The following is a 50,401-nucleotide window of genomic DNA, read 5'->3' on the forward strand; positions in this document are numbered from 1 at the left end:
ACAGCGGGGCATTACGGTGGAGCATGGACGGGTCTTTCAGTCGTGACGGACGAGTTAGTGGTACTTCTCATCCTGCCGCCGAAAGACCCGTCCCCTCACCTCAGGCCCTCACCCGCGTCACCAACGTCACGACCCGCAAGAACTAGCCCTTCAGCGGGAACGCGTCCGCCATCGCGGCGGCCAGTTCCAGCAGTGCCAGCCGGGTCGCCGGCTGCAGGCGCTCGAGTTCGATCTCGGCGCCTTCTTCGAGGTGCGGGTCGAACGGGATCCGGCACACCGACCGCGCCCGCGCCCCGAAGTGCGCGGCGAGCTTGTCGAGGTCCACCGAGCCCGCCTTCGGGCGCACCGAGTTGATCGCCACGATGGACCGTTTCACCAGGTCCCCGTAGCCGTGCGCCTCCAGCCAGTCGATCGTCGCCGAGGCGCTCGTGGCGCCGTCCACCGAGCCCGTCGACACCACGACCAGTGCGTCCGCCGAGTCCAGCACGCCCTTCATCGCGGAGTGCATCAAGCCCGTGCCGCAGTCGGTCAGCACGATGTTGTAGTAGTGCTCCAGCAGGCTCACGACCCGCAGGTAGTCGGTCTCGGAGAACGCCTCCGACACCGCCGGGTCCTGCTCGCTCGCGAGGATCTCCAGCCGCGATTCACCCTGCGACGTGTACGCCCGCACGTCGCTGTACCGGGTGATCTTGTCGGCGTCCCGCAGCAGGTGCCGCACGGTCGCGGTGGTCTCGATCGGGATCTTCTGCGACAGCGTGCCGCGGTCCGGGTTGGCGTCCACGGCGATCACGCGGTCCCCGCGCAGGGACGCGAACGTCGCGCCCAGCGTGGTGGTGATCGTGGTCTTGCCGACGCCGCCCTTGAGGCTCATCATCGCGATCCGGAAGCAGCCCCGCAGCGGCTGGTTGACGCGCGCCACCAGCTCCCGCTGCCGCCGCTCCGCCGGGCTCTCCCCCGGGTTGATCAGCTTCCCGCTGCCGACGTACACCGCCTTGCGCCAGCCGGACCGGGGCGGGCGCTTGGGCGGCCGCACGACGTGACTGGACATCTCCGGCCGGGGCCGGGACGGCTGGGGCAGCGGCGGATACGGCGAGTTCGGCTGCAGGGGCGGCAGGTTCGGGTCGTAGCCCGGCGGGAACGGCGGCAGCTGCGGCTGCCGTCCCGGATGGGCCGTGGAGTCCGTGCGCTCCTCGGAGAACTCGCGAGGATCCGTCATCAGCCGACCCCGGCGTAGGAATGCAAGCCCGTCGTGACCAGGTTGACGAAGAACAGGTTGAACACGGTGACCGCGAAGCCCAGCGTGTTGATCACCGCCGCGCGGGTGCCGCGCCAGCCGGCCGTGGCCCGCGAGTGCAGGTACGCGGCGTAGACCACCCAGGCGACGAACGCGGTGGTCTCCTTGGGGTCCCAGCCCCAGAACCGACCCCACGCCGACTCGGCCCAGACCGCCCCGCACAGCACGCCGAAGGTGAACAGCGGGAACGCGAACACCGTGGTGCGGTACGCGACGCGGTCCAGCACGTCCGCGGCGGGCAGCTTCGGGCCGAACCGCGCGAAGCGGCGCGGGTTGCGGTCGTAGGCGTTGCGGACCAGGTAGAGGACGCTCGCCACGCCCGGCACCAGGAAGATGCCCGACGACGTCGCCGCGGCGGACACGTGGATGACGAGCCAGTACGACTGCAGCGCGGGCACCACCGGGGCCGCGACGGTGTACAGCATCGTGCCGCCGATGAACATCAGGATCACGATCGGCAGCAGCATGAAGCCGGACAGGTGGCGCACCGGGAACTTGCGGATCGCCCACAGCCACGTCACCACGGCGATGAACGTCACCGCCATGATGTATTCGTACATGTTGCCCCACGGCACGCGGTGCGTCGCGAGGCCGCGCAGGAGCAGGGCGGCGAAGTGCAGCAGCACGCCCAGCACGGTCAGCGAGGCACCCATCCGGCCGATCCGCTCGGCGCGGCCGCGGGGCGCGGGCGGCTCGGGCACGTCGGCGGTCGTCCCGGAGACCGGGGCGCCGGCGCCGACGAGCTGCCGGGTCTTGGTGCGCTCGGCCGCGCGGCGGCCCTTGGCGCCGAAGGACTGTTCGATGAGGAAGAAGACCAGCGCCAGGACGTAGATCGCGGTCGCGGTGGTGTAGGACCAGTCGCTGTACTGGGACAACGTCTCGTTGACAGGCACTTCTACTTCCTCTTTCCGCCAGTGAGCAGCTCATCCGCTAGCCGGGTGAACTCCTCGCCGTAGCCCGCCTGGTCGGTGCGGGCGAGTCCGCCCACCTGGACAACGGTACCGTTTCCGTCCCCATCCGCAGGCCGGACCCGCAGCCACACCCGCCGCCGCTTGACCAGCAGCGAACCACCCAGGCCGAGCAGCATCGCGACCGCGAAGACCAGCACGTACACCTGCGTCGGGTCGTGGGAGACCTGCAGCGCGACCCACTGCTGGACCCCGTCGAAGCTGATCTTCGTACCGTCGTCGAGGGTGATCGACTGCCCGACGGCGAGGTTCTGGCGGGCGACCCGCTGGAGCCTGCCGTCGTCGATCATGGACTGGTCGACGCTGAAGATCGACTGGGTCTGCCCGGAGTCGAGGCCGAGGTCGCCCCGCAGGACGTCGACCGCCACCATCGGGTTGTTCAGCACGGGCGCGGTCGAGGTGAGCACCCCGCCGTGGACGAAGGACGTCGGCGCGAAGACGCCGGTGATCGCGAGCTGCCGCTTCCGGCGCTCCGCCGCGTCGGTGACGCCGGGCGGGTCGAACTTGACCGCACCCTGGGACAGGAACGTCTTGGTGTCCTCGGGCACCCACTGGATCGCCTGCTTGCGCACCTCGCCGTCCGGGTAGGTGACGGTGAACTGCGGCGAGTACCCGTGGTTGAGCAGGTAGACGCGGTCACCCGCGGTGCGCAGCGGCGAGTTGACCTCCAGCAGGTACGGCCGCCAGGTGCCGGTCGTGAGGTCGCCGCCCGACTGGTACTCGATGTTCGACGAGTAGTGGATCGGCTCGCCCGACTCGGTGTACTGCGCGGTGAAGTCGTTCACCTTGATGCAGAACGGTTCCAGGTCGGTGCCGTCGACCCGCAGGCCGGGGTTGAACGAGTCGTAGGCGTAGATGCCGGAGTTGCAGAACTGCGAGTCCGTGCCGCCGGTCGCCTGGACGATCACCTGGCCTTCGTAGGTGTACATCTTGCCCAGCGCCAGCGCGACGATCAGCCCGAGCATCGCGAAGTGGAAGACCAGGTTGCCGGTCTCCCGCAGGTACCCGCGCTCGGCGCTGATGCTGCGGGCGCCGTCGGCCTCCTCGCGCTCGTCGGTGCGCCAGCCGCGGAACCGCGTCCGCGCCCCGGCCAGCACGTCGTCGATCGAGCGCTCGACGGTGGCCTCGCGGAAGTGCGGCATGCGCGCGAGGTTCCGCGGCGTCAGCACCGGCTTCGCGCGCATCTGCTTCACGTACTCGAAGCTGCGGGGCGTCAGGCAGCCGACGAGCGACACCATGAGCAGCAGGTAGATCGCCGAGAACCAGACGCTGGAGTAGACGTCGAAGAACTGGAGCCGGTCCAGCAGGGTGCCCCACCAGCCGTGGGCGGTGATGTACTGGCTGGTCTTGGTCGGGTTGAGCGAGCGCTGCGGCAACAACGCGCCCGGCATGGCGGCCAGCGCGAGCAGGAACAGCAGGATCAGCGCGGTGCGCATCGCGGTCAGGCCGCGCCAGGTGTTGCGCAGGAAGCCCAGCACCCGCTTCGCGGGCGTCGGGCGGTACTGCGGCGTCGGCCGGGCCTCGGTGGCGGTCACAGCGGAAGCACCGTGTCCGTGACGAAGGCGTCGCGCAGCCAGCTCACCAGCTCACCCCACAGCCCGGTGACCAGCAGGACCCCGACGACCAGCAGCAGCCCGCCGCCGAACAGCTGCACGCGGCGGCCATTGCGGCGCAGCCAGTCCGTGGCGCGGACGGCCCACCGGGCGCCGAACGCGATCAGCAGGAACGGCAGGCCGAGGCCGAGGCAGTAGACGAGGACCAGCAGGAACCCGCGTGCGCCCGTGCTGCCGCTCGCGGTCGCGATGGCGAGCACGCCGGACAGCGTCGGGCCGATGCACGGCGTCCAGCCCAGGCCGAACACCGCACCCAGCAGCGGCGCCCCGAGCAGGCCGCCGCGCGGGACCCGGTGCGAGCGGATGTCCTTCTGCAGCGCGGGGATCAGGCCCAGGAACACCAGGCCCATGGCGATCGTCACGACGCCGCCGATCCGCTGCAGCAGCTCCTGGTTGCCGAGCACCGCGTCGGCCAGCCAGACCAGCGTGCCGAGCCCGGCGACGAACACAACGGTGAACCCGAGGACGAACAACGCGGCCGCGCCGACGACGGCGTACCGGCCCTTCTTGCGCTCCTCGTCCGCGGTGACGGCGGGTGCGTCCGCGCCGACGAGCGCGGCGAGGTATGCGAGGTACCCGGGCACGAGCGGGACGACGCACGGCGAGGCGAACGAGATCGCGCCGGCGACGAGGGCGACTCCGGCGGCGAGGAGCAGCGGCCCGGAGGTCGCCAGCTCGGTCACGGAGTTCACCCTGCTGAGAGTAAGCAGTGAGTTCGGTGTGAACTCTTCGGGGCCGGGCTACTCCGCGGCCAGCTGCTGCACGAGGGGCTGGAGGTCGCTCGCGAGCAGAGTGCGCAGGTAGACGGCGGCGACGCGCTGTTGCTTGTCGATCACGATGGTCGACGGCACGGCGTTCAGCGGGTAGCCGGACAGCTTCAGCAGCCCGCGCCCGGCCGGATCGTAGAGCGACGGGTACGTCAGGCCGCGGTCACGCATGAAGTCCTGCGGCGCGGAGCGGTCGTAGTCGCGCACGTCGTAGCCCAGCACCTGCACGCCCTTGGCCTGGTTGGCCTGGTAGAGCTTCTCCATCTCGGGCGACTCCGTGCGGCACGGCGCGCACCACTGGCCCCAGATGTTGACCACCACGACCTTGCCGGTGAAGTCGGCGAGCGAGAGCTGCTTGCCCTCGTTCATCAGGTCGTCGCCGGAGAGGTTCGGCACGTGCTTGCGGTCGCCGACGTCGTAGACGATGTCCGTCTTGCCACCGGGAGCGACGAACTCGAACGTGTCGCCCTGGGACACCGCGTCCTTGCCCGTGGAGCAACCGGCCAGCAGCGCGAGCGTGAGCAATCCCACGAACAGCCGTTTCATGCGCCGGTGACCTTCGGGTCGGTGGCGCCGGCCGGTTCGCTGTACACGATGTCCACCAGCTCTTCACCGTCGAAGACGAGGCTGGTCAGCGACGCGAGAGAGCACTGGCGGCGACGCGGGTCGTGCCACAGCGGCTTCGCTTCGAGGTACCGGCGGAGCGTCCAGATCGGCAGCTGGTGTGAGACGCACAACGCCTCGTGCCCCTCCGCCGCCGCGCGGGCCCGGTACACCGCGCCGAGCATCCGGCGCGCGATGTGCAGGTACGGCTCGCCCCAGGACGGGACGAACGGGTTGCGCAGGATCGGCCAGTGCCGCGGGTTGCGCAGGGCCCCGTCACCGACGGCGACCCGCTTGCCCTCGAACTGGTTCCCGGCCTCGATGAGCCGCTCGTCGGTGTGCACGTCCAGCCGGTGCGCGGCGGCGATGGGCGCGCCGGTCTCCTGCGCACGCTGCAGCGGCGACGCGACGACGTGCGTGATGTCGTGGCCTGCCAAGGCTTCCGCGACCGTGAGCGCCTGCCGCTGCCCGCGCTCGGACAACCGGAACCCGGGCAGGCGGCCGTACAGGATGTTGTCCGGGTTGTGCACTTCGCCGTGCCGGAGCAGGTGGACGACGGTCGTCACCGGCCCGCCTCCGCCGCCGCGGCGGCTGCGGCGGGCAGCGCGGCTTCGATGACCTCGAACGCGGCGTCGTCCATCGCCGCGTTCACGAACCACGCCTCGTACGGGCTCGGCGGTCCGTACACGCCGCGTTCGAGCAGGGCGTGGAAGAACGGCGGGAAACGCCAGGTCTCGGCGCTGGTCGCATCGTGGTAGTTGCGCACCGGTTCCTCGGTGAAGAACACACTGAGCAGGTTTCCCGCGTACGCGACGTGATGCGCGACCCCCGCCGCGTTGAGCGCTTCGGTGAACAGGGCGCCCAGGCGCTGCGAGTTCGCGTCGAGGGCGCGGTACACGTCGTCGTCCGCCGCACGCAGCGTCGCCAGGCCCGCCGCGACCGCGACGGGGTTCCCGGAGAGCGTGCCGGCCTGGTAGACGGGGCCGCCGGGGGCGAGCTTGCTCATCACGTCCGAGCGGCCACCGAACGCCGCCGCGGGCAGCCCGCCGGACATGACCTTGCCGAAGGTGTACAGGTCACCGGGCACGGCCTCCAGGCCGAACCAGCCGGAGCGCGAGACGCGGAAGCCGGTCATGACCTCGTCCATGATCAGCAGCGCGCCGTGGGCGTGGGCGAGTTCGAGCAGGCCCGCGTTGAAGTCGTCGACCGGGGCGACCGCGCCCATGTTGCCCGCCGCGGCCTCGGTGATGATCGCCGCGATCTCGCCGGGGTTGTCCTCGAAGGACTTCCGCACGGCGCCGAGGTCGTTGTAGGGCAGGACGATCGTGTCGGCGGCCTGCGCGCCGGTGACGCCGGGGGACGTCGGCAGGCCCAGCGTCGCGACGCCCGACCCGGCCTGCGCGAGCAGCGCGTCCACGTGCCCGTGGTAGCAGCCGGCGAACTTGATGATCTTGCTGCGCCCGGTGAAGCCCCTGGCGAGCCGGATGGCGCTCATCGTCGCCTCGGTGCCCGAGTTGACGAGCCGCACCTGGTGCACCGGGTCGACGCGGGAGATGATCTCCTCCGCGAGCTCGACCTCACCGGTGGTCGGGGTGCCGAAGGACAGGCCACCGGTCGCGGCCTTCCGCGCGGCCTCCACGACCGCGGGGTGCGCGTGGCCGAGGATCATCGGCCCCCACGAGGACACGAGGTCGACGTAGCGGTTCCCGTCGACGTCCCACAGGTACGCGCCCTCGCCCTTGACCATGAACCGCGGCGTGCCGCCGACCGAGTTGAACGCGCGCACCGGCGAGTTCACGCCACCCGGTGTCGCGGCCGATGCGCGTGCGAACCATGCCTTGGACTGATCGACTCCGTGCGTCACGACTGCCAGTCTCACACCTCGTCGAGCGTGCCCGCGAACCGCCCTTCGGGCTTCGGTTCGCGGTGCTTGGCGCGGGTGGCGAGCAGCACCTCGCGGACGGCGTCGACGAGCAGCAGCGCGGCGACGAGGCCGAGGCCGATCGCACCCGCCACCCAGCTGCCGAGCAGGCGGGTCGAGGTGAGGACCACACCGTCGGACAGGTGCACCGTGAGCGTCTTCACGCCGTGGTGCCACACGGGGAAGGCCGCCCAGACGGCGACGGCAGCCAGCACCACCTCGACCACCGCGACCAGGGCCCGCCGCGGCTGGTGCAGCTTCGGCTGAGTGTTCACGGGAGCCAGACTCTCACGCCCGGCCGAGCGCGGCACGCAGTGCTCGCGCGTCCCGCGCCCAGGCGAGGACGACGGTGCCGTCGGTGAGGCGGATGGGCAGCTCGTCGTACTTGCGCGGGGTGCTCCAGCCGCCGCCCAGCACGCGCGCCCCGGCCGGGGCGCCGACGTCGTCGACCTCGGCGATGTCGGCCAGTGGCAGGGATTCGCGCCCCTGCCAGAGCTCGGTGTCGGTGACCTTGACGGTGAGGAAGCGGCGGCGCGCGTGCACCCAGGGCGCGGTGATCACGGCGAGCCCCAGCCCGACGAGCACCCACGCGATCGCGTGCGTCGTGCCGGTGGCGAGTTCGGCGAGGTACCCCAGCAGGGCGAACAGGGGACCGTAGAGCAGGGCCGTCCACCTCGCCCCGTGTTCGACGTACCGCGGCTCGCTCACGGGGCCCTGCGGTTGACCTTCGGGAAGTACGGGTTGGACTGCGGCAGGTACATCAGGAGGAGCGCGATGAGGCCGAGGAGCGTCGCGAGCAGCGTGATGACGTTCGCGAACGGCTGGACCAGCTGGAAGACGACGGTGACCGCCATCAGGACGGTGAGCACCGTGCGCGCGGAGCGGGTCCCCTGCCGGGCCTTGTACGCGAAGAGCGTGTAGAGGACCGCGAAGGAGATCGCGCCGACCAGCAGCACGGCGAGGAGCACCGTGGTGCCGGAGCGGATCTGCTCGGCGCTCACGGCGGGGTTCCGGTTCGCCTTGACGATGTCGTCCATGAACCTGCCGCGGGCGAAGAAGATCACCGCGTACCCGATGACGAACACGACCGCGGACGAGACCCACAGCCAGAACGACGCCTTGACCGGCTTCGGCGGGTCCACGGGCACGGGCTCGTCGCCGGGCAGCAGGGGCGCGGGTGGCAGCCCCTTGGCCCGGCGCTCGTCGTCCGATTCGGTCACGCGGACAGACTAGTCCAGCCAGGCGGCGGCTTCGGTGGCCCAGTACGTGAGGATCATGTCGGCACCGGCGCGGCGGATCGACGTGAGCACCTCGAGGATCGTGCGCTCGCGGTCGAGCCAGCCGTTCGCCGCGGCCGCCTCGACCATCGCGTACTCGCCGGAGATGTTGTAGGCCGCGACCGGCACGGGCGAGCCCTCGGCGGCCGCGCGCAGGATGTCGAGGTACGACAGCGCCGGCTTGATCATGACGGCGTCCGCGCCCTCGGCGACGTCCAGCTCGATCTCGCGCAGCGCTTCGCGGGCGTTGCCCGGGTCCTGCTGGTAGGTCTTGCGGTCACCCTTGAGCTGCGAGTCGACGGCCTCGCGGAAGGGGCCGTAGAAGGCGCTGGCGTACTTGGCCGAGTAGGCGAGGATGCCGGTGTTGGTGAGGCCGGCGTCGTCCAGGGCCTGGCGGATCACGCCGACCTGGCCGTCCATCATCCCGCTGGGCCCGAGCATGTGCGCACCGGCCTGGGCCTGCGCGACGCCCATCTCCGCGTACAACTTGAGGGTGGCGTCGTTGTCGACGTTGCCGTCGGCGTCGAGCACGCCGCAGTGACCGTGGTCGGTGAACTCGTCGAGGCACGTGTCGGCCATCAGGACGGTGTCGTCGCCGAGCTCGCTGCGCAGGTCCCGCAGCGCGACGTTGAGGATGCCGTTCTCGTCGATGGCCCCGGAGCCGACGGCATCCCGGGTGGCGGGGATGCCGAAGAGCATCAGGCCGCCGACCCCGGCCCGCACCGCGTCGACGGCGGCCTTGCGCAGCGTGTCACGCGTGTGCTGCACGACGCCCGGCATGCTCGCGATGGGCCGCGGCTGGTCAATCCCCTCGGCGACGAAGAGCGGCAGGATCAACTGGCGCGGCCGGAGCGTGGTCTCACTGACGAGCCGCCGCATGGCGGGAGTGGTACGCAACCGGCGGGGACGATGCTCGGGAAACACGGTTACGACGGTACTCCGGGGTGGTTGATGACCGCTCAGCCGACCGCAATGGCTGCCGCTGCTGCGTGAGTCGCCTCGCCATTCGTCCAACAGTCCCGACGGCGATACTTCCTCGGCTTCGAGTTTCACTGTATGGTTTTTCTATTTCAAGTATCGCCGCAGCGAGCTGGAGACTTCATGATCGTGCGAGAAGTAGTCAACCCTCCTGCCGCACCGACGAGGGGCACCTCCGTGAGCCCGGTCCGGTTCGAACACCGCGACTTGGCCCTGGGGATAGGCACACCCACTCCCCGCCTGTCTTGGCAGGTGACGACCGATGACCCGGCTTGGTCACAGACCGCGTACGAGATCGAAGCCGAAGGCAAGAGCGTTCGAGTTGAGTCGGACGAGCAGATCCTCGTCCCTTGGCCGTTCGAACCACTGCGGTCGCGTGAGCGGGTAGCCGTGCGGGTTCGCGTAGCGTCGGGCGAAAAGTGGTCGACGTGGAGCGAGCCCGCAACCGTCGAGGTGGCGCTGCTGAAGCCGGAGGACTGGACGGCACGCTTCATCTCGCCGGTCGGCATCGGCCGCTGGGAGGACCCTGCCCCAATCCTCGCGCAGACATTCTCATTGCGCTCGGACGTCACTAACGCGCGTTTGTATATAACCGCCCATGGCCTCTACCACGCGACGATCAACGGCATGCCGGCAGGCGACGAACTCCTCGCGCCCGGCTGGACCGCCTATCAACATCGCCTGCAGTATCAAACCTATGATGTGACCCATCTCCTGCATGAGGGCCAGAACGAACTCGACGTTCTGCTCGGTAACGGTTGGTACCGCGGGCGAATCAGCTGGCGTGCCGTCTACGGCGACCGTCTGGCCCTACTCGCTCAACTCGAGGTGACCTATTCGGACGGCTCGAAGGAGAGCTTCTCGACCGGTCACGATTGGTCGGCGCGCAACAGCAACGTCCTCGCGAACGATCTGTACGACGGTCAGCGAATGGATCTGCGCAAGCGCTCGGAAGATGCCCACCCCGTCGAGGTCCTGGAAGAAGATCTCGGACGTCTGGTCGCTCCCGAGGGACCTCCAGTCCGGGCGACCGAATACCTTCCCGCGAGGCGCGTCTGGCGGTCACCCTCCGGCAAGACACTGGTCGACTTCGGACAGAACATCGCCGGCTGGGTACGGATCAGCGTGGACGGCGTGGAAGGGCAGCAGGTTACGGTCCGGCACGCCGAAATACTGGAACACGGCGAACTGGCTACACGGTTCCTCGTCACAGCGGAAGCCACGGACACCTACATACTTCCAGACGGTATCTCACACTTGGAACCGAACTTTACCTACCATGGTTTCCGTTACGCGGAAATCACCGGAATCGACGATCTCTCCATCGAAGACGTTCAAGCTGTGGTCGTCGGATCAGATCTTCGCCGCACGGGGTGGTTCGAGTGCTCGGATCCCGACTTGACCAAGTTCCACGAGAACGTGGTCTGGTCGGCCCGGAGCAACCTGCTTCATGTTCCCACCGACTGCGCCCATCGCAGTGAGCGACTCGGGTGGACCGGAGACATACAAATCTTCTCACCCGCCGCCGCCTCGATTCTCGATGTTGCGGGGTTTCTCTCGTCCTGGTTGACCGATCTAGCCGCCGAGCAGTATCCAGACGGTCTCGTTCCCTACATCGTCCCCGATGTTGGCGGAGTCACCGTGTCGGCGGCTGCCGGTTGGAGTGACGCGGCAACAATCATCCCCTGGGTGCTCTACCAGCGTTACGGCGACCTGGATGTTCTCCGACGACAGTATGAAAGCATGCGGTCTTGGGTGGACAGGGCAGCATCGCTGACCACAGACGGAGTGTGGGCCGGAGGATTTCAGTTCGGCGATTGGCTTGATCCGACTGCTCCTCCAGACGCCCCGTACGACGTCAGGGCCAACCCAGATGTCATCGCAACCGCCTACCTCATTCGGTCCGCCGACATCATGGCGGAAGCCGCACGATTGCTCGGACATGACGAAGACGTGACGAAATATTTGAAGCTGGCCGACGAAACCCGCACCGCGTTCGCACGTCATTACGTGACCCCGGCTGGACGAGTGTTATCGGATGTGCCAACGGTTTACGCACTCGCCCTCGAGTGGAAGCTGCTACCCACGGCGCACCAGCGAGAAAGGGCAGGCGCAAGGCTGGCCGACTTGGTCCGTTCCAGCGGATTCCGCATCTCCACCGGCTTCATCGGCACTCCGTTGATAACGGACGCTCTCTGCACAGCAGGCCGTCCCGATCTCGCCTACCGCTTGATGCTCGAAAAGGGTTGCCCCTCGTGGTTGTACCCTGTAACGATGGGAGCCACCGCGTCCTGGGAGCGGTGGGATGCGATTCGTCCCGACGGAAGTCTCAACCCCAACAAGTACACGTCATTCAATCTGTACGCACTGGGCGCGGTGACGGACTGGGTACATCGGACAGTCGCAGGTATCACGCCGACCGCACCGGGCTACCGGGAGTTCACCGTCAAACCAATCCCCCACCGGGACTTGACTAGCGCGAAGGCAGTGCGCCACACGCCCTTCGGCGAGATATCCGTATCTTGGAGCTGTAACAACGGGCGTTTTTACTTGCACGCAGTAGTGCCGGTTGGAAGCCGCGCTACGGTCGAGCTACCAGATGGTTCCCGGGCTTCAGTCGGTCACGGCAGCTACCGGTGGACTGTCCGGGTTCCGCCAGAGCCCCAACGCCCAGTTCGCACGATACGCGACGTGATCGACGATCCGGATCTGTGGGCCGACACGATCGCACGCTTCGCCGCAGAGGGTCTGGGAGACGATCCCGCGACTTTCGCCCGGCAGCTCACGCGCTATCTGGAATTCCCAGCAGAGGAGTTGATCTGGCGGATCAGGGAGGAAGCACATGCGGTGCCTGAGCCCAAAACTCCGCAAGCGAGGGTTTCGGCCAGAGTTCGTTCAAATCGCAACGTAGAGCCCATGATGGATTGATTCGACACCCAAACGAAAGGGGGCTCCCGGCACCAGGCCGGGAGCCCCCTTCCGTCACGACCTCACGAACGGCGCGTCCGCTTCGCCTTCCTCGGCGGCGGCAACGCACCCTCCGCCCGCAGCTTCGCCGCGTGGGCGGCCAGTGCGTCGACCAGGCTGGGGATGTCCGCCTTCTCCGGCTGGACGTCCACGCGCAGGCCGAACTCCACCGCCGTCTCCGCCGTCTTCGGGCCGATGCACGCCACGAGCGTCCGGGTGTGCGGCTTCCCCGCGATACCGACCAGGTTCCGGACCGTCGACGACGACGTGAAGCACACCGCGTCGAAACCGCCCGTCTTGATCATCTCGCGGGTCTCCGCGGGCGGCGGGGCGGCGCGCACCGTGCGGTAGGCCGTCACGTCGTCGACCTCCCAGCCGCGCTCCACCAGGCCCGCCGACAGTGTCTCCGTCGCGATGTCGGCCCGCGGCAGCAGCACCCGGTTCACCGGGTCCAGCACATCGTCGTACGGCGGGAACTCCGCCAGCAGACCCTCGCTGGACTGCTCGCCCTTCGGGATCAGCTCCGGGTTGATCCCGAACGCCCGCACGCGGTCGGCCGTGGCCTCACCGACGCAGGCGATCTTCACACCCGAGAACGCCCTGGCGTCCAGCCCGAACTCCTCGAACTTCTCCCACACCGCGCGCACCGCGTTCGCCGACGTGAACACGATCCACTGGTACCGGCCGTCCACGAGCCCCTTCACCGAGCGCTCCATCTGCGCCGGGCTCCGCGGCGGCTCCACCGAGATCGTGGGCACCTCGTGCGACGTGGCACCGTGCTGGCGGAGCCGCTCGGCCATCTCGCCGGCCTGCTCCTTCGTCCGCGGCACCAGCACCTTCCAGCCGTACAGCGCCCGCGACTCCCACCACGACAGCTTCGACCGCTGCCCCGCGACCTCACCGACGGTCACGACGAGCGGGCCGACCAGCTCACCGGCGTCCTGCGCCAGCGTGGCGAGCGTGCTGTCCAGCGTGCGCTGCGTGTTGATGGTGCCGTTCGACGTCACCGCGACGGGGGTCTGCGAGGGCAGCCCGTGCTCGACCAGCGCGCCCGCGGCCTCGGCCAGGTGGGCCGATGTCGCGTGCAGCACGATCGGGCCCGGCGTGCGCGCCAGCCCCGCCCAGTCGACCTCGCCGCGGACGTCGACCTCGGCGTGGCTGCCGCCCAGCGCGATCCCCGCGTACGCGGGCACCGCGACCCCGGGCGACACACCCGGCACGACCTCGAACACGGCGCTCGTCTTGGCCACCGCCTGCACCTCGGCCACACCGGCGGCCAGCGTCAGCGGGTCACCGGCGACGAGGCGCAGCACGAGCCGCCCCGCCTTCGCCTCTCCGGCGAGGTCCTTCGCCACCTCGGCGGGCTCCCCGACAGCGGGACGCACCTCGGCGTCCGCGCTGGCCGCGGCGAGCACACCGGCGGGCACGTCGGGGTCGGTCACCACGACCTCGGCCTTGGCCAGCAGTTCCTGGGCACGAACGGTCAGCAATCCGGCGTCGCCGGGGCCCGAGCCCACGAACGCGACGCGCCCAGCGGTGTTCCGCGCGGGGGTCATCAGCTTTCTTTCTCCAGTACGAATTTCTCTGTCAACGTGAGTTGCGGCCAGGGCCGGACAGCGCACCGGCGCCCAGGTCGAGCAGCTCCGCGGCCAGGTCCCGGCCGAGTCGCTCCGCTTCGCTCTTGTCCGCGACGGCCGACGCGCGGATCAGTTCCACGGACTCCCCGTCGAGTCCGGCGGCGGCGACCCCCCGCAGCGAGACGCGCTCGACCACCGAGCCGTCCGCGTCGAGGTCCTCCACCACCTCTGCCAGTGCACCCACGGGCGCGCTGCAACCGGCTTCGAGCGCCGCCAGCATGGCGCGCTCCGCCGTCGCGGCGACCCGCGTCGCCTCGTCGTCCACAGTGGACCGAAGCAGGTGTTCGATGTCCACGTCGTCGACGCGGCACTCCACCGCCAGCGCCCCCTGAGCGGGCGCGGGCAGCATCTGGATCGGGTCCAGGGTCTCGGTGATCTCGCCCGCCCGGCCGAGGCGCGCGAGGCCTGCCCTGGCCAGCACGACCGCGTCCAGCTCACCGTCGGTGACCTTCCGCAGCCGGGTGTCTATGTTGCCCCGGATCGGCACGATCTCCAAACCGAGCCCGAGCGCCTGCAGCTGCGCCGACCGCCGCGGCGAGCCCGTGCCGACCTTCGCGCCGCGCGGCAGCTCGCCCAGCGTCAGCCCGTCGCGGGCGATCAACGCGTCACGCGGGTCCTCGCGCAGCGGCACCGCCGCCAGCACGATGCCGGGCTCGGGCGCGGTCGGCAGGTCCTTGTACGAGTGGATCGCGACGTCGACCTGCTTGTTCAGCAGGGCCTCACGCAGCGCCGACGTGAACACGCCGACCCCGATCTCGGCGATCGGCGCGTGCGACCGGTCACCGGGGGTGGAGACCTTGACGATCTCGACGTTCTCGCCCGCGCGGCGCAACGCGTCGGCGATGGTCCCGGTCTGGGCGAGGGCGAGCGCGCTGCCCCGGGTACCGATCCTGATGGTTCGTGTCACTGGCTTTCACCGTCTGTGTTGGGTTGGGGAGAGGGGCTCGCGACGACGGCGGGCGAAGCGGGGTCGAGCTCGAAGAGTTCCCGCAACGCGCTCGCGTAATCGGTCCCCTGCGCGTCGGCCGCGAGCTGCTTGACCCGCACGGTCGGTGCGTGCAGCAGCTTGTCCACGACGCGGCGCACGGTGCGCGCGAACTCGTCGCGCACGCCGGGTTCGAGGCCGGGCAGGCGGTGGTCGAGCCGCAGCAGCTCCGCGTCGACCACCTCGGCGGCCCGCTTGCGCAGCGCCGTCACGGTCGGGGTGACCGCGGCGCTGCGCTGGCCCGCCAGGTACTCGCGCACCTCGTCGAGCACGATGCCGGTGGCACGGGCGATCTGCTTCGCGGACGAGCGGCCTCCGGTGTCGTCCATCCGGCGCCGCACGGTCTCCAGGTCCACCACGCGCACGTCCGGCACCGCGGCGACCGCCGGGTCCACGTCGCGGGGCAGGCCGAGGTCGCAGATCACCAGCTCACGGCCGTGGCGCGGCAGGATGTGCTCGGCGGCCAGCACGACGTCCTGCGCACCGGTGCAGCTCACCGCGAGGTCCGCCTCGGCGAGGCGCACGGCCAGCTCGTCCATGCCGGCGGCGACCGCGGGCACGCCCAGCTCGCTCACGTTCGCCGCGAGCCGCTGCGCGTTCTCCAGCGTGCGGTTGACCACCGTGATCCGGCCGATGCCCGCCTTGCGCAGCTGGCTCGCCGACAACGCCCCCATCGAGCCGGCGCCGACGATCACCGCGTGCTTGCCCGTGAGGTCCGGCGCCTCGCCCAGCGCCTCCGACACGACGGAGGCGCCGAGGGCGTCCAGCCCGGTCTCGCTGTGCACGCGCTTGCCGACGCGCAGGGTGGTCTGGATCAGCTCGTGCAGCGTGCGGCCGACTGTGCCGGCCTCGCGCGCGGTGGCGTAGGCGTTGCGGACCTGGCCGAGGATCTGCGTCTCGCCGACGACCATCGAGTCCAGGCCCGAGGCCACCGAGAAGATGTGCTCGACGGCGGCACCCGCGTAGTGCACGTACAGGTGGTCGTACAGGTCGGCCGGGGTGCACCCGGCCTGCTGCGCCAGCACCTCGGACACGTCGGCGAGGCCGCCGTGGAAGGTCTCGACGACCGCGTAGACCTCGATGCGGTTGCAGGTGGAGACGAGCATCGCCTCGTCGACGTGCTGGGACTGCTGCAGCTGGTGCAGCACCTTCTCCAGCTCGTCGGCGCCGATCGCGGCCCGCTCCAGCGTCCGCAGGTCGGCGGTCCGGTACGACAGCCCCACGGCCAAGACAGACACTTACGGCACCACCATTCCGTTGCCCACCGCGTGGGACCCCTTCTTCTCGTCAGCGCGCCGGGCCACGTGGAAGGACAGGATCTGCAGCTCCACCGCGAGATCCACCTTCCGCACCTCGATGTGTTCCGGTACCTGCAGCACCACGGGCGCGAAGTTCAGGATGCACTGCACGCCGCCGGCGACCAAGCGGTCGCACACCGACTGCGCGGCGGTCGGCGGGGTCGCGATGACCCCGATGGAGATGCCGCGCTCGGCACACACCTCCGGAATGTCGTCCAGGTGCGACACCGGGATCCCGCCGACGGGCACCCCGATCAGGTCGGGGTCGACGTCGAACAGCGCTTCGACGGGAAAACCCCTGCCGGGGAACCCGCCGTAGTTGGCCAACGCGTGACCGAGGTTGCCGATTCCCACCACGGCGACCTTGTGCTGCCTGGTCAGACCGAGTGTGCGCTCGATCTGGCCCACCAGGACCCGCACGTCGTAACCCACGCCACGAGTGCCGTAGGACCCCAGGTACGACAGGTCCTTGCGCAGCTTCGCGGAGTTCACGCCCGCGGCGGTCGCCAGCTCCTCGCTCGCCACCGTGGTCGAGCCCTGCTCGGCCATCGCGGACAGCACCCGCAGGTAGACGGCGAGGCGCGCGACCGCGGCTTCGGGGATGGACCGGACGCGGACCGGGTCACCATCGGTGACCGCGGGCATCTCGGCGGTGGGGGCGTTGTCGGCGTCGAAGGGGACCTCGGCGCCGTTCCGCCGGCCACGCCGTGCCACCACGCTGGCCTCCTCGTCAGACACCGTCAACACCGCTTCGCTACCGCTTGGAGAAAGTTCCTCTTGACCCGGGAAGCGAAGTCCGGTTCGATGCCGGGGCTACGCGGGGCCTCGCACTACGGTAGTCCACTTGTGAACGCAGGCACAAAGTCGCTGGTCGCGGGCATGACCGGCGACACACCGGCGGCTCAGCGGGCCGAGAAGGTGATCGTGTGCCAGCCGGTCGCGCCGTCGGGGACGACGTCGGCCACCTGGTCGGTCTGCGTGTAGCCGTCGCGGTCGGTGGCGCGGACGGCCACGCTGTGGCTGCCCGCCGGCGCGTCCACCTCCGCCCACCACATGCGCCACGTGTCGGTGGAGACCTCCGCGGAGAGCACGGCCTGCTGCCACGGGCCGCCGTCCAGGCGCACCTCCACCCTGTCGATGCCGGTGTGCTGCGCCCACGCGATGCCCGCGACGCTGACCTTGCCCGCCGCGACGTGGCCGTTCGGGGCGTCGATGCGCGACTCGGTCTTGATCGGCCCTTGCTCGGCCCAGCCGCGCTGCAGCCAGTACGCCTGCTTCGCGTCCCACGTGGTCAGTTCGAGGTCGGTGACCCACTTCGTCGCCGACACGTAGCCGTACAGCCCCGGCACCACGAGCCGCGCCGGGAAGCCGTGCTCGACGGGCAGCGGCTCGCCGTTCATCCCGATCGCGAGCATCGCGCCACGGCCGGGTTCGAGGAGCGTAGAGACGGGCGTGCCCGCGGTGAAGCCGTCCGCGCTGGTCGAGAACAGCTGCTCCGCGCCCTCCCGCACACCGGCTTCCCGCAGCAGCTCCGCCAGGTCGACGCCCAGGAACCGCGAGGTCGAGATGTACGGGCCGCCGACGGGGTTGGACACGCAGCACAACGTGATGATCCGCTCGACGAGCGGGCGGTTCCGGATGTCGGCGTAGGTGAACGTCAGCTCCCGGTCGACCATCCCGTGGATGCGCAGCGTCCAGTCCTCCGCAGGCACCTGCGGCAGCACGAGCGCGGTGTCGATCCGGTAGAAGTCCGCGTTGGGCGTGATGAACGTCGGCGTGCCGAGCTTCGCGAAGTCGGCGTCGGCGGGCACGGGTGGCGCGGGCCGGGCCGGGGTGAGCGGCCCGACGGCGGCACGCGACGCGTCGGCGTTCTTGCGCGAACCGAGCCACTGCCCCACCCCACCGGCGACACCGGCCGCCACCGCGGTCGCCAGGAACCGCCTGCGGCTGTCCGAAACACCCCGCGACAACGCCGCGCCGTGCAGCCAGCGGAACACCAGCACCCCGGCGACGAGGCTCGCCAGCGGGGCGGCGAGCGCGAGCTGTCCCAGGTCGGGACGGCCGTAGACCGCGACTCCCCCGAGCACGCCGAACACCGCGATGACGACCTGCCCCGGCAGCGCCCGCTCACGGGAGATCAGCCCCGCGACGACCGCCAGCGCGACCATCACCACGGCCATCCCGGCCAGCAGCACCGTCTTGTCGTGCGTGCCGAACGAGCTGACCGCGAAGTCCTTGAGCCAGGACGGGGTGAGGTCGATCGCCGCGTTCCCCACGGCCAGGTACGGCGAGGCGCCGCGGCCGACGAACGCGGCCACGAGGTGCCCGGCACCGAGCGCGGCGGCGAGCGACAGCACGCCGGTCCACGCCGCGACCGCGGAGGTGAGCCGGGGCGGGGCTTCGCGCAGGACGGTGGTCACGCCGCCATTGTTCGCGCGAGCCCGTCGGATCAGCGTCCGGTCGCGGTTACGAGAGCCTTACGGAAGCGGTCTTCCTCGACCTTCCAGTACCCGTGCTCGGCGCCGTCGATGAGGATCACCGGCACCCGGTCGCCGTACTCGGCACGCCACTCGGGGTCGGAGTCCACGTCCGCCGTGGCCCATTCGACGCCCAGCTCGCCGCAGATCCGCTCGACGTCCCGCTCGGCCTGCTCGCAGGCGTGGCAGCCCTGGCGGCTCATGACCGTCACCTGTGTCATGACCGCAAACGTACCCGCCGCAGCTTGCCCGTCGGCGAATGCGGCAGGGACTCGGCGAACTCGACCGTGCGCGGCACCTTGTACCCGGCGAGCAGCTCCGCGCAGTGGTCGACGACCTGCTGCTCGGACAACGCGGCGCCCGCGGCGGGCACCACGAACGCCTTCACGGACTCGCCGCTGCGCTCGTCGAGCACGCCGACGACGGCGACCTCCGCGACGCCCGGCAGCGTGGCGATGACCTCCTCGACCTCGTGCGGGAACACGTTGAAGCCGTTGACGATGATCAGGTCGTTCGCGCGGTCCACGAGGTGCAGGTCGCCGTCGGTGTCGAGGTAGCCGACGTCGCCGGTGCGGTACCAGCCGTCCTCGTCCGGGCCGTGCGCGCCGTCGGGCCAGTAGCCGGAGAACAGGTTCGCGCCGCGCACGGACACGAGCCCGGCGCCCGCGTCCTCCTCCACGAAGGCGTCGTCGAGGTCGTCGGGGTCCAGCGGCACGGGCTCGGCGAGGCCGTCCGACTCCACCAGCCGCAGCTCGACGCCGGGCAGCGGTCGCCCGACGGAGCCCGGCTTGGGGTAGCCCGTGACGAGCGTCGACGTCAGCACGGGCGCGGTCTCGGTGAGCCCGTACCCCTCGAAGATCCCCAGGCCCGTCTTCTCCCGCACGGTCGCGAGCACCTTGGGGTGCAACGGCGCCGCACCCGAGGTCAGCAGCCGCACGGAGGCGAAGCTCGCACGCAGCTCGTCGGCGTCCATCCGGGCGAACTCGGCGTACATCGCGGGCACGCCGCCGATCACGGTCACCTGGTGCTCGGCGCAGATCCGCAGCGCGGCGGCCGGGTCGAACCGTTCGGCGAGCACGGTGGTCGCGCCCACCGAAGCCGAGTGCAGCAGGCCAGGGCCGAGGCCGTAGACGTGGAACAGCGGGATGGCGAGCAGCACGCGGTCCTCGTGCTCCGGCGTGCCGGGGACCGCCCCGACCTGCTCGACGTTCGCCAGGAGCGCGCGGTGCGACAGCATCACGCCGCGCGAGGGCCCGGTGGTGCCGGAGGTGTACGACAGCACGGCGATGTCCTCGCCGCCATCGGCCGCCTCGACGGGCTCCCCCGGCCCGGCCTGGGGCGGCACATCACCGGGCTCGCGCCCGACGACGAGCCGCGCGCCGCTGTGCTCGACGATGCCGCGGAACTCGGGTTCGGGGGCCAGCGGGGAGACCGGGACCGCGATCGCGCCGGCGCGGGCCGCGGCGAACAGCGCCACTGCGAAGTCCGCCGACGTCGGCAGCCGCAGGAGCACCCTGTCCCCCTCGGCGACGCCGTGCTCGCGGAGGGCACGGACCTGTCCGTGCACCGCCGCATCCAGCTCCGACCAGGTGAAACGCGTGTCCGCCGTGGTGTCGGCGAGCGCGGGTGCGTCCGGCCACCGGCGCGCGGCGGCGGTGAGCAGATCGGCGATGTTGGCCATGTCGCCCGTGCCTCCTCCCGCCTCCCGTCAGGGGGAGGCTCGCGGATCGTCGCACTTCCGCAACAGACACCACTACCTACTTCCGGGTAACAACACGTATGCTGCTCTCGCGCCCGAGTGGTGGTGATCACTCGGGACGGGACAGAGGAGTCGCCGTGACGAACTGGCTTGCTGCACGCCCGCTGGGGCTGCACGTCGGCACGCTCGCGCGCCCTGTGGACCTGCCGGACGACGAACCCGACTCGTGGGACCTCGTCCACGCCGCCCAGAAGGGCGACAGCACGGCCTTCGGCACGCTCTACGACCGCTACGTCGACGTGGTGTACCGGTACGTCTACTTCCGGCTGGGCGACCGCGAACTGGCCGAGGACATCACCAGCGAGACGTTCCTGCGCGCGCTGCGCCGGATCACGTCCGTGAGCTACCAGGGCCGCGACGTCGGCGCCTGGTTCATCACGATCGCCCGCAACATCGTGTTCGACCACGTCAAGTCGAGCCGGTACAAGCTCGAGGTCGTCACCGACGAGGTGAGCGAGTCCGGCTCGGCGCCGTTCGTCGGCCAGACCACCGACGGGTCCGGCCCCGAACAGCAGGCACTCGCCGGCGCGACCCGGGAGGCACTGCTCAAGTGCATCGCCGAACTGGGCGAGGACCAGCGCGAATGCATCGTGCTGCGGTTCATCCAGGGCCTGTCGCTGACGGAGACCGCGCAGATCATGAAGCGCAACGAAGGCGCGATCAAGGCGCTGCAGCACCGGGCGGTGCGGAAGCTGGCGCAATCGTTGCCCCCGGCGTGGCGTTGAACCCGTAACACCCCGGGGGTATCGGTCGTTCACCAGTCGTGGACGTGCCCGGGTGGTCAGGACGCGACCTGGAGGTCATCTCCGGGCTGCGCCGGCTCGGCGACGCCGCGAAACCGGACGCCGCCACCCGGGAGCGCATCAAGGACGGCATCCTCGAACGGCTGGCCGAGCAGGAACGGCAGCGGCCCTCACGACGACGGCGGATCCTCGCCGAGGTGCTCGCGGCCGCGGTCGCGCTCGTCGTCGCACTCGGCGGGATCGGCCTGCTGTTGTCGCGGAACGCGTTGCCCGGCGACCCGTTGTACGGCGTCAAGCGCGCGGGTGAGTCGGCCGAGCTGGGGCTCGCGTTCGGCGACTCGGCGAAGGCGCAGAAGCACCTGGAGTTCGCGGCGAACCGGCTCGACGAGCTGAAGGCGCTCGCGGGGGCGGACGCGGGGGCGGACGCGGGCGCCTACCGGGCCGCGTTCACGGACTTCCAGTACGAGGCCAAGCTCGGTACCGCCGTCCTCACGCAGCTGGCCACGCAGGGCAGCGGGCAGCAGCTCGACCAGCTGCGCACGTGGTCCCGCGACCAGCGCGGGAAGCTCGACGCGGTGGAGTCCGCCGTCCCGTCCGCCGCGCTGCCCCAGTTCACCTCTTCGGCGGAACTCCTCGACCGGATCGAGGCACGGGCCCAGACGCTGCTCGCCCGGCTGGACTGCTTCCGCATCACCACCGGCCAGCTGGACGACCTCGGCGCGGTGCCGGAGTCGGGCTCGTGCGCGCCGCCGACGGACGCGCTCATCGGGCAGCAGCCCCCGGTCCCGGCGCCGACCGCGCCGAGCAGCGAAGCGCCGCCCGCGCGGCAAACCACCACGTCCACGCCCTCGCCGGTGTCCTCGCCGCAGCTGCCGACGCCCCCGTTGCCGCACTCGCCGACGGTTTCGGCGCCCTCGGCGGTCGAGCCGCCGGTGCTCGCGCCGACCAGTCCGAGGCTGCCGTCGACGACCACGACGCAGCCGCCGTTGATCTCCCTCCCGCCCCTGCTCCCCGGCCTTCCCGGGGTGGGGATCGGCTGACCGGAATCGCTACGCTGGCAGTCCGGACACCCGCGATTCAGGAGGCGGTCTGCGTGTGGCGCGGCAGGGGCAAGGGCCCGGAACTCGAACGACTCGCCACGCTCGCGGGCGAGGCGTCGGCCGATGCCGCCGTCGCGATGGAGACCGCGCAGCTCGACGGCGTCGAGCTGCCACCGCCGCCCGCCACGCCCGACCTCACCGCGGCCGCGTTCTTCGACGTCGACAACACGATGATGATGGGCGCGTCGATCTTCCACTTCGCGCGCGGGCTCGCCGCCCGCAAGTACTTCACGGCCTCCGACCTCGCCGGGTTCGCCTGGCGGCAGGTGAAGTTCCGCGTGGGCGGGCGCGAGACGCAGGACAGCGTGAAGGCCAGCCGTGAGCAGGCGTTGTCGTTCGTGGCGGGCAAGACCGTGCAGGAGATGACCGAGGTCGGCGAGGAGATCTACGACGAGCTGATGGCCGACAAGATCTGGGCGGGCACGCGCGCGCTGGCCCAGATGCACCTCGACGCCGGGCAGCGGGTGTGGCTCGTGACGGCGACGCCGGTGGAGCTGGCGGCGATCATCTCGCGACGGCTCGGCCTGACGGGCGCGCTCGGCACGGTCGCGGAGCACGTCGACGGCGTGTACACCGGCCGGCTCGTCGGGGACCTGCTGCACGGCCGCGCGAAGGCGCACGCGGTGCGGGCGCTGGCGGCGCGCGAGGGGCTGAACCTGCGGCGCTGCACGGCGTACTCGGACTCGTCCAACGACATCCCGATGCTGTCGGTCGTCGGCACCGCGGTGGCGGTGAACCCGGACGCCGGGCTGCGGGAGATCGCGCGCGCCAGGGGCTGGGAGATCCGCGACTTCCGCACCGGCCGCAAGGCGGCGAAGATCGGGGTGCCGTCGGTGCTGGGCGCCGGTGCGGTCGCGGGCGCGGTCGCCGTGGGGATGGCCTACCGGCGCAGGTGAGCCAGGCCTTGACCTGAAGCTTACTCGAGCTTTTACCGTCGGTGCCATGACGGACACGACGGCGGCACCCGTGCGGCGCGGGCCACGGGCACTGCTGGCGGCACTGCTCGGCGCCAGCACGATGACGATCATGGCGAGCGCGACGATCACGCCCGCGCTGCCGGGGATGGCCGAGCACTTCGCGGCGACCCCGCACGCCGGTGTCCTGGTGCGCCTCGTCCTCACCCTGCCGGGGCTCGCGATCCTGCTCTCCGCCCCCGTCATCGGCCGCGTGAGCGTGCGGGCCGGGCGTGTGCGCGTGCTCGCGGCGTGCCTGGTGCTCTACGTCGTGGGTGGCGGTTCGGGCCTGGTACTGAACTCGCTGCCCGCGTTGCTCGCCGGGCGTGCGGTGCTCGGGGTCGGGATCGCCGGGATCATGGCCACTTCCACAGCGCTGCTGGCGGACCACCACCCGCCCGCCGAACACGGCCGCGTGCTCGGCTTGCAGGGCGCGGCCATGGGCTTCGGCGGCGTCGTCTCGCTGCTGCTGGGCGGACTGCTCGCCTCGCTCAGCTGGCGTGGTCCCTTCGCGGTCTACCTGCTGGGCGTCCCGCTGCTGGTGCTGGTGCTGCGGTACGTCTCCGACGTCCCGGTCGCGACCACGGGCCGGACGGCCACCACCGGGGCGTGGCAGCCGCGCCTGCTCGGCCTGTACGCCCTCGTGTTCCTCGGGATCCTGGTGTTCTACGTCGTGCCGACGCAGGCGCCGTTCTGGCTGGGGCAGATCGGCGGGGCGGGCCCGGCGCTGACGGGAGCGATGCTGGCCGCGCTCAACCTGGTGATGACCGTGGTCGGGCTCAGTTTCCGGCGGCTCAGGGAGGGCCGGAGCTTCCGGGTGCTGGCCATCAGCCTGTTCGCGGCCTACGCGGCCGGTCTCGTCGTGCTCGGGCTCGCGGGTTCGCTGTGGGTCGCCGGGCTGGGCATCCTCGTCGTCGGCCTCGGGGTGGGCCTGCAGAACCCGACGTTCAACGGCTGGGTCGTCGCCTCGGTCGCCCCCGCCGCCAGGACCGCGGCACTGGGGCTGCTGACGTCGGCGATGTTCCTGGCCCAGTTCCTCTCGCCCCTGCTCGCCCAGCCGGTGATCGACGCCGTGGGGCTCGGCCCGATGTTCCTGTGCTCGGCCGCGCTCGGCGCGTTCGTCGCCCTGCTGCTACTGGTGGCCGGGAGCCGACTCGCCCAGCCGGACCGCGCGGCGTAGGTCGCCGGCGTAGGCCTCGGGCTGCTCCCACGCGGCGAAGTGACCGCCTGCGGCGTGTTCCACGTACTCACGCACGTTGAGAAACGCCTCGGCGTAACTCCGCGGCTCCGGTTTCGTGTCGTGCGGGAACACGGAGAGCACGGTCGGCGTCTCGACCCGGCTGGGTACGGCGGCCGGTTCGGCGTAGGTGGCGAACGAGGTGCCGATCGTGCCGGTGACCCAGTAGGCGCTGATCCAGGTGAGCAGCTCGTCCCGGGTGAACGCCGATTCGCCGGACCACGCCTGGAGTTTCTCGGCGATCCACGCCGCGAGGCCCGCGGGCGAGTCGCCGAGGGCGACGGCGAGCGTGTTCGGCCGCATCGACTGCTCCGCGATGTACCCGCCCTCGGCCCGGAACCACTGTCCGGTCCGGCCGAGGTAGGCCGCCGCGTCGGGCGCGAGCTTCGCCGGGTCGGCCGTCAGCGCGTGTTGCGGGGCGACGTTCGTGAGGTGCAACGCGGCCACGCGGTCCGGGTGTTCGGCGGCGAGGATTTCCGCGACGGTGCCACCGACGTCGCCGCCGGACAGCGTGTACCGCGAGTACCCGAGTTCGTCGAGCCCGGCGGCGACGATTCCGGCGATCCGGTTCACCGACATCCCCGACGTGGTGAGCGGGGCCGCGAACGGGAAGCCGGGCAGCGCCGGGACGACCACGTGCAGGTCCGCGAGCAACGGCAGCACGCGCTCGAACCGCAACACCGAATCCGGCCACCCGTGCAACAGCACGACGACCGGGGCGGCCGGATTCGCGGAGCGCTGGTGGATCATCCCCAGTTCGGTGTCGCCGGACCCCGTGGTCACCCAGGGGTACGCGGCTATGCGGCGCTCGTGCGTGCCCCAGTCGTAGCCGTTCGCCCAGTGTTCGAGCAGGTCGTCGAGGCGGCTGCCGCCGAGGCCGCGCTTCGGGTCCTCGGCCCAGGGTGTCGCGACGCGGCGCGTGCGGCGGAGCCGGTCCCGCAGTTCGAAAGTCATGTGTACGACCATACACACGATGTGTATCCTCGTACACATGCATTCCCGCGACTCGGCCGCGACCAAGCAGCGGATCCTGAAGCACGCGCGACAGCAGTTCGCCCGGCACGGCTTCGCGGCGATCACCGTCAAGGGCGTCGCGGACGCGGCAGGCGTGTCGCCCAACCTCATCACGCGGTACTTCGGCGGGAAGGACGGTCTGTTCCTGGCGGCGGCCCAGGTGGAAATCCCGGTCGAGATCTCCTTCGACGGCCCCCGCTCCTCGCTCGGCGCCCGCCTGGCGGCGAGCATCGTCCAGCGCTGGTTCGGCTCGCCGGGCGAGGACCCGCTGCTCGTGCTGCAGCGTGCGTCCGGGGAACGCCCGGAGGCGGCGGAGGCGCTGGCCACCTTCCTGGACACGAACTCGCTGGAGCCGCTGCACCGCTACCTGCGCGAGAGCGGCCTGGACGACGCCGAGGCCCGCAACCGCGCAGCGGCGATCGACGCGTTCGTCCTCGGCGTCTCCACGCGCCGCCGGGTGTTGCGCGCCGAACTCGGCGACCCCGCCGAGCTCCGGTCCTGGCTCGCCACCACCATCCAGCGTCTCGCCGACGGCAGGTGAGCGTCAGCCCTTGAAAACGCTTTCCCGCTGGTCCAGCCGGGCGTAGAGGGTCTGCTGGATCGACTCGCGCACCTGGTCGGTCAGGCTGAACACCAGCATCGGGTCGTCGTGGTCCTCGGCGGGGATGTGGTCGGTGTGGATCGGCTCGCCGAACTCGATCGTCCACTTCGTCGGCAGCGGGAGCGCACCGAGCGGCCCCAGCAGCGGGAAGAACGGCGTGACCGGGAAGTACGGCAGCCCCAGCAACCGCGCCAGCGGCTTGAGGTCGCCGATCTTCGGGTAGATCTCCTCGGCGCCGACGATCGCGCACGGCACGATCGGCACCCCGGTGCGCAAGGCCGCGGACACGAAGCCGCCCCGCCCGAAGCGCTGCAGCTTGTACCGAGCCGAGAACGGTTTCCCGATGCCCTTGAAGCCCTCCGGCCACACCCCGACCAGCTCGCCGGACCGCAGCAGCCGCTCGGCGTCCGGGTGGCACGCGAGCGTTTGCCCCGACTTGCGCGCCAGCTCGCCCAGCAGCGGGGTGCGGAACACCAGGTCGGCACCCAGCATGCGCAGGTGCCGGTGCGCGGGGTGCTCGTCGTGCACCGCGACGGCCGTCATCACCGCGTCGAGCGGCACCGTGCCGGAGTGGTTGCACACGATCAGCGCGCCGCCCTCCTTCGGCACGTTGTCGATGCCGTGCGCGCTCACGCGGAACCACTTCTCGTACAGCAGCCGCAACGGCGGGAGCAGCAGGGTTTCGGTGAGTTCGCGGTCGAACCCGAACTCGTCCACCTCGTACTCGCCCGTGAGGCGGTTCCGCAGGAACTTCAGCACCCGCGTGACCGCGTCGGGCCGTTCGTCGACCGGCGCCGGCGCCGGCTCGGGCGGGACGGGGGCGTCGGCCTGCCGGGGCCGCCGCAGGGGGATGACCTGTGCTTCCGTGCTCGTCGTCACTGCCCGCTCCAGGTTCTGTCCGGGATCATCTCGCCTGACCGGTCGCCGCTGCGGCCACGACCCGGTCGGCCAGCGCCGCCAGGTGCTCGCCGGGGACGACGGGGCGCAGCCCGCGGCCGCGCACGTAGTCTTCGAACGCCGCGGCCGTCGTCCACCGCGGGCGGTACCCGAAGGTCCGCTTCAGCCGCGTGGTGTCCACGACGCGGCCGTAGTTCAGCAGCCGCACCTGGTCGGTCGAGAAGTCGACCACGCGGGCGCCCCGCAGCACCTTGGCCACCGAGGGGAGCAGCGGCCGCGGCACCGGCAGTTCGACCCTGCCCGCCCTGCGCAGGGCCTGCCCGAGGGTGAGTACCCCGTCCGCCGCGACGTTGAACACCCCCCGGCCGGTCCTCGAGCGTCGCCAGCTCCAGCACGGTGAGCGCGTCCGAGGCGTGCAGCAGCTGCAGCCGGGCGTCGTAGCCGAGCACGCTCGGCACCACGGGCAACGCGAAGTACCGGGCCAGCACCGTGTCCACGTCCGGGCCGATGATGTTCGCGAACCGCAGCGTCGTGATCGTCAGGTCGGGCCTGCGGCGGGCGAGCCCCCGCACGTAGCCCTCCATCTCGATGGCGTCCTTCGCGTAGCCCGTCGAGGACGCCGGGATCAGCTCGGAGTCCTCGGTGAAGACGGCGGGCGAGCTCGCGTCGGCGCCGTAGACCGCGGTGGTGGACTTGACGACGAGCTTGCGCACGGACGCCGAACGCTGGCACGCGGCGAGCAACCGCATCGTGCCGATGACGTTGACCTCCTTGAGCGCGCCGCGGCGGGCGGGCCCGGCGGGGTGGCACGTCGTCGCGGCGTGCACGACGGTGCCGACCCGCGCGTCGGAGATGATCTTGGCGATCAGCGGGTTGCGGATGTCGGCACGGACGAACTCGGCACGCCCCAGCCGCCGCAGCACGTGCGGGCGCGGCGGCGTCGTGTCCACCCCGAGGACCCGGGCGAACGCGGGGCTGGCGCCGAGCCTGGCGAGCAGGCGGCTCCCGAGTTCACCTCCGACCCCGGTGACGAGCACGACTTCGGACGGCATGGCACCCCCTGGTCACAGGGCTGGAGTTCCGGCGGCGGTGGCGATGCTACCGCGCGCCCCGAACGGCGTCAGGGGCCAGAAAGCCCCGGTCCACGCCCGGTCACCGCCGCCACCCAAACGGACGCGACCCGCCCGGGTGTCCGGACGGGTCGCGTCGAAGAAGCGTCAGCGGGGTGTCACTTACCCTGCTTGCGACGCTGCATCCGCGTGCGGCGCAGCAGCTTGCGGTGCTTCTTCTTGGACATGCGCTTGCGGCGCTTCTTGATCACCGAGCCCACAGGTGCTCCTTCACGTTTCCCGTCGATCCGACGCTGCCCGGCGCAGCGTCCATCGGTTGGAGCGCACAGGCGCGAGCGGTCTCCCAGATTACCCGTGGGCTCTGGACACAAGCGCAGCCCCCCACCTAGCCGACGTCGTAATAGGCGCCTTCCAGGTATTGGTGCACTGCTTTCTCGGGCACGCGGAACGACTTGCCGACCCTCACGGCCGGCAGCTCGCCCGAGTGCACGAGGCGGTAGACGGTCATCTTGGAGACCCGCATCAGCGAGGCCACCTCGGCGACCGTCAGGAACTGGACCTGCCCGACAGCGGGCACGTCCTTCTTGTTCGACGGCATACGTCACCGTGCCCTTCGACACGCGTCGTGCCGCTCGGCTTCCCCACCGGCGGTTCGACACGCACGTGCTTTACCCATGAGGGTAGCGGGACTGATGGGACCAGTGCGACGTCTGCCGGGGTAATTGGTCCAACCGGGCGCGTTCACCTGCGGATCGTGGCTACTTCCGAGCCTCCGAGATCCACTTCCGGCACCGTTCGGCGCAGCGCGGTGTGACGCGCTTGTTGACGCAGCGTCACTTACCGAGTTCGACCGACCGGTCCCGCGCCGCCTCGATGGCGTCCAGCATCGCCGCGCGGACGCCGTGCTTCTCCAGTTCGCGGATGGCGTTGATGGTCGTGCCCGCCGGGGACGTGACGGCCTCCCGCAGGATCACCGGGTGCTCGGTGCTCTGCGCCAGCATCTTCGCCGCCCCGACGGCCGACTGGACGATCAGCTTCTCGGCGACCGCGCGCGGCAGGCCCAGCAGGATGCCGGCGTCGATCATGGCCTCGACCAGGTAGAAGAAGTACGCCGGCCCGGAACCGGACAGCGCGGTCACGGCGTCCTGCTGCGACTCGGGCACCTCGATGACCTGACCGACCGACGACAGCAGCTCCTTCACCAGCGCCACGTGCCCGGCCGTCGCGTGCGTGCCGGGCGAGATCGCGCTCATCGCCTCGCCGACCACCATCGGCGTGTTCGGCATGACCCGCACCACCGGCACGCCGTCGGGCAGCCTGCGCTCGTACAGCGACGTCGGCAGCCCCGCGCACAGCGAAACGACCAGCGTCCCGGGGCCGACGGCGGGCGCCAGCGCGGTCAGCACGGGATCGATGTCCTGGGGCTTCACCGCGACGACGAGGACGTCGGCCCGCTTCGCCGCCTCCTCGACCTCGACACCCGCGATGCCGTACCGGTCGGTGATCCTGGCCGCCTGCTCCGGATGCCGCTCGGTGAACAGCAGCTCGTCCGCGCTGCGGCCGCCCTTCAGCAGCCCCGCCAGCAGCGCTTCACCGATCTTGCCCGCACCCAGCACCGCGATCGTCGTCATACCCCGAGACTAAGGCGAAGGTGACAACGCCAACTGCCGGGCCTGGCACACGAGCCGTCCCGCCGAGTCGATGACCGTGGCGTCCGAGTCGAACCACGCCTCGTGCACCGAGCGGGACTCCACCTGCACGCGCAGCCAGCCCGACGCGGGCCGGGCGCGCACGAGCGCGGTCAGCTGCACGGTCGGCGCCCAGCCGGTGCGGCCGAGGTTGAACACCACCGGCGGGTTCACGTCCCCCGCCAGCAGCACGAAGTACGGGTCCGGCACGCCGTGCCGCGGCCGCACCCACAGCCGCAGCCGCGGCGGTTCACCCGTGCGGCCGGTGAGGTAGCCGGCCGTCGCGGGGTCGAGCCGCACGTCGCAGCCCTTCGCGAGGTTGAAGGCGCCCTCCGCGGTGTCGCCGCCGAGCGGGATCGCCCGCGGCGGCGGTTCGGCGGGCATCGGGGCCAGGTCCGTCCACTCCGGACGACGGATCGGCAACCGGCCCGCGGTCACCGTCGCCTCGACGCAGCTGCGCCCCCGCTGCTCCAGCCGCACCGCGACGACCGTGGCGCGGCGGCCCACCTTCCGCAGGTCCGTGCGCAGCAGCACGGGCCCGATCGCGGGCGGGCGCAGGAACTCCGCGCTCACGACGAGCGGCTCCGCCGTCGGCTCGCCCCGCTCGGCGAGCACCGCGACGGCGGCCTTCGCGAGGAGGGACAGCAGAAATCCCCCGTGCGGGTGGTGACCGATCGACCACTCAGGGCGAAGGTCCGCGGTCAGCGTGCCGTCTCCCAGGGACCTCACCGCGCATGCCACCTCGAAGGACGCGGGGTCCTGGGCCTCCACCGTGCTCACGAACGGCTGGCCAGGGAGCGGAGGAAGAAGGCCAGGTTCGCCGGCCGTTCGGCCAGCCTGCGCATCAGGTACGCGTACGAGTTCTCCCCGAACGGCACGTACACGCGCACCGTCTCGCCTTCGGCGGCGAGCCGCCGCTGCTCGTCGGGCCGGACGCCGTAGAGCATCTGGTACTCGTACGTGCCCTGCTTGCGGCCGTGGAAGCGCACGCGCTCCCGCAGCAGGGGCAGTAACCGGGGGTCGTGCGTGGCGAACATGGGGTAACCATCCCCGGCCAGCAGGACGTTCGCCGCCCGGACGTAACTCAGATCGACGTCGTGGTCCCTCTTGTGGGCGACATCCGGGCTCGCCGCGTACGCCCCCTTGCACAGCCGCACCCGCGAATCCGCCTGCGCGAGGGCGGCGGCGTCGGCCTCCGTGCGCTTCAGGTACGACTGCAGCACCGCACCCACCCAGGGCCACGTGTGCCGCAGCTCCGCCAGCACCCGCAAGGTGGCGTCGACGGTGTCGTGCTCCTCCATGTCCAGCGTGACGGTGGTGGCGCACTGCTCGGCCGCGGCGCAGACGCGCCACGCGTTGTCCAGCGCCAGCTTCTCGTCGAACCGCAGCCCGACCGCGGACAGCTTGAGGCTCACCTCCGCCCGCACCGTGAGCCCCTCGCCGTGCAGGCGGTCGAGCAGGCCGAGGTACGTCTGCACCACCTGCTCCGCCTGCCGCGCGTCCCCGGTGCGCTCTCCGAGATAGTCCAGCGTCACGTACAGGCCGTCCTCCGCGAGCGCGGTCGTCGCCGCGACGGCGTCGCCGACTGTCTCACCGGCGATGAACCTGTCGACGACACCTCTCGTGGCTGGGGCTGCGGTCACGACACGGTGGACCGTGTCGCTGCCTGCGGCGGCGAGGATCAGCGAGCGGAACGGGTTCACGCTGGAAACTTTACGTGTTCACATATCGGAAGCCCATGCTCCGGAACGCGGCAACCGAGTGAAGTTGATCTTGTACCGTCGTCACGCACCCAGGTGGAACCGCGCGAACAACAACGCCTCCGCCAGGTCTTTCATCCGGTGCGCGGAGCTCGGCGCGCGGCGCGTGTTCACTTCGAGCACGACCTGCCCGCCGAAGTCGCTCGCGGCGAGCTTTTCGAGCAGCTCCGCGCACGGCTGACCGCCGCGGCCGGGCACGAGGTGCTCGTCCTTCGGCACCCCCGTGCCGTCGGCGAGGTGCACGTGGGTCAGCCCCTCGCCCATCCGCTCGGCCAGCGCGAGTGCGTCCATTTGAGCGGCGGCCGAGTGCGACAGGTCGAGGGTGTAGTGCCGGTAGCCCACGTCGGTCGGGTCGATCGAGGGCCGGAACGCCGACATCCGCGTGTCCTTGCGGCCGCCGGGCGGGCGCACCTTGAACATGTTCTCGACGGCGATCTCGATGCCGCTTTCGTCCTCCAGCTCGGCGATCAGGTCCTCGAACGCGTCACCGTAGCGGCGCTGCCAGCGGAACGGCGGGTGCACCACGACCGTCCTGGCCTCCAGGTCGAGCGCGGCCTCGACACTGCGCCGCAGCCGGACCACCGGATCCGGTGACCACACGCGCTGCGTGATCAGCAGCGACGGCGAGTGCACGGACAGCACCGGCACGCCCGTGCGCCGCGACCAGCGGCGCAGCTCGGGCACGTGCTGGCTCACCGGATCCACCCACACCATGACCTCGACCCCGTCGTAGCCGAGGTCCGCGGCCAGCTCGAACGCGGTGCCGGCACGGAGCGGCCACACCGACGCGGTGGACAGCCCGACCGGGATCACCGTGACAGCAGCAGGAGTGCCGCGGGCGAGACCGTGACCACGAGGCCGACCAGCACCGCGAGGACCATCGTCTGGATGTCGTCCGCGCGGCGGATCTTCCGCACGATCCACACCAGGCCGACGATCACCACGAGCGCGACGACGAGCGCGGCGGCGGGCAGCTGGCCCCACAGCCAGTTGAAGCCCAGCCACACCGCGGCACCGCCGATCACGCCCAGCGCGAGCTGGACCGCCATCGACAGCCACTGCTTCGCCGGGGAGGCGGGGCGTTCCGGCTCCGCCTCCTCCGCGTAGTCCTCGTCCTCGGCGTGCCCGGCCTCGTCGGGCTCGTAGTCGTAGCCGCCGCGGCGCTCCGGTTCGGCCTCGCCGAACTCCCCGAACTCGTCGACCTCTTCGTCGTCCTCCGCGAAGGGGTCGTGGAAGCCGGTGGCTTCGAGGTGCTCGTCGGGCACCTGCTCCTCGCGCACGGCGGGCATCACGCCCACCTCGGTGTCCTCCGAGCTCACCTGCTCACGCTGGCGGCGCCAGCGCGACAACCCCGCGGGCGGGGCGTCCGGCGGGACGACCGCCTCGGGCGGCTCGCTGCCGTTGACGGCCTGGAACTGCTCGGTGTGCGGTTCCGGCTCGGCCGGCGGCCGGGCGGGGGCCCGGCGCGGACGGCGCGGGGGCACCGGGAACGCGCCGCTGGGCGGCGGCCCGGGATCGGGGGTGTCCTCGGGCGCCGGGGCGTCGAGACCGTCGAGCCGCGCGGCGAACGCGCTGCCGGGCGCGCCCGCGGGCGGGCGGCGCAGCGGCTGCACCTGCCTGGTCTCCTCGGCGGCGCGGGCAGCCCTCGGCTCATCCTGCTCCGGCAGGGGCAGCGCGCCGGACTCCTGCGGCGGCCGCTGAGGCAGGCGCGGCCGGCGGCCCGGCATCGAGTCGGGACCACCGGAGGGCCTCGGGAACGCACCCGACTCGGGCGGGACGTTCCGCGGGGGCGGGGTCGGGTCCGGACGACCGAAGGTGCCCGACTCCTGCGGGGGCCGGGGGAACGCGCCGGACTCCGGCTGCCCGGCGCCCGGCTGCGGGAAGGCACCCGAAGCGGGCGGGACCGCGCCGTTGACGGGGCCGTTCGGGCGGGGGAACGCGCCCGAAGGCGGGGCGCCGTTGGGCCGCGGCAGCGTCGCGGAGTCCTGCGGGCGCAGCGGCGGGGCGTCCGGGGGCCTCAACGACCCGTTGTCCTGCGGACGGAGCGGACCGGCGTCCGGGGGCCGCAACGAGCCGTCCTGCGGACGGAGCGAACCCGCGTCCGGCGGCCGCAGCGAACCCTCCTGGGGACGGGGCAGCGCGGCGGAGTCCTGGGGGCGCCGAGGCGCGCCGGTCTCCTGGGGACGCAGCGGCGGGGCGTCCGGCGGGCGGAGCGAGCCGTTGTCCTGCGGCCTCAGCGGGGCGGCTTCCGGAGCCCGGGCCGGGCCCGCGTCCTGCGGTGCCCTGGGCGGGACGGGCTCCTGGGGACGGAACAGGCCGGAGTCCTGCGGAGCGGGCTGCTCGTCGTCGGGCAGGGCGCGCCTGCCGCCGTTGCGGCGGCCGTTCGGCGGCAGCGGGTTGTCCCCGCGGACGCGTTCGATGATCGCCTGCGGGCCGGTGTCCGTGGCACCACGCGCGCGCCGGGGCGCGTCGGTGCCGTTCGGCGCGGCACCGCCGGGCTGCTGCTCTTCCTCCTCGTCGGCGGCCCGCCGGTGCCGACGACGGCCTTCGACGTTCCCGCCGTGCAGGGCGAGCAGCTCGGCGACCGTCTTCTGCGAACGGTCCTGACCGCTTTCCCGACTCATCAGCGTTTCACCCCCACCGCACGTTGGTCGTCGCGTAGCCTGCGAGCCCGGGTCCGGGCACGGCACACGTGCAGCACCGCCTCACGCATCCCTTCCACCTTTCCACCGTGCCCTCACCGCGTCACTCCCGTCCACCGGGCGTGCTGTCACCGGTCCGTTCGCGCGACGAACTGCGCCACGCCTCCGGTGCAGTGTCGTCCGCACCGTTCGAGCGGTCCAGTCGCCGCAGGATCAGCCCCTCTCGCAGAGCCCACGGGCAGATCTCCAGTTCGTGCACCGACAGCGCCCGCATCGCGGCCTGCGCCACCAGCGCGCCGGCCACGAGCTGGTGCGACCTGCTCGCGCTGACCCCCTCCAGCTCGGCCAGGTCGGCCGCCGTCATCCGGGAGACGAAGGCGATCAGCTGCCGCAGTGCGGTGTCGGACAGGGTACGGCGTACCCGCGGGCCCGCGGCGGAGGGCGCCGCCCCCGCCAGCCTGGCCAGCGAACGGAACGTCTTCGACGTGGCCACCACCCGGTCGGGCGCGCCGAGCGCGGCCACCTTCCCCGCCAGCGGCGCGAGCTGCTCGTCGAGCCACGCGGACGTGGCCACGAGCTCCGACCGGCTGGGCGGGTCGTGCTCGAACCGGGTGCGGGTGATGCGCCCGGCGCCCAGCGGCAGCGACTCCGCGAGCTCGGGTTCCTCGTCGATGCCCATCGCGACCTCGAGCGAGCCGCCACCGATGTCCAGCACCAGCAGCCGCCCGGCGGACCAGCCGAACCACCGGCGCACCGCGAGGAACGTCATCCGCGCCTCGTCCGGCCCGGAAAGCGCTCTCAGCTCGATGCCGGTCTCGTCCCGGACCTTGCGCAGCACCTTGGCCGAGTTCGTCGCCTCGCGCACCGCCGACGTCGCGAACGCCATGACCTCCTCGCAGCCCAGCTCGGTGGCCGACTTCTTCGCGGTGGCGACCGCGTCGACCAGGCCCTGCGCACCGGCCTTGCTCAGCTCGCCGTGCTTGGTGATCTGCTCGGCGAGGCGCAGCACGATCTTCTCGGAGTGCATGGGCGTCGGGTGGGCACCACGATGGGCGTCCACCACCAGCAGATGCACGGTGTTGGACCCGACGTCGAGTACCCCTAGGCGCACAAAGCCCTACCGTACCCGGAAGGCGGCTTAAGTCTCGAACTTGTAACCAAGACCGCGCACCGTCACGAGGTGCCGCGGGGAGCCGGGGTCGGGCTCGATCTTCGACCGCAGCCGCTTGACGTGCACGTCCAGCGTCTTCGTGTCGCCCACGTAGTCCGCGCCCCACACCCGGTCGATCAGCTGGCCGCGGGTGAGCACCCTGCCGACGTTGCGCAGCAGGTACTCCAGCAGGTCGAACTCCTTCAGCGGCAGCGAGACCTCGCTGCCGTCGACGGTCACGACGTGCCGCTCGACGTCCATCCGCACCGGGCCGGCCGCGAGCACCGGCGGCGCCAGCTCGCCCTCGCCGCCGTTCTCGCCGCCGCGCCGCAGCACGGCACGCACGCGGGCGATCAGCTCGCGCGCGGAGTAGGGCTTGGTCACGTAGTCGTCGGCGCCCAGTTCCAGGCCGACGACCTTGTCGATCTCGCTGTCCCGCGCGGTCACCATGATCACCGGCACGGCGGAACGCTGCCGCAGCTGCTTGCACACGTCCGTGCCGCTCATGCCGGGCAGCATGAGGTCCAGCAGCACGATGTCGGCGCCGTTGCGGTCGAACTCCTCCAGCGCCTGCTGGCCGGTGGTGGCCACCGCGGCGGTGAAGCCCTCCTTGCGCAGCAGGAAGGCCAACGGGTCGGCGAACGACTCCTCGTCCTCGACGATGAGCACCCTCGTCACTGCTTTCCTCCCTGTTCCTGACTGGTCCCCACGAGCCGGGGTACCCGGTCGGGGGTCTTGTCGGCCGCGGCGCCGTTCGGTGCCGCGCCCTGGTACGCCGGCAGCCGCAGGGTGAAGGTCGACCCCGTGCCCGGCATGCTCCACAGCTTGACCTCGCCACCGTGGTTGGCGGCGACGTGCTTGACGATCGCGAGCCCCAGCCCCGTGCCGCCGGTGGCGCGCGAACGCGCCTTGTCGGCGCGGTAGAAGCGCTCGAAGACGCGCTGCTGGTCCTCCTCGGCGATGCCGATGCCGCGGTCGGTGACCGCGATCTCGACCATGCCGTCCACCAGCCGCCTGCTCACCGAGACGGGGCTGCCCGGCGGCGAGTACGCGACGGCGTTCTCCAGCAGGTTGGACAGCGCGGTGACGAGCAGGGTGCGGTCGCCCTCGATGAGCAGGTCGCTGTCCGGGTCGGCGGTCACCTCGATGTCGGCGGACTCGGCGGAGAGCTTCGTGCGGCCCAGCGCCTCGCGGACGACGGCGTCCACCTCGACCACGTTCAGGTCGGGCAGCCGCTCGGCGCCTTGCAGCCGGGACAGCGCGATCAGCTCGGTGACCAGGCGCCCCAGCCGGGTCGACTCGTGCAGGATCTTGCCGCCGAAGCGGCGCACCTCCTCGACGTCCTCGGCGGCGTCGAGGACGGCCTCGGCGAGCAGGGCGATCGCCCCGACCGGGGTCTTGAGCTCGTGGCTGACGTTGGCCACGAAGTCGCGGCGGACCGCCTCCAGGCGCGCGGCCTCGGAGTGGTCCACCGCCTCGATCACGGTGAAGCCGTCGCCGAGCGGGCGGACGTGCCCGACGACGGCCTCGGGCTGGCGGCCCCGCGCCTCCAGCGGCGACAGGTCGACCTCGACCGGCTCGTCGGTCTCGACCACCTGCTCGGCGGCCTTGCGGGCGCGGGCGTCGGCGCGGTTGTCGCGGATGAGCCCGAGCGTCTCCGCACGGTCGTTGTGCAGCACCATGTCGCCGAAGCGGTTCAGCACCACGACACCGTTGTGGGAGGAACGCACGAGCCGCAACAGCAGCTCGGCGACGGTGGGACCAGCCGGCCGGCGGTCGGCCCGGCGCCGGCGGGACCGGCTGACCAGGGAACCAGCGAGCCCGCCGACCAGCAGGCAGCCGACGGCCAGGGCGAGTGCGGCACTCACGCTCACGGCTGAATCGTAAGCACGAAGCTGACCATTTGACCTAGCCTTGACGGCCTTGTCGTGACGCCTGTGACACCTCCACGGAAACTGTTGGCCGCTGGTTCAGGCCCTGTTCACGGGACCGCCGCCCGGCCGTGATTCACCGGATCGGGTCGATCCGGCGCAGTTCCTCTTCGGACAGTCGCAGCGCTCCGGCCGCCAGGTTCTGCTCGAGGTGCGCCGGGTCGCTCGTGCCGGGGATCGCGAGCACGTGCGGGCCCTGGTGCAGCGTCCAGGCGAGCCGGACCTGTGCGGGCGTCGCGTCGTGGGCCTTGGCGACGGCCTCGACCTCCGGGTCCTCCTGTCCGGAGTGGATCGCGAAGAACGGCACGAACGCGACGCCCTGTTCGCCGCACAGCCGCACGAGTTCGTCGTCTTCGCGCCTGGTGGACAGGCCGTACATGTTCTGCACGCACACGACGGGGGCGATCTGCTGGGCCTCCGCCAGGTGCGCGGCGGTGACGTTCGAGATCCCGAGGTGCCGGACCAGGCCGGCCTCCCGCAGTTCGGCCAGCGCGCCGAAGTGCTCGGCGAGCGAGCCGCTGCCGCGGTCGAGGGTGTCCCCGAGGCGCAGGTTCGCCACGTCGAGGTGGTCCCTGCCCAGCTGGCGCAGGTTCTCCTCGACCTGCCCGCGCAGCTGGTCCGGCCGGGCGTAGTAGAACTCGCCCCACGGGTGCCGCCCTGGGCCGACCTTGGTGGTGATCACCAGCTCCCCGGGGTAGGGGTGCAGCGCCTCCCTGATCAGGTCGTTCGACGACAGGACCGAGGTGAAGTAGAAGGCGGCGGTGTCGATGTGGTTCACGCCGAGTTCGACGGCGCGGCGCAGCACCGCGACGGCGCGGTCGTGGTCGCCGGGGGCGTCGGGTGTCCCGGGCAGCCGCATCGAGCCGAAGCCCAGGCGGTTGACGGTGCGGTCGCCGAGGGTCCAGGTGCCCGCCACGTCGGCGGTGGTGGTTCCAGTGCTCATGCTCCGAGCGTGCTTCGCGGGCGCGAGCGACGCCTCCGGTTGGCACTTTCCTGCCACACTGGAGGGGTGGATGTCTCGGTGGTGTTCGGCGAGGCCGAGCTGTTCGAGCGCGCGGCGCACCTGTTCACGGCGGGTGAGCCCGTCGCCTGCGCCGCACACGACCTGTACGCGTGGGCGGTGGCCCGGCAGGTGAGCCGGCCGACGCCGGTGGACTTCCCGGTCCGCAAGCTGTACCGGCCCGCCGTGCTGCTGGACCCGGTGCAGGCGCGGCACGTGCGGGAGCTCGCCCGGATGGGCGCGCAGGTGCGGATCACCCCGTCGGAGATCAGCGAGACGTTGATCTTCGGGGAGCGGGCGGCGATCCTCGCCGGGGACCGGTCGAGCGGCGAGCGCAGCTACAGCGTCGTCACCCGTCCCGACGTGGTGCGCGGGGTGACGTCGCTGTTCGACGCGGCCTGGCGCTCGGCGACGGACCTCGCCGTGTTCGAGGCGCGGTTCGCCGAGGTGCGGCCGCTCGCGCCGCGGATACTCGACATGCTCGCGTCCGGCTGCAAGGACGAGACGGCAGCCAAGACGCTCGGGCTCGGCCTGCGCACCTACCGGCGCCGCGTCGCGGAGCTGATGGCCGTGCTGGGCGCGGAGTCCCGCTTCCAGGCCGGGGTGCGGGCACGCGACTTCGGGCTCGTCTGAGCGCGGGAGCCCGCTGGGCTCCCGCGCTCGGACGAGGATCAGCGGCCCTGCGCGGCGACGGCCGCGGCGGCTTCCTTGGCCGCCTCAGGGTCCAGGTACGTGCCGCCCGCGGTGACCGGCTTGAGGTCCTCGGTCAGGTCGTAGCGCAGCGGGATCCCGGTGGGGATGTTGAGCCCGGCGATGGCCTCGTCGGAGATGCCGTCGAGGTGCTTGACCAGCGCCCGCAGTGAGTTGCCGTGCGCGGCGACCAGCACGGTCTTCCCGGCGCGCAGGTCCGGCACGATGGCCGACTCCCAGTACGGCAGCAGCCGCGCCACGACGTCCTTCAGGCACTCGGTGAGCGGCGCATCGTCGGCGTAGCGCGGGTCGGTGTCCTGGCTGAACTCGCTGCCGCGCTCGATGGGCGGCGGCGGCACGTCGTACGAACGGCGCCACAGCATGAACTGCTCCTCGCCGAACTCGTCACGCACCTGCTTCTTGTTCTTGCCCTGCAGCGCGCCGTAGTGCCGCTCGTTGAGCCGCCAGCTGCGCCGCACGTCGATCCAGTGCCGGTCGGCCACGTCGAGCGCGATGTTCGCGGTCGAGATGGCGCGGCGCAGGAGCGACGTGTGCACGACGTCCGGCAGCAGCCCGGTCTCGGCGAGCAGCTGCCCGCCCTTGCGGGCCTCCTCCTGCCCCTGCTCGGACAGGGGCACGTCGACCCAGCCGGTGAACAGGTTCTCCGCGTTCCAGGTGCTCTGCCCGTGGCGGAGGAGCACCAACGTTCCAAGTTCGGCCATGCGTCGAATCTAACCGCGGCCCGAACCTCCCCGTGATGGACCAGGGTCTACGCACAGTGCGTTACTGCTCGGTAACGCGATCGCCCGGGAGCGGGAACGGGCTCGAACGGCCAGCGCGGAAAGTGACACTTGCTGCGTTGCGTTAACAGCCGTTATAAATTTCACTCGAATGGAGTATCCAGTAGTCTTGTGATTACTGGTGGATATCTGACAAGTTGACTTACGTCCCGCACCGCTGGATTCCACGCACTCCCCAGCGGCGGCGGGAAGCGACCGCAGCTCGTCTCCCCCCTGCCGAGCTGCGGCCCCGCCGGCCCCGTTGGCACTCCCCCTCGCCACCGGGTCCACAGCGGCGGGAGCGTTCAGCGGGGCGGCTCGAGTTCGCGACTCCCCCTCCCTCGAGCCGTCCCGCCTCCCCCTTGCATGCTCGCGCTGGCGCGCTCGCCTGCGGGAGGCGGTTCCTCATTGCTTTCTGGGGGTCGAACCCCCAGACCCCCGCCAGGGGCGAGCCCCCTGGACCCCCATCGCGGTGGTCGGCTCGAGTGCGTATGTCGCCAGTCGCCGTGGTCTCGTCGTGGTTACTGGGTGAGGGTGCCGGGTTCGTGGGGGGTTTCGGGTTCTACCAGGTGTTTGAAGGCTTGGAGGTTGGCCAGGGACTCGCCCCGGGAGACCCGCCAGTTCCACTCGCGTTTGATGCTGGTGGCGAAGCCCAGTTCCAGGATGGTGTTGAAGTCGTTGTCGGCGGCCTCCAGCACCTGGCCGAGGAGCTTGTCCAGCTCCTCCTCCGTCACGGTGCTCAGGCCCAGCCTGCCGACGAGGTAGATGTCGCCGAGCGCGTCGACCGTGTAGTGCACGCCGTAGAGCTTCGCGTTGCGGCGCAGCAGGAAGCGGTACACCGCCTCGTGCTCCTCGTCGGGGCGGCGGCACACGAACGCCTCGATCGCGAACGCGTGCTCACGCACCAGCAGCCAGCAGTTCGTCTGCAGCTTCTTCGTGCCCGGCAGCGTCACGAAGTACCGGCCCTCGCCCTTCCGGTCGTAGCGCAGGTCCGCCTTGTCCAGCGTGGACCGGATCACCTCGTCGATGTTCAAACCGCAACCTCCGCACGTACCGCGTTCCGGAACGAGTGTGCCGCCGCGGCGTAGGTGTCCAGCAGCGCGTCCGTGGTGCGCTGCCACGAGAACCGCCGCGCGTGCTGCACGGCGTTCGCGCCCAGCTCGGCCCGCCGGTCCGGCCGCAGCGCGACGCTCGCGAGCGCGGCCGCCCAGTCCTGCGCCGCGTGCGACGGCACCAGCAGCCCCGAAACCCCGTGTGCCACGGCCACCGGCAACCCGCCGACCTCCGCGGCGACCACCGGGGTGCCGCACGCCTGCGCCTCCAGCGCCACCAGGCCGAACGACTCGTTGTAACTGGGCACAGCTACCACGTCCGCCGCGCGGTAAACCTCGGCCAGCCGCTCCCCCGGCTGCGGCGGCAGGAACCGCGTCTGCCCCTCGATACCCAGCGCCACGGCCAGTTCCCGCAGCGCCTGCGGCTGTTCCAGACCCGTCCCCGACGGACCGCCGACGACCAGCACGACCAGCCGGTCCCGCAGCCCCGGCCGGCGCTGGAGCAGGTGCGCGGCCGCGTGCAACAGCACGTCCGGCGCTTTCAGCGGTTGTATACGACCTGCGAACGCGAGCACCACGGCGTCGCGCGGCAAGCCGAAGCGGTCCCTCGCCGCGTCCCGCGAGCCCGGCGTGAAGCGCTCCAGGTCCACCCCGGGCGCCACGATGTGCACGGAGTGCGGATCGGCGTCGTACAGGCTGACCAGCTGGCGCGCCTCGACGGGCGTGTTCGCCACTAGGCAGTCCGCCTCGGCGACCACCTGCTCCTCGCCGAACACGCGCGTCCGCGGCTCCGGCTTGTCGCCCTCGGCGAGCGCGGCGTTCTTGACCTTCGCGAGCGTGTGCGCGGTGTGTACGAGCGGTACGCCCCAGCGGTCCCGCGCGAGCCAGCCGACCTGCCCGGACAACCAGTAGTGCGAGTGGATCACGTCGTAGTAGCCGGGCTCGTGGAACGCCTCGGCCCGCAGCACACCGGACGTGAACGCGCACAGCTGCGCCGGCAGCTCGTCACGGCCCAGCGGTTCGAACGGGCCCGCGGGGATGTGCCGCACCAGCACGCCGGGCGCCAGCTCCGCGGCCGGCGGCTGGTCCGACGACGTGGCCCGCGTGAACACCTCGACCGAAATGCCGCGATTGGCCATTTCAACGGCTGTATGCGTGATGTATACGTTCATCCCGCCCGCGTCGCCCGTGCCCGGTTGCTCCAACGGCGACGTGTGCACCGACAGCACCGCGACCCTGCGCGGCCAGATCGCCGAGTTCCGCCGAGACCCGCGCAGCGAGATCGTCACCCTGGTTCACTCCCGTTGTGTCCTGCTGTCCGCCACGGGGCGGAGGCCGCCCCTGGACGCAACACGGCATGCCCCCGCCATCTTCCCCAACGGGCAACGCGGCTACAGCGCGGACTTCGCCCGCCAGGCCGGCCAGGACACCAGCCAGTCCATGACGTCCGAGGTGACGGGGCCCGCGAGCCGGGAGCCGGTGATCTCCACGGGGTCGCCGATCAGCGCCGAGTCGAAGTAGTCCTTCGCGTCGGCCTCCAGCAGGTTGACGCAGCCGTGCGAGGTGTTCCGCCTGCCGATGTTGGCCGCGTTGTCCTGGTTCTCGTGGATGAACTCGCCGTGGTTGGAGATCCGGCACGCCCATTTCTTGTTGACGTTGGTGTAGCCGTAGCGGGCGTTGTCGAAGATCGCCGACGGTTCCTTGGTCATGATGATGAACGTGCCGTTGGGCGTGTTGAGGTTCACGTCCGAGTCGAGCCCGTTGCTGCACGGGTAGCTCTTGACCTTGGCCCCGTTGCGGTAGACGTTCATCACGTGGTCGGGGGTGTGGATCTTCACGACCTGGTTGCGCCCGATCCTGAACTCCGTCGTCACGTCGGCGCGCGCGTACCGGCCGCCGCCGAGGTCCATGCCGTACAGCTCCGCCGCCACGGTGACCTGCGTGTTCGGGGGCCAGTACTCGTTCGGCCGGAAGTCGACCTGCCGGTCGGACAGCCAGCCCCACGAGCCCTCGACGTCCTTGCTCGTCCGGATCTTGAGCGCCTTCTCGACCTCGGCCTTGTTCGTCACGTCACCGCTGAACTTCACGCTCACCGGCATCGCGACGCCGACCTCGGCGTTGTCGGTGGGGTTCACGGTGACCCGGATCTGCTGCGCCGGGTTGATCGTGGTGAAGCCGCCCGAGAGCTCGGCGGTCTTGCCGTCGCTCCCGGTCGCCTTCGCCGCGTAGCGGTAGGTCTTGCCGTAACCCAGTACCTCGCTGCTGGTCCACACCGTGCGGTCGGGGTTGAAGGACCCCGCGACCGCCTTGCCGTCGGCGTTGGTGAGCGCGACCTCGGTCAGCGAGCCGCCGGTGACGCGGACCGTGACCGGCTGCCGGACGGGCACTTCCTTGGCGTCGGCCGCCGGTTCCGCCGTGAGCTTCGCCACGGGCGCGGCCTCGCTCGCCCGCCCGCCGCCGTCGGTGTTCCTCCCGCCGCCGGAGCCCCCGCTGCACGCCGCGGCGAACGCCGCAGCGCTCGCCGCCAGTGCCGCCTTGACCACCGCACGCCTGTCCACCACTTCGCACAACCTCCCGCACTCCCAGAGCCGGACCCCCCGCTTGCGAGGATGGCGGCATGAGCCAACGAACCGCAGTCGTCACCGGGGCCAGCGCGGGCATCGGCGAAGCCACCGCCCGCGCACTGGCCGAAGCCGGGTTCCACGTCGTGCTCGGTGCCCGCCGCCTCGACCGCCTGGAGAAGGTGGCCGCGGAGCTGTCCGGTACCGCACACCAACTGGACGTCACGGATCCCGCCTCGGTTGCCGCTTTTGTCCAGCTGATCCCAGAATGCCACCTCCTCGTCAACAACGCGGGCGGCGCCAAGGGCCTGGAACGTGTGGTCGACGCCGACGAGGACCACTGGCGGTGGATGTGGGAGACGAACGTGCTGGGCACGCTGCGGATGACCAAGGCGCTGCTGCCCAAGCTCGTCGAATCCGGCGACGGGCACGTGGTCACCGTCACGTCGATCGCGGGCCACGAGGTGTACGACGGCGGCTCCGGCTACACGTCGGCGAAGCACGCGCAGTCGGCGCTGCACCGCACGCTGCGCTCGGAGCACCTCGGCCAGCCGGTGCGGTTCACGGAGATCATCCCCGGCATGGTCGAGACCGACTTCTCGGCCAACCGGTTCGACGGCGACACCGAGCGCGCCGCGAAGGTCTACCAGGGCCTGACGCCGTTGACCGCGCAGGACGTGGCGGAGGTCATCGCGTTCGCCGCGACCCGGCCGTCGCACGTGAACCTGGACTCGATCGTGCTCAAGCCGCGCGCGCAGCTCGACGGTTCGCGCTCCTACCGCTCAGAGTGAGCAGTTGATCAGCAGGGGCTCCGGGTGCAGGGTCACCCCGAACCGCGCCCGGACCCCGTCCCGCACCTCGCGGGCCAGCGCCAGCAGGTCGGCGGTGGTCGCGCCGCCGCGGTTGGTCAGCGCCAGCGTGTGCTTCGACGACAGCGACACGCGGCCGCCGGGCCCGGCGTAGCCCTTGCCGAAGCCGGCGTGCTCGATGAGCCAGGCGGCGGACAGCTTCACGCCGCCGTCGGCCGGGTAGCGCGGCATCTCGACGTCGGCGAGCACGTCCTCGGCGACGATGGGGTTCGTGAAGAACGAGCCGGCGCTCCACGTGTCGTGGTCGTCGGCGTCGAGCACCATGCCCTTGCCGCGGCGCAGCTCCAGCACGGCCTCGCGGGCCTGCGCGGCGGGCACCCGCGCCCCGAGTTCCACGCCGAGCTTGCGCGCCAGCTCGGCGTAGCGGATCGGGGCGGACAGGCCGTCCTCGCGCAGGGCGAACCGCACGCTCAGCACGATCCCGGCGTCGGTGCCCTTGAGCACGCTCGTGCGGTAGGCGAAGCCCAGCTCGTCCGCGGTCATCGTGCGGACCTCGCCGACCCGCCGGTCGTAGCACTCGATCGAGGTCAGCAGGTCCGCGACCTCGCAGCCGTAGGCGCCGACGTTCTGGATCGGCGTCGCGCCCACCGAGCCCGGGATGCCGGACAGGCACTCCAGCCCGCCGAGCCCCGCGTCGACCATCGCGGCCACGAACTCGTCCCAGTTCTGCCCCGCGGCCACCTCGACCTCGGTGCCGTCGACCCGCCAGCCGCTCGTCGCGATCTTCACGACAGTGCCGTCGAACCCGGCGTCGCCGATCACCAGGTTCGAGCCGCCGCCGAGCAGCAGCACGGGTCCTCGCGCCCCGCGCACCGCGCTCAGCAGGTCTTCCGTGGTCTCGGCGACGACGAACTCGCGGGCGGGGCCGCCCAGCCGCAGGGTCGTGTGCTCGGCCAGGGCGGTCCGGGTTTCGACTCGGGTCACGGCTCCAAACGGTACTGTCTGCGGTCATGGCCTCCCGTATCGAGCACCACGCCGAGTTCTCGCAGGGCGTGGACGAGGTGTACGCCGCCCAGACCAGCGAGCCCGCGCTGCGGGCGCGGCTGGCCGAGATCGGCGGGCAGAACGCCGCGCTGCTCGACTACGCCCCCACCGCCGACGGGGTGCGGTTCACGCTGCGCCAGGGCGTGGCGGCCGACAAGCTGCCGTCGATCGTGCGCAACCTGCACAGCGGGGACCTGGCCGTGGACCGGCAGGAGACCTGGACCCGCTCGGGTGGCGGCTACACCGGGACGGCCAGGGGCACGGTGAGCGGCGTGCCCGGCGAGATCAACGTCCGCACCGAGATCGGTGCCGAGGGCGGGAAGACCGTGCTGCGCGCGACCGGGGAGGTGAAGATCCGCATCCCGCTGGTCGGGGGCAAGCTCGAGGGCTTCGTCGCGGATCAGATCACCAAGCTGCTGCGGCGCGAGGTCGAGCTGTCCGCGCAGTGGCTCGAGAGAAACCCCTAGGCAACCCCACCCGAGGCACCACCAACCCCAACCGCCTGCGCCGGGTCGACCGCTGGCTCACCGCTTCACCACGCGTGTCCACCCTGCTGCGGCACGCGGAAGACCCGTTGGTGGTGGACCTCGGGTACGGCGCGTACGGAGTGACGACGGTCGAACTCGCCGCGCGGTTGCGGGCCGTCCACCCGCGGGTGCGCGTGCTGGGGCTGGAACTCGATCCGGAGCGCGTGGCCGCCGCCCTGCCCGCCGCCGACCCGCCGTGGCTGGACTTCCGGCAGGGTGGGTTCGAACTCGCCGGCACCAGGCCGGTCGTCGTGCGGGCCTTCAACGTGCTGCGCCAGTACGCCGAGGAAGAGGTGCCCGGCGCGTGGAAGCTGGTCCTCGACCGGCTCGCCCCGGGCGGCCTGCTCGTCGAGGGCACGTGCGACGAGATCGGGCGGCTGTGCTCGTGGGTGACGCTGTCGGCGGACGGGCCACTGACCCTGACGTTGTCCGTGCGGCTGGGCTCGCTCGACCGTCCGTCCACGGTGGCCGAACGTCTGCCCAAGGCGCTCATCCACCGCAACGTTCCCGGCGAACCCGTGCACGATTTCCTGTCGCTTGTGGACGGTTGCTGGGCCGCGGCCGCCCCGCACGGCGCGTTCGGCGCGCGGTTCCGCTGGCTGGAGACCGTGCGCATGCTCCGCGCACGCGGCTGGCCGGTGCTCGACGGGCCGAAGCGCTGGCGCCTCGGTGAACTGACGGTGCCCTGGCACACGGTCGCGCCCAGGTAAAAAGGGGGAAAGCCCTACTCTTTCCCAGCGGGCAGCCAGTACGGGCGAACCCGGAAGTTACCCCGAACATCGGGCAAAACGCTGTTCACGAGTCGTGCGGCTCCGACACGATCGCCGCATGACGACGCTCATCGACACGGGGTACGAAGCAGTCGTGACCAGGGACCCGGCCTTGGTGGCAGGCTGCCAGGAACTGCGGCGGAAGGTGTTCTCGGCCGAGTTCGGGGTCGCCGAGGACCGCGACGAGTTCGACGAGATCTGCGAGCACCTCGCGGTCTCGCACCGGGGCGAAGTGGTGGGCACCTACCGGCTCCTCCCCCCGGGACGCAGTGAAACCCTTTATTCGCAAAGCGAATTCGCCCTCGACGCGCTGCGGCCGCTGCGGTCGGACCTCGTCGAGATCGGCCGCTCCTGCGTGCACCCCGCGCACCGGACCGGCGCGGTGATCAACCTGATGTGGGCGACGCTCGGCCGGTACGCGATGGCGGAGGGCTACCGCCACCTGGCCGGCTGCGCGTCGGTGTCCCTCGCGGACGGCGGTGCCACGGCGGCCGGCACGTGGGAGCTGGCACGGGCGCGGCACCTCCCGCCGCCGGAACTGCGTGTCGAACCACACCAGCCGTGGTTGCCGTTGCCCCGCAACGGGAACCGGCCCACCTACGCGGACGTGCCGCCGTTGCTGCGCGGCTACCTGCGGCTGGGCGCGTGGGTCTGCGGCCCGCCCGCGCACGACGCGGAGTTCGGCGTCGCCGACTTCTTCACGCTGCTGTCGTTCGACCAGGTCGGCGAGCGCTACCGGCGTTACTTCTTCGGAGACGGCAGGTGAACGCGTGGGCCGTGTGTTCACCGTGTACACCGCGCTGCGTCACCTCCACGCGACCTGGGGTGACCACAATGCAAGCGGTGCGACGGTGGCGGGGCGTCGGCTCCACGCTGGCGGGGCTCCCCTCCGCCGTCCGCCGGGGTGAGCTGCGTGCGACCGCGCGCCGGCTGCTCACGGAACTGGGGGTCGACTTGGCCACGGACACCGACCGGCTCAGCGCGCCCGGCGGGCGCGGCACGCTCATCGTCGGCAACCACGTTTCGTGGCTGGACATCGTGGCCGCGCTCGCCGTGGAACCCCCGGGGTTCCTGGCGAAGGCGGAGATCGCGGGCTGGCCGGTCATCGGGGATCTCGCGCGGCGCTCGGGCACCGCGTTCGTGGCCCGTGACGAGCTGCGCCGGCTGCCGCAGGTGGTGGCGGGCCTGGCCGACACACTGCGTTCCGGCCGGTCGGTGCTGGTGTTCCCCGAGGGCACGACGTGGTGCGGGCGCTGCGGGGGCGGCACGTTCCGGCGGGCCGCGTTCCAGGCCGCGATCGACGCGGGGGCGCCGATCCGGCCGGTGACCTTCGAGTACCGGCAGGACGGCGAACCGAGCACGGTCGCGGCGTTCGTCGGCGAGGACACGTTGCTGGCGTCGCTGCGCCGCGTGGTGCACGCCGACGACCTCGCGGTGCGGCTGATCGCCCACGAACCCTTCGAACCCGACGGCACCCGGCGTGAGCTGGCCGCCCGAGCGGAGGCCACCACCCGGCAGGTCGTCCATGCTTGAGGCGCTGAACCACATCACCGAGCTGCTGCGGGACACGCTCAGCTCCCCCTGGCTGTGGGTGCTGGTGTTCGCGGTGGCGGCGCTGGACGCGCTGCTGCCGTTCATGCCGAGCGAGACGACGGTGGTGACGGTCGCGGTGCTGCTGGGGCCGGACGTGCCGAGGCTGGCACTGCTCGTCGCGATGGCGGCGGTGGGGGCGCTCGCCGGGGACTGCCTGTCGCACTGGATCGGCCGCCGCGCGGGGCCGCGGATGCTGGCCCGGCTCCAGCGGGGCGAGCGCGGGCAGGCGCGGTATGAGTGGGCCCGGAGCCAGGTGGAGCGGCGCGGCGCCCTGTTGATCGTCGCCGCGCGCTACCTGCCCGGTGGCCGCGTGGCGAGCGGGCTGGCGACCGGCAGCATGGGGGTTTCCTGGGGCCGATTCATCGCATACGACGCGCTCGGAACCGGTATTTGGGCTGTATACAGCGTGTGTATCGGCGCGGTGGGCGGCACGAAGTTCGCCGACGAGCCCGCCAAGGGGTTGCTGCTGTCGTTCGGCATCGGCCTGCTGCTGGTGGCTGTGCTGGAGGTCGCCCGCCGAATACGCTCCCGGTATGCAGCACGACGACTACCTGAAGACGATCCGGGTCCACTGCGACGCACTGCGATCGGCCGCGTCGGCAGCGGGCCCGGACGCGCCCGTGCCCACCTGCCCGGGGTGGACCGTTAGCAGGCTCGTCGCGCACCTCGCCCGTGTGCAGTCGTGGGTGGTCAACGCACTGGCCGACCCGACCGGACGGCAGGTCGAGGCCGACCGGCCGCCCCGTGACTGGGAGGAGCTGCTGCCCTGGTGGGACGAGCGGCGCGAGGAAATGCTCACCGGCCTCGCCGACCCGGAGACCCCGGCCTGGCTGCCGTTCACCCGCTACCCGCAGGTCGCGCGCTCGTGGGCGCGGCGGCAGGCGCACGAGGCGGCGATCCACCGGCTGGACGCCGAGCACGCGCTCACCGCCGAGCCGCCGCTGGTCTTCGACCCTGAATTCGCGGCGGACGGGGTCGACGAGCTGATCGCCTGGATGGTGCCGACGCGCCGGGACTGGTCGAAGTCGGCGCATTCGGGCGTCGCCGTACTGCATGCGACCGATGTGGACCGTGCGTGGGCGGTCCGGCTGTCTTCAGGCATGCCACCGGAGATCACGGCGGAGGTCGTCGCCGGTGACGTGACGATCGCCGGACCCGCGGACGCCGTGTACCGCCGGGTGTGGGGGCGGCCGAGCAGTGCCGTCGTCACCGGGAGCACCGAGCTGTTGGAGCCCCTCGCGGCGCCGTGAGCTGCGGCGGGGGATGATGACCGGGTGTCCGAACGACGTTATGTGATCACCTTCGGCTGTCCCGACCGCACCGGCATCGTCGCCCGCATCTCCTCCTTCCTCGCCGACGCGGGCGGCTGGATCGTCGAGGCGGCCTACCACACCGACCCGGACACCGGCTGGTTCTTCACGCGGCAGGAGGTGCGCGCGGACTCGCTGCCCTACGACGTGGACCAGCTGCGTGTGCGCTTCGGCGAGGTCGCGTCGTCGTTGTCGGCGGAGTCGAACTGGCGGGTCGAAGACACGGCGGTGCGCCGCCGCGTCGTGATCCTGGTGTCGAAGGACGGGCACTGCCTGTACGACCTGCTCGGCCGCGTCGCGTCCGGCGAGCTGGACGTCGACGTGCGCGCGGTGATCGGCAACCACGAGACGCTGGCGGACATCACCCGCGCCCATGGAATCCCGTTCCATCATGTGCCCTTTCCTCGAGAGGACCCTGCGGCGCGGAGCGCCTCCGTTGAGGGTGGTGGTGGGCGAGGGGCTGGCCATAAGGCCGCGGCCTTCGCGGAGGTGCGCAAGCTCGTCGAGGAGCACGACCCGCATGCGATCGTCCTGGCGCGGTTCATGCAGATCCTGCCGCCGGAGTTGTGCGCGGCGTGGGCGGGCCGGGCGATCAACATCCACCACAGCTTCCTGCCGTCGTTCATCGGGGCGCGGCCCTACCACCAGGCGCACCGGCGCGGGGTGAAGCTGATCGGCGCGACGTGCCACTACGTGACCGCCGACCTCGACGCGGGCCCCATCATCGAGCAGGACGTCATCCGAGTCGACCACGGCGACACGGTGCCCGACCTGGTGCGCAAGGGCCGTGACATCGAGAAGATCACCCTGGCCCGCGGGCTGCGCTGGCACCTGGAGGACCGCGTCCTGGTGCACGGCAACCGCACGGTCGTCTTCTAGGTGTGATGTTCAGGGACGTTGTCCCGGGTTGAGGTGACCGTTGGTGGCCTGTCGTGC

The 50,401-nt window shown here is 71.4% G+C and carries 51 protein-coding genes and 1 pseudogene; 15 read left to right on the forward strand and 37 right to left on the reverse strand.

Annotated features, from left to right (window positions below):
- Positions 1 to 142 precede the first annotated feature (142 nt).
- Genes ABFX51_RS28910 through hemB form a run of 11 tightly spaced genes read right to left on the reverse strand, consistent with a single transcriptional unit; the run spans position 143 to position 9,367 of the window.
- The gene (locus ABFX51_RS28910) at positions 143 to 1,216 is read right to left on the reverse strand and encodes a MinD/ParA family ATP-binding protein (RefSeq protein WP_091516301.1); all 1,074 of its coding nucleotides are present in this window, start codon (positions 1,214 to 1,216) and stop codon (positions 143 to 145) included.
- Entirely contained in the window at positions 1,216 to 2,187 is a 972-nt protein-coding gene (gene ccsB / locus ABFX51_RS28915; protein WP_091516299.1) for a c-type cytochrome biogenesis protein CcsB, read from the reverse strand. Before ccsB ends, ABFX51_RS28910 begins: the two co-directional genes overlap by 1 nt.
- Positions 2,188 to 2,189: 2 nt before the next feature.
- Positions 2,190 to 3,797, reverse strand: a complete 1,608-nt coding sequence (resB, locus tag ABFX51_RS28920; RefSeq protein WP_091516296.1) for a cytochrome c biogenesis protein ResB — start codon at positions 3,795 to 3,797, stop codon at positions 2,190 to 2,192.
- Positions 3,794 to 4,567: a cytochrome c biogenesis CcdA family protein gene (locus ABFX51_RS28925; protein ID WP_091516293.1), complete on the reverse strand. Its 774-nt coding sequence runs from the start codon at positions 4,565 to 4,567 to the stop codon at positions 3,794 to 3,796. Before ABFX51_RS28925 ends, resB begins: the two co-directional genes overlap by 4 nt.
- Positions 4,568 to 4,615: 48 nt before the next feature.
- Positions 4,616 to 5,188 carry a TlpA disulfide reductase family protein gene (locus tag ABFX51_RS28930; protein WP_091516292.1) on the reverse strand — a complete coding sequence of 191 codons (573 nt, stop codon included), beginning with the start codon at positions 5,186 to 5,188 and terminating at the stop codon, positions 4,616 to 4,618.
- Positions 5,185 to 5,811 carry a histidine phosphatase family protein gene (locus ABFX51_RS28935; protein WP_091516289.1) on the reverse strand — a complete coding sequence of 209 codons (627 nt, stop codon included), beginning with the start codon at positions 5,809 to 5,811 and terminating at the stop codon, positions 5,185 to 5,187. The genes ABFX51_RS28930 and ABFX51_RS28935 overlap by 4 nt, the downstream gene beginning before the upstream one ends.
- Positions 5,808 to 7,109 carry a glutamate-1-semialdehyde 2,1-aminomutase gene (gene hemL, locus ABFX51_RS28940; protein ID WP_346055545.1) on the reverse strand — a complete coding sequence of 434 codons (1,302 nt, stop codon included), beginning with the start codon at positions 7,107 to 7,109 and terminating at the stop codon, positions 5,808 to 5,810. The genes ABFX51_RS28935 and hemL overlap by 4 nt, the downstream gene beginning before the upstream one ends.
- 11 nt (positions 7,110 to 7,120) lie before the next feature.
- Complete coding sequence (locus tag ABFX51_RS28945; protein WP_143250011.1) at positions 7,121 to 7,441, reverse strand: hypothetical protein; 321 nt, start codon at positions 7,439 to 7,441, stop codon at positions 7,121 to 7,123.
- A 13-nt stretch (positions 7,442 to 7,454) separates the two neighbouring features.
- The gene (locus ABFX51_RS28950) at positions 7,455 to 7,874 is read right to left on the reverse strand and encodes a DUF3093 family protein (protein WP_346055546.1); all 420 of its coding nucleotides are present in this window, start codon (positions 7,872 to 7,874) and stop codon (positions 7,455 to 7,457) included.
- Positions 7,871 to 8,386, reverse strand: a complete 516-nt coding sequence (locus ABFX51_RS28955; protein WP_245783415.1) for a hypothetical protein — start codon at positions 8,384 to 8,386, stop codon at positions 7,871 to 7,873. Before ABFX51_RS28955 ends, ABFX51_RS28950 begins: the two co-directional genes overlap by 4 nt.
- Positions 8,387 to 8,395: 9 nt before the next feature.
- Positions 8,396 to 9,367 (reverse strand): porphobilinogen synthase, encoded by a 972-nt coding sequence (gene hemB, locus ABFX51_RS28960; RefSeq protein WP_091516281.1) that lies wholly within the window; start codon positions 9,365 to 9,367, stop codon positions 8,396 to 8,398.
- 177 nt (positions 9,368 to 9,544) lie between these two features.
- Here hemB and ABFX51_RS28965 point away from each other — a divergent pair, with 177 nt between their 5' ends.
- A complete protein-coding gene (locus ABFX51_RS28965; protein WP_487046923.1) occupies positions 9,545 to 12,349 on the forward strand; it encodes a family 78 glycoside hydrolase catalytic domain in 2,805 nt (934 codons plus the stop codon).
- 62 nt (positions 12,350 to 12,411) lie between these two features.
- Here ABFX51_RS28965 and ABFX51_RS28970 read toward each other — a convergent pair whose 3' ends face one another.
- From ABFX51_RS28970 to ABFX51_RS29000, 7 genes are all read right to left on the reverse strand, one after another.
- On the reverse strand, positions 12,412 to 13,944 hold the full coding sequence (locus ABFX51_RS28970) for a bifunctional uroporphyrinogen-III C-methyltransferase/uroporphyrinogen-III synthase (RefSeq protein ID WP_091516277.1): 1,533 nt from the start codon (positions 13,942 to 13,944) through the stop codon (positions 12,412 to 12,414).
- Between the two features lie 31 nt (positions 13,945 to 13,975).
- A complete protein-coding gene (gene hemC, locus ABFX51_RS28975; RefSeq protein ID WP_177228996.1) occupies positions 13,976 to 14,932 on the reverse strand; it encodes a hydroxymethylbilane synthase in 957 nt (318 codons plus the stop codon).
- Positions 14,929 to 16,248, reverse strand: coding sequence for a glutamyl-tRNA reductase (locus tag ABFX51_RS28980; RefSeq protein ID WP_346055549.1), 1,320 nt, complete (start codon positions 16,246 to 16,248; stop codon positions 14,929 to 14,931). The genes hemC and ABFX51_RS28980 overlap by 4 nt, the downstream gene beginning before the upstream one ends.
- A complete protein-coding gene (locus tag ABFX51_RS28985) occupies positions 16,249 to 17,025 on the reverse strand; it encodes a redox-sensing transcriptional repressor Rex (protein WP_346055569.1) in 777 nt (258 codons plus the stop codon).
- A 185-nt stretch (positions 17,026 to 17,210) separates the two neighbouring features.
- The gene (locus ABFX51_RS28990; protein WP_346055550.1) at positions 17,211 to 18,728 is read right to left on the reverse strand and encodes a molybdopterin-dependent oxidoreductase; all 1,518 of its coding nucleotides are present in this window, start codon (positions 18,726 to 18,728) and stop codon (positions 17,211 to 17,213) included.
- A 29-nt stretch (positions 18,729 to 18,757) separates the two neighbouring features.
- Positions 18,758 to 19,006, reverse strand: a complete 249-nt coding sequence (locus tag ABFX51_RS28995) for a glutaredoxin family protein (RefSeq protein ID WP_091516274.1) — start codon at positions 19,004 to 19,006, stop codon at positions 18,758 to 18,760.
- Complete coding sequence (locus ABFX51_RS29000; RefSeq protein WP_346055551.1) at positions 19,003 to 20,466, reverse strand: AMP-binding protein; 1,464 nt, start codon at positions 20,464 to 20,466, stop codon at positions 19,003 to 19,005. Before ABFX51_RS29000 ends, ABFX51_RS28995 begins: the two co-directional genes overlap by 4 nt.
- Positions 20,467 to 20,621: 155 nt before the next feature.
- Here ABFX51_RS29000 and ABFX51_RS29005 point away from each other — a divergent pair, with 155 nt between their 5' ends.
- Genes ABFX51_RS29005 through ABFX51_RS29020 form a run of 4 tightly spaced genes read left to right on the forward strand, consistent with a single transcriptional unit; the run spans position 20,622 to position 24,520 of the window.
- On the forward strand, positions 20,622 to 21,269 hold the full coding sequence (locus ABFX51_RS29005) for a sigma-70 family RNA polymerase sigma factor (RefSeq protein ID WP_346055552.1): 648 nt from the start codon (positions 20,622 to 20,624) through the stop codon (positions 21,267 to 21,269).
- A gap of 38 nt (positions 21,270 to 21,307) precedes the next feature.
- Positions 21,308 to 22,327 carry a DUF5667 domain-containing protein gene (locus ABFX51_RS29010; protein ID WP_091516266.1) on the forward strand — a complete coding sequence of 340 codons (1,020 nt, stop codon included), beginning with the start codon at positions 21,308 to 21,310 and terminating at the stop codon, positions 22,325 to 22,327.
- 53 nt (positions 22,328 to 22,380) lie between these two features.
- Positions 22,381 to 23,283, forward strand: a complete 903-nt coding sequence (locus ABFX51_RS29015) for an HAD family hydrolase (protein WP_091516264.1) — start codon at positions 22,381 to 22,383, stop codon at positions 23,281 to 23,283.
- 46 nt (positions 23,284 to 23,329) lie between these two features.
- On the forward strand, positions 23,330 to 24,520 hold the full coding sequence (locus ABFX51_RS29020) for an MFS transporter (protein WP_346055553.1): 1,191 nt from the start codon (positions 23,330 to 23,332) through the stop codon (positions 24,518 to 24,520).
- Here ABFX51_RS29020 and ABFX51_RS29025 read toward each other — a convergent pair.
- Positions 24,473 to 25,531 carry an epoxide hydrolase family protein gene (locus ABFX51_RS29025; protein ID WP_091516259.1) on the reverse strand — a complete coding sequence of 353 codons (1,059 nt, stop codon included), beginning with the start codon at positions 25,529 to 25,531 and terminating at the stop codon, positions 24,473 to 24,475. The two genes, ABFX51_RS29020 and ABFX51_RS29025, sit on opposite strands and share 48 nt — an antisense overlap.
- Before the next feature lie 37 nt (positions 25,532 to 25,568).
- Here ABFX51_RS29025 and ABFX51_RS29030 point away from each other — a divergent pair, with 37 nt between their 5' ends.
- Positions 25,569 to 26,132 (forward strand): TetR/AcrR family transcriptional regulator, encoded by a 564-nt coding sequence (locus ABFX51_RS29030; RefSeq protein ID WP_091516258.1) that lies wholly within the window; start codon positions 25,569 to 25,571, stop codon positions 26,130 to 26,132.
- A gap of 3 nt (positions 26,133 to 26,135) precedes the next feature.
- Here the strand turns inward: ABFX51_RS29030 and ABFX51_RS29035 are convergent, their stop codons facing one another.
- The 13 genes and pseudogenes from ABFX51_RS29035 to ABFX51_RS29095 all read right to left on the reverse strand — a co-directional run bounded on the left by ABFX51_RS29035 (position 26,136) and on the right by ABFX51_RS29095 (position 38,273).
- A complete protein-coding gene (locus tag ABFX51_RS29035; RefSeq protein ID WP_177228995.1) occupies positions 26,136 to 27,071 on the reverse strand; it encodes a lysophospholipid acyltransferase family protein in 936 nt (311 codons plus the stop codon).
- A gap of 25 nt (positions 27,072 to 27,096) precedes the next feature.
- Positions 27,097 to 28,141 (reverse strand): annotated as a pseudogene (locus ABFX51_RS29040) (NAD-dependent epimerase/dehydratase family protein).
- A 176-nt stretch (positions 28,142 to 28,317) separates the two neighbouring features.
- Positions 28,318 to 28,419, reverse strand: a complete 102-nt coding sequence (locus tag ABFX51_RS29045) for a 30S ribosomal protein bS22 (protein ID WP_017986394.1) — start codon at positions 28,417 to 28,419, stop codon at positions 28,318 to 28,320.
- A 125-nt stretch (positions 28,420 to 28,544) separates the two neighbouring features.
- On the reverse strand, positions 28,545 to 28,757 hold the full coding sequence (locus ABFX51_RS29050; protein WP_091516249.1) for a helix-turn-helix domain-containing protein: 213 nt from the start codon (positions 28,755 to 28,757) through the stop codon (positions 28,545 to 28,547).
- Positions 28,758 to 28,992: 235 nt separating this feature from the next.
- The gene (gene proC / locus ABFX51_RS29055; RefSeq protein ID WP_091516248.1) at positions 28,993 to 29,790 is read right to left on the reverse strand and encodes a pyrroline-5-carboxylate reductase; all 798 of its coding nucleotides are present in this window, start codon (positions 29,788 to 29,790) and stop codon (positions 28,993 to 28,995) included.
- A 9-nt stretch (positions 29,791 to 29,799) separates the two neighbouring features.
- Entirely contained in the window at positions 29,800 to 30,627 is an 828-nt protein-coding gene (locus ABFX51_RS29060; RefSeq protein ID WP_177228994.1) for a thioesterase family protein, read from the reverse strand.
- Positions 30,624 to 31,550, reverse strand: a complete 927-nt coding sequence (locus ABFX51_RS29065) for a proline dehydrogenase family protein (RefSeq protein WP_091516242.1) — start codon at positions 31,548 to 31,550, stop codon at positions 30,624 to 30,626. Before ABFX51_RS29065 ends, ABFX51_RS29060 begins: the two co-directional genes overlap by 4 nt.
- 81 nt (positions 31,551 to 31,631) lie before the next feature.
- Complete coding sequence (locus tag ABFX51_RS29070) at positions 31,632 to 32,420, reverse strand: sugar phosphate isomerase/epimerase family protein (RefSeq protein WP_281245249.1); 789 nt, start codon at positions 32,418 to 32,420, stop codon at positions 31,632 to 31,634.
- Positions 32,417 to 34,231: a hypothetical protein gene (locus tag ABFX51_RS29075; protein WP_346055554.1), complete on the reverse strand. Its 1,815-nt coding sequence runs from the start codon at positions 34,229 to 34,231 to the stop codon at positions 32,417 to 32,419. Before ABFX51_RS29075 ends, ABFX51_RS29070 begins: the two co-directional genes overlap by 4 nt.
- A 121-nt stretch (positions 34,232 to 34,352) precedes the next feature.
- Positions 34,353 to 35,360: a Ppx/GppA phosphatase family protein gene (locus ABFX51_RS29080; RefSeq protein ID WP_091516240.1), complete on the reverse strand. Its 1,008-nt coding sequence runs from the start codon at positions 35,358 to 35,360 to the stop codon at positions 34,353 to 34,355.
- Positions 35,361 to 35,387: 27 nt separating this feature from the next.
- Complete coding sequence (locus tag ABFX51_RS29085; RefSeq protein ID WP_091516236.1) at positions 35,388 to 36,077, reverse strand: response regulator transcription factor; 690 nt, start codon at positions 36,075 to 36,077, stop codon at positions 35,388 to 35,390.
- Positions 36,074 to 37,273: a sensor histidine kinase gene (locus ABFX51_RS29090; protein ID WP_091516233.1), complete on the reverse strand. Its 1,200-nt coding sequence runs from the start codon at positions 37,271 to 37,273 to the stop codon at positions 36,074 to 36,076. Before ABFX51_RS29090 ends, ABFX51_RS29085 begins: the two co-directional genes overlap by 4 nt.
- Before the next feature lie 133 nt (positions 37,274 to 37,406).
- The gene (locus tag ABFX51_RS29095; protein WP_346055555.1) at positions 37,407 to 38,273 is read right to left on the reverse strand and encodes an oxidoreductase; all 867 of its coding nucleotides are present in this window, start codon (positions 38,271 to 38,273) and stop codon (positions 37,407 to 37,409) included.
- 66 nt (positions 38,274 to 38,339) lie between these two features.
- Here ABFX51_RS29095 and ABFX51_RS29100 point away from each other — a divergent pair, with 66 nt between their 5' ends.
- A complete protein-coding gene (locus ABFX51_RS29100; RefSeq protein WP_346055557.1) occupies positions 38,340 to 38,963 on the forward strand; it encodes a DNA-binding response regulator in 624 nt (207 codons plus the stop codon).
- 38 nt (positions 38,964 to 39,001) lie between these two features.
- Here ABFX51_RS29100 and ABFX51_RS29105 read toward each other — a convergent pair whose 3' ends face one another.
- The 4 genes from ABFX51_RS29105 to ABFX51_RS29120 all read right to left on the reverse strand — a co-directional run bounded on the left by ABFX51_RS29105 (position 39,002) and on the right by ABFX51_RS29120 (position 43,412).
- Positions 39,002 to 39,742, reverse strand: coding sequence for a phosphoglyceromutase (locus tag ABFX51_RS29105; RefSeq protein ID WP_346055558.1), 741 nt, complete (start codon positions 39,740 to 39,742; stop codon positions 39,002 to 39,004).
- Between the two features lie 578 nt (positions 39,743 to 40,320).
- Positions 40,321 to 40,833 (reverse strand): type III secretion system chaperone family protein, encoded by a 513-nt coding sequence (locus ABFX51_RS29110; RefSeq protein WP_346055559.1) that lies wholly within the window; start codon positions 40,831 to 40,833, stop codon positions 40,321 to 40,323.
- Positions 40,830 to 42,128 carry a D-inositol-3-phosphate glycosyltransferase gene (gene mshA, locus ABFX51_RS29115; RefSeq protein WP_425425896.1) on the reverse strand — a complete coding sequence of 433 codons (1,299 nt, stop codon included), beginning with the start codon at positions 42,126 to 42,128 and terminating at the stop codon, positions 40,830 to 40,832. Before mshA ends, ABFX51_RS29110 begins: the two co-directional genes overlap by 4 nt.
- A gap of 114 nt (positions 42,129 to 42,242) precedes the next feature.
- Positions 42,243 to 43,412: a L,D-transpeptidase gene (locus ABFX51_RS29120; RefSeq protein WP_346055560.1), complete on the reverse strand. Its 1,170-nt coding sequence runs from the start codon at positions 43,410 to 43,412 to the stop codon at positions 42,243 to 42,245.
- Positions 43,413 to 43,468: 56 nt separating this feature from the next.
- Here ABFX51_RS29120 and ABFX51_RS29125 point away from each other — a divergent pair, with 56 nt between their 5' ends.
- Positions 43,469 to 44,203 (forward strand): SDR family oxidoreductase, encoded by a 735-nt coding sequence (locus tag ABFX51_RS29125; protein ID WP_091516217.1) that lies wholly within the window; start codon positions 43,469 to 43,471, stop codon positions 44,201 to 44,203.
- Here the strand turns inward: ABFX51_RS29125 and ABFX51_RS29130 are convergent.
- Complete coding sequence (locus ABFX51_RS29130; protein WP_346055561.1) at positions 44,195 to 45,205, reverse strand: UDP-N-acetylmuramate dehydrogenase; 1,011 nt, start codon at positions 45,203 to 45,205, stop codon at positions 44,195 to 44,197. The two genes, ABFX51_RS29125 and ABFX51_RS29130, sit on opposite strands and share 9 nt — an antisense overlap.
- A 26-nt stretch (positions 45,206 to 45,231) precedes the next feature.
- Here ABFX51_RS29130 and ABFX51_RS29135 point away from each other — a divergent pair, with 26 nt between their 5' ends.
- From ABFX51_RS29135 to ABFX51_RS29165, 7 genes are all read left to right on the forward strand, one after another.
- On the forward strand, positions 45,232 to 45,732 hold the full coding sequence (locus tag ABFX51_RS29135; protein WP_346055562.1) for a DUF2505 domain-containing protein: 501 nt from the start codon (positions 45,232 to 45,234) through the stop codon (positions 45,730 to 45,732).
- Positions 45,711 to 46,502: a class I SAM-dependent methyltransferase gene (locus ABFX51_RS29140; RefSeq protein WP_346055563.1), complete on the forward strand. Its 792-nt coding sequence runs from the start codon at positions 45,711 to 45,713 to the stop codon at positions 46,500 to 46,502. The genes ABFX51_RS29135 and ABFX51_RS29140 overlap by 22 nt, the downstream gene beginning before the upstream one ends.
- 118 nt (positions 46,503 to 46,620) lie before the next feature.
- Complete coding sequence (locus tag ABFX51_RS29145) at positions 46,621 to 47,328, forward strand: GNAT family N-acetyltransferase (RefSeq protein ID WP_346055564.1); 708 nt, start codon at positions 46,621 to 46,623, stop codon at positions 47,326 to 47,328.
- Between the two features lie 68 nt (positions 47,329 to 47,396).
- Entirely contained in the window at positions 47,397 to 48,095 is a 699-nt protein-coding gene (locus ABFX51_RS29150; protein WP_346055565.1) for a lysophospholipid acyltransferase family protein, read from the forward strand.
- Positions 48,088 to 48,804 (forward strand): DedA family protein, encoded by a 717-nt coding sequence (locus ABFX51_RS29155; RefSeq protein ID WP_346055566.1) that lies wholly within the window; start codon positions 48,088 to 48,090, stop codon positions 48,802 to 48,804. Before ABFX51_RS29150 ends, ABFX51_RS29155 begins: the two co-directional genes overlap by 8 nt.
- Positions 48,689 to 49,405 carry a maleylpyruvate isomerase family mycothiol-dependent enzyme gene (locus tag ABFX51_RS29160; RefSeq protein WP_346055567.1) on the forward strand — a complete coding sequence of 239 codons (717 nt, stop codon included), beginning with the start codon at positions 48,689 to 48,691 and terminating at the stop codon, positions 49,403 to 49,405. Before ABFX51_RS29155 ends, ABFX51_RS29160 begins: the two co-directional genes overlap by 116 nt.
- A 24-nt stretch (positions 49,406 to 49,429) precedes the next feature.
- Positions 49,430 to 50,344, forward strand: coding sequence for a formyltetrahydrofolate deformylase (locus ABFX51_RS29165; RefSeq protein ID WP_346055568.1), 915 nt, complete (start codon positions 49,430 to 49,432; stop codon positions 50,342 to 50,344).
- Positions 50,345 to 50,401 lie beyond the last annotated feature (57 nt).

It is taken from the genome of Amycolatopsis dongchuanensis, from assembly GCF_039542405.1.
Taxonomy (GTDB): domain Bacteria; phylum Actinomycetota; class Actinomycetes; order Mycobacteriales; family Pseudonocardiaceae; genus Amycolatopsis_E; species Amycolatopsis_E sacchari.

Coding starts and splice junctions, on each gene's coding strand:
- ABFX51_RS28910 (WP_091516301.1), bottom strand. CDS start 1,216: ATGACGGATCCTCGCGAGTTCTCCGAGGAGCGCACGGACTCCACGGCC.
- ABFX51_RS28930 (WP_091516292.1), bottom strand. CDS start 5,188: ATGAAACGGCTGTTCGTGGGATTGCTCACGCTCGCGCTGCTGGCCGGT.
- ABFX51_RS28965 (WP_487046923.1), top strand. CDS start 9,545: ATGATCGTGCGAGAAGTAGTCAACCCTCCTGCCGCACCGACGAGGGGC.
- proC (WP_091516248.1), bottom strand. CDS start 29,790: ATGACGACGATCGCGGTGCTGGGTGCGGGCAAGATCGGTGAAGCGCTG.
- ABFX51_RS29145 (WP_346055564.1), top strand. CDS start 46,621: ATGACGACGCTCATCGACACGGGGTACGAAGCAGTCGTGACCAGGGAC.
- ABFX51_RS29025 (WP_091516259.1), bottom strand. CDS start 25,531: ATGACTTTCGAACTGCGGGACCGGCTCCGCCGCACGCGCCGCGTCGCG.
- ABFX51_RS29125 (WP_091516217.1), top strand. CDS start 43,469: ATGAGCCAACGAACCGCAGTCGTCACCGGGGCCAGCGCGGGCATCGGC.
- ABFX51_RS29000 (WP_346055551.1), bottom strand. CDS start 20,466: ATGGCCAACATCGCCGATCTGCTCACCGCCGCCGCGCGCCGGTGGCCG.
- ABFX51_RS29050 (WP_091516249.1), bottom strand. CDS start 28,757: ATGCCGTCGAACAAGAAGGACGTGCCCGCTGTCGGGCAGGTCCAGTTC.
- ABFX51_RS29030 (WP_091516258.1), top strand. CDS start 25,569: ATGCATTCCCGCGACTCGGCCGCGACCAAGCAGCGGATCCTGAAGCAC.
- ABFX51_RS29150 (WP_346055565.1), top strand. CDS start 47,397: ATGCAAGCGGTGCGACGGTGGCGGGGCGTCGGCTCCACGCTGGCGGGG.
- ABFX51_RS28995 (WP_091516274.1), bottom strand. CDS start 19,006: ATGACACAGGTGACGGTCATGAGCCGCCAGGGCTGCCACGCCTGCGAG.
- ABFX51_RS29160 (WP_346055567.1), top strand. CDS start 48,689: ATGCAGCACGACGACTACCTGAAGACGATCCGGGTCCACTGCGACGCA.
- ABFX51_RS29105 (WP_346055558.1), bottom strand. CDS start 39,742: ATGGCCGAACTTGGAACGTTGGTGCTCCTCCGCCACGGGCAGAGCACC.
- ABFX51_RS29095 (WP_346055555.1), bottom strand. CDS start 38,273: ATGAGCACTGGAACCACCACCGCCGACGTGGCGGGCACCTGGACCCTC.
- ABFX51_RS29155 (WP_346055566.1), top strand. CDS start 48,088: ATGCTTGAGGCGCTGAACCACATCACCGAGCTGCTGCGGGACACGCTC.
- ABFX51_RS28970 (WP_091516277.1), bottom strand. CDS start 13,944: ATGACCCCCGCGCGGAACACCGCTGGGCGCGTCGCGTTCGTGGGCTCG.
- ABFX51_RS29135 (WP_346055562.1), top strand. CDS start 45,232: ATGGCCTCCCGTATCGAGCACCACGCCGAGTTCTCGCAGGGCGTGGAC.
- ABFX51_RS29020 (WP_346055553.1), top strand. CDS start 23,330: ATGACGGACACGACGGCGGCACCCGTGCGGCGCGGGCCACGGGCACTG.
- ABFX51_RS29075 (WP_346055554.1), bottom strand. CDS start 34,231: ATGAGTCGGGAAAGCGGTCAGGACCGTTCGCAGAAGACGGTCGCCGAG.